The following is a 57,671-nucleotide window of genomic DNA, read 5'->3' on the forward strand; positions in this document are numbered from 1 at the left end:
CAAGGTCGCCATCAGCGCCGTGTTTGCGATGAAGCCGCCGCCAAAGAACAGCGCAGTCTCCGAGCCGAAAAACGCCGCCGCCTCGGCTTCAAGCGCCTCATGTTCGGGATGATTGCCGCGCAGCAGCCGCGAACCTCCGGCGCCGACAGGAACGCCCCGCTCGATCGCCGCAACGACGGCATCCGCAAGCTCCCGCGACTGCGCGAGACCGAGATAGTCGTTCGACGTGAAATCGATACCGGACGGCGCGTCGAGCGACCTCAACCGGCCGCGGCGCAGCAAGGCGTCGAGCGCACGCTCATGATTGGAGGGCATCCTGTCGACCCGCGCAAGCCGCGGGCTCATGGTCTTGAGTTGGATCGGAGTCGAGTTCGAGTGGCGCGAGGCCAAGCTTGGCGAAAAGCAGGCTATCCTTGTCTTCGCCAGGATTGTCGGCCGTCAACAGCGTGTCGCCGACGAAGATCGAATTTGCGCCTGCAAAGAAGCACATCGCCTGCATTTCATCGCTCATGTCGGTGCGACCCGCCGAGAGGCGCACGAACGATTGCGGCATCAGAATGCGCGCGGCGGCGATGGTGCGAACGAAATCGATCGGATCGATCCGCTCGGCGTTTTCGAGCGGCGTGCCGGGGATCGCGATCAGCATATTGATCGGCACGCTCTCGGGATGCTCATCGAGATTGGCGAGCGTGACCAACATGTCGACGCGGTCCTCGCGCTCTTCGCCCATGCCGACGATGCCGCCCGAGCAGACCTTCATGCCGGCATCGCGCACGCGCGCCAGGGTATCGAGCCGGTCGGCATAGCTGCGCGTCGTGATGACCTTGTTGTAATAGGATTCGGAGGTGTCGACGTTATGATTGTAGTAGTCGAGACCCGCATCGCGCAGCCGCACGATGTCGTCATCGTTCAGCATGCCGAGCGTCATGCACGTTTCCATGCCGAGCGCCTTCACGCCTTCGACCATCGCGACGACCGTATCCATGTCGCGCGCCTTGGGACTGCGCCATGCCGCACCCATGCAATAGCGCGTCGCGCCCGCCGACTTGGCTTTCTTGGCCTCGGTAAGGACGCGTTCGACCTCCATCAGCTTCGAAGCCTTGAGCCCGGTTTTGTGATGCGCCGACTGGCTGCAATAGCCGCAGTCCTCGGCGCAGCCTCCGGTCTTGATCGACAAGAGGCGGCTCATCTGGACCTTGTTGGGATCGAAGGCAGCGCGGTGCACCATCTGTGCCCGGAACAGCAGGTCCATGAACGGCAGCTCATAGAGCGCCAGAGCTTCCGTGCGTGTCCAATCGTGACGGGGCGCGGACGCCGCACGGGGCGATGGGCGCGCGGACGTATCGAGTCTGGTCACGTTTGACGTCATGGGCTGGGCGGTCTCCGCAGGATCGATAGGTCCTGATTGCTGACTGTTTCTAGCGCGTCACGCCTCGCCCGCAACCACCAAAATGCCTCTGCCTCTACCCCGCCGCGGTGTTGGACGCGTCGCCGTTCAACCGCATTTGCCCGCGCCCGACCGGGCGAAGACAAGAGTCAAAATACATTTTAGTATCAATTGCATAGGTTTCCAAGGCCGTCGATGCCTTTGCGGCGCTTCACATCAGAGAGAACCGACCTTCAGCCTGCAAGAATTTCATGCCGGGCAAGGAGCCGATGTGCGCCCAGCTGCGTTTAGTGAGCGGCGTTTTCTAAAATCTTCCGGTTGCAGGTCGTCCGCATGAAGAAAGCAGTTCGATTGGGGCTTCTGACAGAAGCCCTTCAAGGCGAGGAAAGTTTTGTCAAACGGGGGTTCACGGCAAAAAAATCAGCCGACAGCCTTCTGGTCGAACGCGACGGGCACGTTCGCGGGATTTGGACGATAGCCAAGGATCGCTTCATTTGGACGGCCGGAGGCTACAGCCAGCCGAGCTTCAGTACGGCTTCACTGCGGGAAGCATTGGAATACACGTTAACCGAGATTTCCAAGCGCTGACACTTGGGCATTGAGGAGCAAGGCGCGAGAAAGCGCTGTCTAATTGAGATCTTCCGGAAGCTCGGGCAGGATGCTGAACGGAACACCGTCCTGGTGCAGCGACTGCGCCTCTTCAGCGGTGGTGCTGCCGCGAATGTTGCGCTCTTCCGCCTCGCCGAAATGAATTTTTCGCGCTTCCTCCGCGAACCGCCCGCCGACGTCCTCGGAATTTTCCAGCACCGCCTTCTTGAAGGCGCGAAGCGCGGTCGCCAGGGGCGGCTGTGACGGAGCGCTCGGCGCGGCGGCAGCTGGCGCATGCTCCGGTGCCTGCACATCTCTGTTGCCTCGCCCGGTCACGACGGCAGGCGCCATGGGCAGCTTGTTGATTTCGGCTGAGCCGCACAAAGGACAAGCGAGATCGCCCGAGCGCGACTGGGCGTCGTAATCGGCGATGCTAGGGAACCAGCTTTCGAACTCGTGGCCGTCAGCGCAGCCAAGGCGGTACTTGATCATTTACTTTCTTATCGTTTCGAGCTGCGGCCGCCGCTCCTCGACAATGTCGAATATCCGGTCGTGCGTCAGAGATGGGATTTTGCGCCGGACTTCGTCAATGCGGTGCGTGTCGATGTCGCCGATCACGACGCCGGGGTCCGTACCGCCTTCGCCGATGATCTCGCCCCACGGCGAGATGATGAGACTGTGCCCGAACGTCTCGCGGCCGTTTTCATGGCGACCGCCCTGGGCTGCCGCCAGCACGAAAGTTTCGGTTTCGATGGCGCGGGCCCTGAGCAGCGTATGCCAATGCGCTTCGCCGGTGATGCGTGTGAATGCGGCAGGCCCGGCAATGAAAGACGCTCCAGCTTTGGCGAGCGCACGGTGCAGAGCCGGGAAGCGCAGGTCATAGCAGATCGTCAGCCCCAATCGCCCCCACGGCAGCTCGGAAATGACCGCGTTGGAACCCGCTTGGTAGTTGACGCTTTCGCTGTAGACCTCGCCCTTGCCGAGATCGACGTCGAACATGTGGATCTTGTCGTAGCGCGCGCTGACGTCGCCATTGGGCGCGAAAAGGTAGGAGCGGTTCGCGAGACGCCGCTCTCCGACCTTCACCGCCATCGAGCCGATGTGCAGCCAGATTTTCTTATCCGCCGCAGCCTGCGAAAACGCCGCGAGAGCTGTGTTGCCCGCTTCCGGTTTCGTCTCGGCCATCAGCCGCTCGGTATCGACCTCCATCAGCGTCGTGCATTCCGGCGTTTGCACGTAGGACGCCTGTTGCGCGGCGGCTTCGCCAACCAGCGCCAGAGCATCCGAGACGTTGCGCGCAACATCGCGCCCGGCACGCATCTGGACAAGCGCCGCCCGGAACACGGTCTTGGACGCCGTCTTCGACGGGGAAGTCATTGTCACGATGCCGATGTCGTTTGTGCGAGAAGCGCGTCGAGCTTGCCCGAGCGTTCGAGATCGAGGAGATCGTCGCAACCTCCGACGTGGACGCTGCCGATCCAGATCTGCGGGACGGTATTCCGGCCTCCCGCGCGCGTACTCAAGTCCGCGCGCAAATCGCCTCGGCCGGTCAAATCGATTTCCTCGAAGGCCGCGCCTTTGCGTCTCAGCAGATCCTTTGCCATGTGGCAGTAGCAGCAGTTCCCAGCCGTGTAGACCGTCACCTTATGCATCACGTCGGCGCCTCTCCGTACGCCTCCCAAATCGTCCGACTCGAAACTACCGCGTTCGCGAGGTCATGCAACCTGGATTGCGACATTTGCGCGCCTTTGCCACGGTTTTTCGGCCTCAAGATGAACTGTTGGCAACGATTGCAAGCGCCAGAACATCGACGCGCCGCGCGCCCGCCCGTTTCAGCGTCAAAGCCGCGGCCGACGCCGTCGCCCCAGTCGTGATGACATCGTCGATTAGAACTATGGCTTTTCCGGATACGGTCGCGATTTCGCTCGCCGGCACGCGAAACACGCCTGACACATTTCGCTGGCGCTGGGCGCGCGTAAGACCAACCTGATGCGGTGTCGATCGCGAGCGGACGAGCGCAAACGGCCTCACCGGCTTCTTCGCGATACGCCCCGTATCCGCTGCAAGAATTTGCGCTTGGTTAAATCGGCGCGTCAACAGTCGCCAGCGCGCGAGCGGCACCGGGACGAGCACGTCGGCTTCGTCGAGCAACTCGCGCCCGGCTTCCATGAGCCATCGTCCAAAAAGGTGGCGTGCGTGATGAGTATCGTGGAATTTGAACGCGTGAACGAGGTCCCGCATCACGCCGTCGAAACTCGCGACGGCGCGCGCCCGGTCGAAGTTCGGCGGGTCCGCCACGGCCGCCGCCGAAACCATCCGCCCGCCGGTATCGTAGGGCAGCGGCAGACCCAGGCGATCGCAAAGCGGCGGCCGGACGAAATTGACCTGTCGCCAGCACGCCGGACAAAGCGCATCATGCGCCGTAATGTGAACACGGCAGCCAAGGCAGAGCGGCGGTAGCAAGACGTCCAGCGCCGAGCGCCCGGCGCGACCGAAAGCGCGAAAGAGTCGCGCAGCGCCAGCCTCGGACGCCGTGCCATCTTGCGGCGCGAAATTTGGCTCATTGGTCGTCGATCGTGCTGTCATTGCCGCAACTTAGCGCAATGTCGCATCGGCAGCGAGAACTTCATGGACGGATTGCGATGGCCGGCGCGCCGCAGATTTTCGATCAGGAACTGATCCGGGCGCGGCGAAACCGTATTGCGGCCGAAGGCAATGCAGCGGCGAGCGATTTTCTCCTTGCCCGCGTTGCCGACGACTTTGTCGAGCGGCTCGCCATCGTGCGTCGCGAATTCGCGCTCGCCGCTTGCATCGGCTCCTACCACGGTCTGCTGGCCGCGCGGCTTCGCGAGTTGCCGAGCATCGGCGACATCATCGATGTCGAGGCGTCGGAGCGCTGCCTCGATCTTTCGACGGCGCGGAAGGTGGCGGCGAAGGACGACGCCTTGCCATTTGCCCAGCAAAGCCTCGATCTCGTCGTGTCCGGACTTTCGCTGCATCTGATCAACGACCTTCCGGGCGTCCTGGCACAGATCAATCGCGCCCTGAAGCCGGACGGGCTGTTCCTCGGGGCCCTCCTTGGCGGCCAGACACTCAAGGAATTGCGCGAAGCTTGGCTCTTGGCCGAAGAGGAATTGTTCGGCGGAGCCTCGCCCCGCGTCGCGCCGTTTGCCGACGTGCGCGAATTAGGCAGCCTGCTGCAGCGCGCTGGTTTCGCCCTTCCCGTCGCCGACAGCGACCCGGTGCGCGTGACGTATGAATCGCCGCTGGCGCTGATGCGTGATCTGAAGGCCATGGCGGCCAGCAACATGCTGATCGAACGTAGCCGGGCGCCGGTCACGCGCCGCCTGCTGCTTCGGGCGGCGGAAGTGTATCAGGAACGCTTTGGCCTTCCGGACGGCCGCATCCCTGCAACCTTCGAGATCATCACGCTGACCGGCTGGGTGCCGCACGAAAGCCAGCAAAAGCCGCTGGCGCCGGGCTCGGCAAAGGTCCGTCTGTCCGACGTGCTGAAGCCTAAGCCAGAAAATCCCTGAGCCAGGGAATAAGCGGCTCGTCCGCCGGCGGCATCCGGTAGCGCGTCAGATGCAGCGCCCGGACCCATTCGATGGTTTGGCCCTCGCGCGGCGCGATCTCGCCGTCCCAGGTGCGGCAGACATAAAGCGGCATCAGAAGGTGAAAGTCGTCGTAGGCGTGGCTCGCGAAGTTGAACGGCGCGAGGCACGTCCGGCAAAGCTCGATGCTGAGTTCTTCCTTGATCTCGCGGCAGAGCGCATCCTCCGGCGTCTCACCGGCTTCGATCTTGCCGCCCGGAAACTCCCAGAACCCCGCCATGGATTTATTGGCCGGGCGCTGGGCGATCAATACGCGCTTATCGTCATCGATCAATGCGACGGCGGCCACCAGAACGAGCGGCTTCGTCATCGCCGCCTCAGCACGTAGGCCGTTTCCTCAAGCCGAGTGACGCCGCGCCGACGCAGATTTCCGCTATCCTCCAGCCCGTCGCGCGCTTCGAGCACCTGGATGTCGAATGTATCGCCGTAAAGACGTTCGACCTCATCGCGCGTCACCGCGAACGGTGGACCGGACATCTCGTGCTCGGGATACTCGAGTGCGACGAGGAAGATGATCGCCGTGCTCGGGATAATGCTGGCGAGCTTCTTGGCGTAGCGCTCCCGAAGGTCGGCGGGCAACGCGATCAGCGCCGCACGGTCGTAGACCGCCACGACATCTCGCACCATCTCGGCCGACGTTTCGAAAAAGTCGCCGCGATAGAGATTGAACGGCCCGGCCGAAAAGACGTCGAACGGCCCGTCTGATCGGATTTCGGGTGTCTGTCCGCCATCCTTGAAGAATTCCCGGACCGCGACGTCGGAAAGCTCGACCCCGATGACACGGTGCCCCTGCGTCGCAAGCCAGACCATGTCGTGGCTCTTGCCCGCCAGCGGCACGAAAATCGTGCTTGCGACGGGCAAATTAAGCGTCGGCCAGAAGCGTTTCAGCTGCTCGTGAACGTGGGGCTGGTGAAAACCGATATCACGCCGCTTCCAGCGCTCCGTCCAGAAAGCCTTTTCCATCCGTCTTTACGTTTAGCTCCGATAGTCCGCGTTGATCGACACATAGTCGTGTGTCAGGTCACAAGTCCAGACCGTCGCCGAAGCCTTACCCACGCCGACAGCGATGCGGATCACAATTTCGCGATTCTTCATGTAGGCCGCCGCGGTCTTTTCGTCGTAGTCCGCGGCCCGTTCGCCGTCGCGCGCCATGCAGTGCGGGCCAAACCAGATGGTGAGTTTGTCGCGATCCGCCGCTTCGCCGGATTTCCCGACCGCCATGACGACCCGGCCCCAGTTGGGGTCTTGTCCCGCGATGGCGGTTTTGAGAATGGGCGAGTTGGCGCAGGCCAGCGCGATGGCCCGGGCGGCTTCCCAGGACTTCGCGCCCTCCACCTCGAACGTCACGAACTTCGAAAGTCCCTCCCCGTCCTTGGCCACCTGGATGGCGAGGTCCTGCATCAGATCGTGAAGCGCGTCAGAGAACACCTTGAGCTTCTTGGACTTCGCCTTCGTGACGGGTTTCTGGCCACGTTCCGCGGCATGGCCCGTCGCGAAAACGAGGCAGGTGTCGCTGGTCGACGTGTCGCCATCGACCGTCATGCAGTTGAAGGTCGTCTTGACATGTTCGCCGACGAGATCTTGCAGCACGTCAGCCGGGATCGCCGCATCGGTGAAGATGAAGCACAGCATCGTCGCCATGTCGGGCGCGATCATGCCAGCCCCTTTGCAGAAGCCGTTGATCGTCACTTCCGTGTTGCCGATCAGGGCCTTGCGCGTTGCGAGCTTGGGATAGGTGTCGGTCGTCATGATGGCGCGCGCGGCGGCTTCGAACGCATCGGGCTCCGCGCGTTCCGCGAGGCCTGTCAGGAGACCCGCGAATTTCGTCGCGTCGAGCGGCTCCCCGATAACGCCGGTGGAGGCGACGAAAACGTTGTGCGGCCGGCAGCCAACGGCTTCGACCGCATGCTCGACCGTGATATCGACGGCCTCATGTCCCTTTTTTCCCGTAAACGCGTTGGCATTGCCGGAATTGACGACAAGCGCTCGCGCCGTGCCCCTCTTGAGGTGCTTGCGGCAGAGAAGCACCGGCGCAGACGCCGTCTTCGATTGGGTCAATACGCCTGCGACCGAAGTGCTTTCATCGAGGATCGCAAGCAGCAGATCGGTTCGCTTTTTGTAGCGGATGCCTGCCTCGGCGGTGGCGAATGCCACGCCGTCGATGGGCGGAAGCTCGACAAGAACCGCTGGTGCGAACGGTGAAACGCTAGAGACTTTGCCCATGGGAACCTCCGCTGTGGCGCGAGGCTCCGTGAAACAGATCGGGCCGCCATAATCAAGCGGCCCGATCCAGAAATCGAACGGTTACGCGTCGCAGCGGCCGTTATGGTTTCGGCGCGTCCTTCAGAGCGTCCGCTGCCGGGGCCGCTTGAGCCGGAGCTTCCGCCGGTGCTGTCGCAGGCGCGGCGCTCGGAGCGGCCTGCTTGGCGACCATCGCATTGCGCTCGTCGATCGACTTTTTGATCTCCGGATCGACGATCTCGATCTTGGCGTTGGCGCGAAGTTCGGTTGCCGTTTTTTGAGCCTTCTGCAGCAGCAGCGATTGCGCGATCCGGTCCTTGACGATTTCGAAGGCGGGCGGCTGCTTCGTCCGGCTGTCTTCGAGCTTGACGAGATGCCAGCCGAACTGGGTCTTGATCGGAGCGGAAACCTCACCCTTCTTCAATTTGAAGACGACCTCTTCGAACTGCGGCACCATCTGTCCGTGGCCGAAGTAGCCGAGATTGCCGCCGTCGTCCTTCGAACCCGGATCCTTCGAGTTTTCCTTGGCGAGCTGCGCGAAATCCGCGCCTTTATCGAGCTTTTCCTTAAGGGCCTTGGCCTGCTCTTCGGTTTCGACCAGGATATGGCGTGCCGAAACTTCCTCTTCCGGCTTCAAAAGCTTCACCTGATCGTCGTATATTTTGCGCGCGTCGGCGTCGCTGACGGCCCCTCTGATGACCTTCTCGAAATAAAGCTCTCTCAGCGCCCGGCGCTTGAGATAGGCGAGACGGGTCTCGAAGTCGGGGCCCTGGTCGAGCTTTGCCTTTTCGGCCGCTTCTGCAAAAAGCTGATTGTCGATAAGGAATTCGAGCAGCGAGGTGCGCTTCTGCGCGCCCGGCATCGTTCCCATGTCGCTGCCGATTTCGCTTTCCGCGACGGCAAGGTCGCCGTCCGTGATCGGCTTTCCGTCGATGGTGGCGACGACTTTATCTTCGGCGAAGGCCTGCGTGGCCGGCGCGCCCAGAAGCGTGATCGCAAATGCGACCGAAAAGGCGGTAGGTAAGATGCGCTTCATGGGGGTAAGCTCCGAAGTTGGGATGAGAAATGCCCGCCAGACTTATATTCGGCTCATGGCCGCTTTAGTCCATACATGCCTGGAAGCAGACGGGCCTCGATAACGGCCCGAGGTGGGAAAACCAAGTTAATATTTGAATAGAGCGGCAAAATTTGAACGCTGGGAGAGACGGTTCTGAACATTGACAGCCGGGGGGACGAGTTCTTATGTCTGCCCCCAGATCGGCGCGGGTTTCGGCCCGTTCGAACCACGTGAGATTGCCGAGGGATCGTGATGCAGGCGTGGCGGGGAATGGCCCTTGCCGCGCATTTTTTGCTGAACGGAACTTCAGGTGAACGCAACCCTTGCTCGGACGCGCTGAAGCGTGCGGGCTGATGCTGACGTTAGGACGGATTTCAAGATGCTCTCGTTCGGTGGTTTCGCTTCGAAAATCTTTGGTTCGTCGAATGAACGCAAGGTCAAGGGCTTCAGGGCCCGGGTCGCCGCCATCAATGCGCTCGAAGACGAAGTGCAGGCTTTGACCGACGACGAGCTGAGGGCGCGGACAGACGCTTTCCGCAAGGAAATCGCGGAAGGCAAGACGCTCGACGATCTGCTCGTCCCGGCCTTCGCCACGGTTCGCGAAGCCGCCAAGCGCTCTCTCGGACAACGTCACTTCGACGTCCAGCTGATCGGCGGCATGGTTTTGCATCAGGGCGACATCGCCGAAATGCGAACCGGCGAAGGCAAGACTCTGGTCGCCACGCTTCCCGTCTATTTGAATGCTTTGAACGGCAAGGGCGTGCACGTCGTCACCGTCAACGACTATCTCGCTAGTCGCGACGCCGAATGGATGGGCCAGGTTTACCGCTTCCTCGGCCTGACCGTCGGCGTCATCATTCACGATATGTCGGATGAACAACGCAAGCTCGCCTATGCCTGCGACGTGACCTACGGAACCAATAACGAGCTCGGCTTCGATTATCTTCGCGACAACATGAAGATGAACCGCGAAGAGATGGTGCAGCGTCCGCACGTTTACGCGATCGTCGACGAAGTCGACTCGATTCTGATCGATGAAGCGCGCACGCCGCTCATTATTTCCGGTCCGCTCGAAGATCGCGCCGAGCTTTATCAGACGATCGACGAGTTGATGAAGGTCGTCGAGCCGGGCGACTTTGAGCTGGACGAAAAGCAGCGCCAGGTGTCGTTCACCGAGGCCGGCAACGAGAAAATGGAAAACGTTCTCGAGAAGGCTGGCATGCTCAAGGGCACGCTGTACGACATCGACAACGTCACGATCGTTCATCACCTCACGCAGGCGCTGAAGGCCCATAAGCTGTTCCAGCGCGACAAGGATTACATCGTCAAGGGCGACGAAGTCGTCATCATCGACGAATTCACCGGCCGCATGATGCCGGGCCGCCGCTATTCGGAAGGCCTGCATCAGGCGCTCGAAGCCAAAGAGCACGTTGAGATCCAGCCCGAGAACCAGACGCTCGCCTCGATCACGTTCCAGAACTACTTCCGTCTTTATAAAAAGCTTGGCGGCATGACCGGCACGGCCCTGACGGAAGCCGACGAGTTCATGGACATCTACGGTCTTCAGGTCATCGATATTCCGACGAACCTTCCGGTCAGTCGCGTCGATGAAGACGACGAAATCTATCGCACGCAAAAGGAAAAACTCGCGGCGATCGTTCAGTCGATCGCGGAAGCCAAGGATCGCGGCCAGCCGATCCTCGTCGGCACGACGTCGATCGAGAAGTCGGAGCAGCTTTCCGAACTTCTGAAAGACCACAAGTACCTTCGCGATCTGGCGCACACGCTCGAAAAGCAGGCGAGCGAACTGAAGCCCGGCAAGGACGATGATCTGCGCAAGCACTTCACCGATATGGCGGCGCTGTTGACGAAGTTTGCCACCGAGTCGAAGGGCAAGAAGCAAGCCGTCGAGCACAGTGTTCTGAACGCGCGCTACCATGAACAGGAAGCCAACATCGTCGCCCAGGCCGGCGTTCCCGGCGCGGTGACAATCGCGACGAACATGGCCGGTCGCGGCACCGACATTCAGCTTGGCGGCAACGCCGAGTTCCGGCTGCGTGACTGGATTGAGGAAGAAACCGCGAAAGGCTCTGCCCCCGACGACGCGGCAATCAAGAGCAAGCGCGCTGAGCTTGTTGCCGACGCCGCGGTTAAAAAGCAGAAAGCCCTCGAAGCGGGCGGCCTTTATGTTCTCGCCACGGAGCGCCACGAGAGCCGACGCATCGACAATCAGCTGCGCGGCCGTTCCGGCCGTCAGGGCGATCCGGGCCGTTCTAAATTCTATCTCGCGCTCGATGATGACCTGATGCGCATCTTCGGCTCCGAGCGCATGGACAAGGTGCTCCAGACCTTGGGCCTCAAGGAAGGCGAGGCGATCACGCATCCCTGGATGAACAAGTCGCTCGAGACCGCGCAGAAGAAGGTCGAGCAACGCAACTTCGACATCCGCAAGCAGATCCTGAAGTACGATGACGTGATGAATGACCAGCGCAAGGTCATCTTCGATCAGCGTCTCGAGATCATGGGCGAGGACGATGTTTCCGAGACGGTCGTTGAGCTTCGCAACGAGCTTATCGATCAGCTCGTGACGCGCTTCATTCCGCCGACGGCCTACGCCGAGCAGTGGGATACAGCGGGCCTCAAAGAACAAATCAATGAGATCTTCGCTCTCGATCTACCGATCGAGGCCTGGGCGGCCGAGGAAGGCATCGCGGACGAAGAAATCAAGGAACGCATCAGAGCCGCCGTCGAAGCCAAGGTCGAAGCCAAGACGAGCGAACTCGGGCCGGAGCTTTACCGCCAGATCGAAAAGATGGTCCTGCTGCAGACGCTCGATCACCTGTGGCGCGAGCATCTTGTGACGCTCGAGCACTTGCGCCAGGTCATCGGCTTCCGGGCTTACGGTCAGAAAGACCCGCTCAACGAGTACAAGAGCGAAGGATTCATCCTGTTCGAGAATATGCTCGGACGCCTGCGCGAAAACGTGACGGGTCAGCTGATGCATGTCGAGCTTGCACCGCCCGAGGATCAGCCCGCACTTCAGCCGGTCGATCTGCCGCCGATGATGGCGCATCACGTCGACGCAACGACCGGCCTCGATGAATTCGAGCAGAACCCCGAGCTTGCTATGGCCGACGCCGCGATTGCCGGCGCGCGGGCCCGCCGCAACGCGCCGCCCGAGCCCGAGAAGCGCGCACCGGTTCAAAGCCGCCGTGGTGAAGGCGCCGTCGATCCGAACGATCCGGCAACCTGGGGCCGCGTTTCGCGCAACGCCCTTTGCCCGTGCGGCTCAGGCAAGAAATACAAGCATTGCCACGGCAAGATGGACTGAACGCGAAGGACTGATCGAAGATCAGTCCTTCCGCATTCGCCGTCGTCGGACCTGTTTAGTGGCCGCTCGTTTTCGTGTCGGCGGACGCGTGGGCGTCACCCGGTTCGCTGCTGCCATGCCCATGCCCACCCGCTGCGATGCGGTCCGAGAGCGCCAGCAGCACGCTCGAGACCACGAACACGATGTGGATGATGACCAGCCAGAACAGCTCTTTCTCACGCTCGGGCGTCACGGTGCCGAGCGACATGAACTGACGCAGAAGCTGGACGGCGGAAATCGCGACGATCGACGACAGCATCTTGAGCTTCAGGGCCGCGAAATCGATCGTGCCCATCCATTCCGGCCGGTCGCCATGGGTGGAATGATCCATGCGCGAAACGAAATTTTCGTAGCCCGAGAAAATTACGATAATCAGCAGCGACCCTGTCAGCGTCAGGTCGACAAGCGTCAGAAGGCCCAGGATTACGTCGGATTCGGTTGAAACGAACGCGCTCTCTGCGAGATGGAAAAGCTCCATCAGGAACTTGATGAGCAGTATGAAAAGCGCCAGCGCGAGGCCGAAGTAAAAGGGCGCCAGCAGCCAGCGTGAGCTGAACAGCAGGTTTTCCAGAAAAATTTCCACGCGCTTGATGACGGTCTTTTCTGCCATGTGTACGAAGCCTTTCGCAGTTGCGATACGACCCATCTATCGCAAGCTCCACCACGCCGGGCAAGATCCGTCGTGCAGATGCGAGATCAGCACCAAATTAGCGCGAGATCAGCGGATCAGCGGCCAGGAGAACATGGGAACCGCCGGTGCCTCGCTATCGAGACTCGACTGCACTTGCGGAATGGGCCGCGCCGTTTCCGTCGATTGCGCCGCGAGCCGTGGCGCCAACGCTGTCGGATAGGGGACATCCCGCAGCCACTGATCCTGCTCGCGGATCGCGGTCAGCGTCGGCCCGCACGCCTCGAGCGGCCCGGACGACTCCCGCGCCTGCGTTTCGCGGAAAATATAGCGACCGCTGCATACGCCGATGATGGGCGGCCGCTTCGTTTGCTCGAAGAGATCGTACCCTTCCTTGAGATTGGTCCAGAACGCCTTCCAGGGAGAAGCGTCCTGCGCCGTCATATTTTTGTCAGTCATGCGAAACGGAAACACGTGCACCGGCACGATCTGTTCGCCGCTGTCCATCGCCGCCGTCGTCAATTGATGGATTTCGTCCGAAACCGGGTTCGTCATTGCGAAACAGCCGATGGACGAGCATCCGCCATGCACCAGGATGCTCGACCCGGTGCGCGCCTGCGATTGATCGAGGATATTCGGGAATCCGAGATCGAGCGATCTCGGCCAACGTCCCACGTGGCGCGTCTGCGATCGGGATAGCGTGTAATAGCCTTCCGGAGCCTGCCGGTCGCCGTCGCGCAGCTTCGGCCCGAGCGTTCCGGACCAATGGCAGATCGGATAGGTCGCGAACAGGACGTAGTTGCCGCCCTTCTGCTTCCAGATCTCAAGCTCCGACTCGGTCTTGAAGACGCGGATCAGGATCGGATCGGCGAGGGTGACGCCCTTGTCGCGCAGCCGTTCCTGCAGGAACGCGACATTCGGCGTGCCTGGCAGTGGCAAGGCCCCCGCTGCCGCGGCCCGCTGGCGCTCGACCCGGTCAGCGGCGACGTCCTTGAGTTCGATGGTCAGCGCGTGCGCGGCGCCGACGCTGGCGATGGCAAATGCCAACGCCGCCAAGGTCGTCCTGTGAAATGAGCCTGAAAGTGACATGGATGGTTCGCGACCGAATATCCCGCCTGCGCGCAGCGGAGATAGTATCGCTCACCATCTTCAAATCGAAGTGTCTTTTTGCCAACACCGGCGGCCGAAAACCAGTCTCGCGGCGCGCCCAGGTCGGATGCGCCGCGAGCCGATCAACTTACCAGCCGTAGTAGCGGCGGCGCCACGGGCGGACGTAGTATCCCGAATAGGGATAATAGGCCGGGCCTGGCACAAAGCGCGGCGCGGGCACGGCGTAATAGACGACCGGCGGTGGATAATACGCATAGTCGTAGGGCGAGGCGTAATACGCATAATAGCCGGGGTCATAATAATACCGGCGGCGATGAGTGACGTTCAGAACACCGCTCTCATGGGGAGCCGCATTCTGTGCCGCCGACATCAGTCCCGCGACGCCTGCCGAAGCTGAGGTCGTCGCGCCTCCCAATCCGGCCAAAGCGGCCGCCATCAGGGCCGACGCAAGCCACGCCTTACGCATTACCAATCTCCATCGTAAATCGATAAGGCGGATATAGCGCGTTTTTATATCACCGGCTATTCAATTGCGGCGCCGCGTAAAGTAAATGTGAAATGGAATTAATAAATTCGGAATTGGCAACATATTGATTCAATGCCGAATTAAATATGAACTGCTGACGCAGGCGGACGTTACCCCTTGGAGCACCCGGGCTGAACAGGTTCGCTGTCCAGGTTGCCCGCTGTTCCGGCTTGGAATTGATAGCGCCCATTGCAGACCGAAACTTTCGGCGGCACGGCATTCGCCTCGAAGAGGTCGTGTCCGGCCTTGAGATCGCGCCAGAAGGCAATGTCCGGGTCGCGCGCATGTGCATCAAGCTCGGCGTCCGACATCCGGAACGGATAAACCTGGACCTGGAAACGCTTCTGTCCGCCTCCGAGCGCCGCCGTCACGAGCTGCCAGATCTCGGACATCTGGCCGTTGGTCATCGCGAAGCAGCCAATTGATCCGCAGCCGCCATGCACCATGATCAGCGATCCCGTGCGCCCTTGCGATCGATCGAACGCGTTCGGATAGCCGAGATTGAACGAGCGAAACCAGCGGCTGTTCGGATTGAGCGCCGCCGCGTCGACCGTATAAAATCCTTCAGGCGCTTGCCTGTCGCCTTCCACGAGCTTCGGGCCAAGCCAACCGGACCAGCGGCAGATCGGGTAAGTTACAAAGCGCTGGAACGCGCCGTCGCGCTGCATCCAAAGCTCGAGTTCGAACTCTCTTTTGAAGATTCGCACGAGCACCGGAGCACCCTCTTTCAACCCCTGCGCCGCAAGCCGTTCCGAAAATCGTGCAAGGTCGGGCTGCCCCGGCATCGGCAGGCCATACTCGGCGCGCCATCGCCGCTGTGAGCGTTCGTAGCGGATCAGTCCATCGTCGCCCAAGATGCGCGGCATCCACAGCTGCGCGAACTCAATCGCCGCGACGCCTGAGGCGACCATTAGGACAAGGCCGAGTAACATCGCTCCGGCCCAACGCTTCCGGGGTTGTCTCGAGGTTCGCGGCTGCGTGGTGATGTCAGGCATTGATGGCCCGCCAAAATCTAGTTGGCGTTGGCAACAGGCATGCCCGGCATGCTCTGAATCGGTTGCTGACTTTGGCGTTGCTTCGCGGCATTGATGTCGGCAAGCGTGGGCTCCAGATCGGGATTGGCGATGCCCTTGAGCTTGTTGCCCTTTGCAACGGCGACCTCCGTAGGCTCAGGAAGCGGCGTGAACGCCGTCATCGTCGGCCGTGAGAACGGCGGGCACGGCCCATCCGCGTCGGGTCGGCTTTGCGGCTGCACGCCGACGACATACCGGCGCTCGCACACGACGACGTTCGGCGGCACGCGGTACTTCTCGAAATAATCGTAGCCCTGTTTCAGCGTCTTCCAGTAGCTCAGCCATTTGCTGTTCTTTTCGCGCACCATGCGCGCGTCGGTCATCCGGAACGGCAGCGCCTGCACTTGGAAGCTCGATTGACCCGCCTTCAACGCCTCGCGCGACAAACCATAGATCTCTTCCATCAGCGCGTCGGTCATCGCATAGCAGCCCGCCGACCGGCAGTTGCCATGCACCATGACGGAATCTCCCGTACGATTCCACGACCGGTCGTAGGCGTTCGGATAGCCGAGATTGAACGACAGATAATATTTCGAATTCGGGTTCATCAGCCCCGGCGTTACCGAATAGAACCCTTCCGGCGCCTGCCGGTCGCCGTAACTCAGCTTTGGTCCGATCTCGCCGGACCAATTGCAGATGGGGTATGTCTTGAAATGGTAGAAGCGCCCGTCATCGCGCTGCTTCCAGATTTCAAGCTCGGACTCTTCCTTGAAGATGCGCACGAAGATCGGCGAGCTGGGCTGCATCCCCTTTTTTGCCAAAAGCGAGATGGCGTCCTTCGACAGCGGAACTTCCGAAGGCGGCGGGATCGTGGGCGTATTGGAGCAGGCCGCGAGCATGACTATGCCGGCCATGACGACCGTCTGGACAGCAACCCTCCACGTCAGCGAGACGCGCGTCAGCACCAAAGCGCCTTTCCCGAACTAGTTTCCCCGTGCCGCGGGTTGGCGGACGAATAACGCAACAGACTCAACGACTACTGGAATTCGGCGAACACCCTGTCAACTCAAGTATCGTGTCCGAAGGTGGGTGTCCGAAATCGCGTGCCCCAACTATCGTGCCACAATGCGGCGCGGGCGGGACCAGCCCGCAAACGGCCACTCAGCCGCGACCCCGTCGCTTATCGCCCGATCGATAAAAAGCGCTCGTGACGCTGCGCCCGGATGTCGTCGGCCGATTTCCCGTCGAACTCGGACAGCATCCGCGCGATCGCGTTGCCCGTCGAGATAATCACCGATTCGCGGTCTCGATGCGCGCCGCCTGTGGGCTCTTTCACAATCGCGTCGATGACGCCGAGTTGATCCAGGTCCTGTGCCGTGATCTTCATGTTGGTCGCGGCTTCTTCCTTCTTGTTGCTGTCGCGCCAGATGATCGACGCCGCGCCCTCGGGCGAGATCACCGAATAAATGGCATGCTCGAGCATAAGAATGCGATTGGCCGTGGCGATGGCGATGGCGCCGCCCGATCCGCCTTCGCCGACGATGACCGCGACGATCGGCACGCCGAGCCGGAGGCAGCATGCCGTCGACCGTGCGATCGCTTCCGCTTGGCCGCGCTCCTCAGCGCCGATGCCGGGGTACGCGCCGGGCGTGTCGACGAACGTGACGATGGGCAGCCCGAAGCGGTCGGCAAGCTCCATCAGGCGCACGGCCTTGCGATACCCCTCCGGCCGCGCCATGCCGAAATTGTGCTTGATGCGCTGTTCGGTGTCCGAGCCTTTCTCGTGCCCGAGAACGACGACCGACCTGTTGCGGAATTTTCCGATGCCGCCGACGATCGCTTCGTCCTCGGCGAAATAGCGGTCACCCGCGAGCGGCGTGAAGTCCTCAATGAGCCCATTGACGAAATCGAGCGCGTGCGGACGTTCAGGATGCCGTGCGACGAGGGTTTTTTGCCAGGGCGTCAGGCGCGCGTAGGTATCGACGAGCGCCGCCTTGGCTTTCTGCTCGAGCTTGGCGATCTCGTCGGCGATCTGCGGACCCTTGCCCTCGACGTGCAGCGCCTTGAGCTCCGCGACCTTGCTTTCGAGCTCCAGGATCGGCTTTTCGAAATCGAGATAGGTGCGAAGGGCGGTCGAAGCGTTCACGGGGCTGAGATCTTTCGAAGTTGCAACTGAAGCGTGCGGCGACCGGCTCGCGCATCCGGCGCGGGCGACATTCGCCTTGGCGTCCGCGACCTGTCAAGGCGAAGCGGCATCTTGCGCTAACGCGTCGCCGCAGCAACCGCCATTCCGGGTTAATTATCGCCCTCGGACAGCCTTTTTACGACAGGTACGAGGGCAAACATAAGCGCAGCAGCGGCCGCCACAATCCCGGCCTGCGCCAAAAACGACAGGACGAGCGTATCGGGATCGCTCGCCGTGAAGGCGCCGCCGATGTCGCCCGCGAGCTTGTTGCCGAGCGCCGCCGCGAGGAACCAGACCCCGAGCACGAGGCCGGTCATCCGTGCGGGTGCGATGCGCGTCATCGTTGCGAGCCCAACCGGGCTCAGCAACAGTTCGCCGATCGTGAACAGGAAGTAGAGCCCGATCAGCCAGAACGGCGAGACGCGCCCTTCGGCGGCGTAGCCCGCCGCCGGGATCATCAGCAGGAAGCCGCCTGCGAGAAAGACGAGCGCCAGCCCGAATTTCCCCGGCGCTGACGGCTGTTGCGCGCCAAGCTTCAGCCACAGCGCGGCGATGACCGGCGTCAGCAGGATGACGAAGACTGGATTGGCCGACTGGAACCAGGCGGACGGAAATGCGAAGCCCGCGACGTCGTTGCGGGTCAGTTGATCGGCGAAGAGCGCCAGCGTCGTTCCGGCTTGCTCGAAGATCGCCCAGAAGATCATCGCAGCGATGAAAAAGATTCCGACGGCGGCGAGGCGGCGTGCATCGGGGCTCGGCCGCGAAGCGCCATACAAGACGCCGATAAGCGGCACGATGATGAACAGCCAGCGCAGCCAGCGGAATCCCGAAACGTCCGACAACAGCGCCAGCGCTAAAAGGCCGAGCGTCGCGAGAACGATGTAAAGCGTTTGGCGCTTGAAAGGCGGTTCTCGCGTCACGGGGATGGGATCGGGTTCATCCAGCCCGTGCATTTTGCGCGCAAACAGCAGCATGGAAATCGTCATGCCGACGCCGGCCGCCCCAAAGCCCCAATGCCAGCTGTGGATAGGATCGAAGCCCGCCGCTGTCAGCCAGTTCTTGAATGTCGCGCTCTGCGCCAGAAATCCCGTGACGATCGGGGCGAAGAACGCGCCGATGTTGATGCCCATGTAAAAGAGCGAGAAGCCGGAGTCGCGCCTGAGATCGTCGCGTGAATAAAGCGAACCGACGAGCGCGGAGATATTCGGTTTGAAAAGCCCGGTCCCAATCGCGATCAGAATGAGGCCCAGATAAAACGTCGTGAGCGTCGGAATGGCCAGCGCGTAATGGCCAGCCGCAATTGTGAGTCCGCCGAAAAGAACGCTGCGTTTTGCGCCGAGCATCCGGTCGGCGATGAACCCGCCGGGTACGGCGAGCAGATAGACGGCCATCGTATAGGAGCCGTAGATGCTTCCCGCGTTCGGCGTCGCGAAACCGAGCCCGCCCGCTTCGACCGGCGCCACCATGAACAGGATTAGAAGCGCCCGCATTCCATAATACGAGAAGCGCTCCCACAGCTCGGTGAAGTAAAGCGTCGTCAGACCTCGGGGATGCGCGGCAAACCCCAGGACTCGGTTCGGTATTTCGGGAACGACGGAGGACATGAATCTAAGACGCATGATGACGGCCTGAGCGCAAGGCTTCATGCACCTCTATCGCCGGACATGACCTTGCCCATCCAGTCGTCGATTGTCGTCGTGCCGAGGCGCTCGACTTTTTCGCGCTCATCGGGCCTGACGACATCCTGCATCGCATCGATCCGCTTCCACTCGCAAAATGGCGTTTCATCTTCAACGCCCGGCGCATAGCGCGAGTTTTCGATTTTCTGGAAGCGATGAACGTAGCGCGGGCAGTTCATCCAGACTTCATGGATCGAAACCTTCACAACCATCTCGGCTTCCCTGAAGGCTTTGACGTCGTCGCCGCCGACGATCAATTCGGCGCGGCCTTGGGCGCGCAGCCGGAACGGCTTCTCGAAATCGATGAACAGCATTCCGATTTCTGCGTTCCCCGATATGTTGCCCATCGAGAGATACATGCCGTTGCCGTCGTAGCTCGGAAACATCAGGGTCGTATCATCGATGACACGCACGAAGCCTTTGGCGCCGCCTTTGTAGGAAACGGTCGGCCGCCCGTTGTGGTCGACGGTCGAGAGAAAAAACATCTCGCGGCTTTCGATGAACGCTTTCGCCGTCTCATCGATCTCGGGCTTTAAGGCGACAGCCTCGATGCGGTCGGCGAGCGCCCGCGTATCGAAAGCCATCTGGAGCGTGCGGTGATTGTCCCCGAACAAGCGGCTCATGCTATCCTCCCTTGCGTTTTGCGCCTTGTTTTTTTCAACTGGCGGCGCTGGGAAGTCCCAAGCCGCCTTATTTTACTTTAGCCAGCGGATGATGCGTGTTGACGAGCGCCTTCAGACGCTCCTGCAAGACGTGCGTATAAATCTCCGTCGTCGAAATGTCAGCATGGCCGAGCAGTTGTTGAACGGTTCTGAGGTCGGCGCCGCGGTCGAGCAGATGGCTGGCGAAGGCGTGGCGCAGCACATGCGGCGATATCCGGTCAGGTCCGATGCCTGAATCTGCGGCGACATCCTTGAGATCCTGCGCAAACCGTTGCCGCGTCATATGACCGAGCGCCGACTTTGACGGAAAAAGCCATGGCGAATTATCGAAACGTCCGGAAACTTCAAGAAAACGATCGAGCGCTACCCGCGCCGCAGCATTGAGCGGCACGAGCCGTTCGCGTCCGCCTTTGCCCTTGATCGAGAAGACGCGCTTATCGCCACGTAGAACAGTTCTAGGCAAGCCGACGAGTTCCGAAACGCGCATCCCCGTGGCGTAGAGAAGTTCGAGCAGGCAATGAAACCGCAACGCCCGGAATAGGGCGCGCCCTTCAATACCCTCGCAGCGTTTCTGCGACGCGTCGAGCAGCCGGTCAACTTCGGCGATGCTGAGCACTTTCGGCAGCGAGCGTTGCTTTTTTGGTCCTTGCAGCCCGGACGTCGGGTCCGCGTCGATCAAACCTTCCGCGAACAGGAACCGGTAATATTGCTTGATCGCCGACAAGCGCCGCGAGCGCGATGTCGGCGCCTGACCCGCGTTCGCCATCGCGGCGATGAAGCCCTGAATGTTTTGCGTCCCCGCCATGAGCGGCCCGACGCTCGCCTCGGTAAGATAGTCGAGGAAACTCTCGAGGTCGCCCCGGTAAGCTTCGATCGTGTTGGGCGACGCGCCGCGCTCGGCCACGAGCATGTCGAGAAACGCGGCGAGATGACTGTCTTGCGCCGGGGCTGACGCCATATCCGCTCTCAATTCGTCGCGAGACGCGGCCACGATGACAACAGCGCCTCCAGGCCAAGCCGCCGCGCATCCGGCTCGAGCCCGGCGCGCTTCAGCGCACGAATGCTGTCGCCGAGCGCGATCAGGTTTGCGTCTTCAGCGCCGTTCGGCCCAAGCGCTTTCATGACCAGCAGGACCGTATGCCCGAATTCCTGCTTCTTGGAGGCATCCTGCAGTTCGGTCAGAACGCCGGTTTCCGGCAGATAGCCGGAGGTCGGCTGCGGCGCTCTGTTGGCGGCTTCCCACAGCGGCAGCGGCACGACATAGTCGAGCGCTTCGAGGACCGTTGTCAGCCGATAGAGCGCCGTCGCCGGGAATCGTCCGTTCGCTGCCAAATCCTCGAGCGCCGAAAAACTCCGGCCGCGCTGGGGATCTTTCGGATCGGCGATGTCGAGCAGCGCCCGCCAATGCCCGAGACTGCCGGCGCTGCCTGGCTCGTCGCCGAGCCTGATCCATTCGCGCGCCATGTCGTAGCGGCCGGCTGCAAGACCGATTTCGACGCCCGTTTCGGAAAACCAGCTGAGTTCGGGCTGCGCCCGGATTTCAGCGGCTGCCGGAGCCACCATCTTGGCGGCGATCATTCCCATGCGCTGACGGTTCGAGTCGTCGAGAAAGGCGCGGATCAGCCGCGTCTTGCGCATCGGCGTGCGCTCTTCGACGGCGGCCTTGAACAATGCCGCCCGCCGCGCGACGCCCTGCGGTCCGCGCCCCGCGAGAAGATCATCGGGTGAAGCGGCTTCGGCATTGACGCGATAGATGCTCGCCAGCGCCTCGGGCGAAAGCGCGTTGAGACGCGCGGCCGCTTCGGTGGAAGGAAGGCCGAGATCGACGGGCGTCGACGGATCGGTCGCGAGCGCGATGAGCAACGCGGGCTCGCCCTTGTCGAGAACGTCCTTGTGCGACAGGCCACCGACCCGTTCCGCGATCCGGTAATCGAGCAGCGAAATCTGTTTAACCGCCGTGTACTTCGGCTTCGCCTTGATCGACAGCGCATCGAGTGCTTCCAGCCCGAGCGATGCCTGGACGCCTTCCTCGCGCGCCATGTCGGCCGCGAGCCCGGCGCCGGATGCGTCATCGCGAATGGCCGAGCAATAGCCCGCCATCATGATGGCTTCGCCTTTGAGCCGTGCCGGAATGCTGCCTTTGGCGCGCACCGAGCGGCCAACGAGATCGCACGCCTGATCGGATTTGCCTGACGCGAGTTCGTTGCGCGCTTCGAGCGTCAGCAGAAGCGGGCTTTCGTCCGCGCCCTGCGGTGCTGCTTCGCCGGCCGCGTCGCGCGCGAGGCCCGAACGATAGAGCGCTTCGAGCCGCAGCGCGGTGAAATCGGGGTTGGAGCTATCGCCCGATTGCGACGTGATCAGGCGTTTCCAAAGCTCATGCAGCGCAGCTGAGCGCGGCGGTATTTCGATTGTGCCGATGAGTTTGTCGAGCTTCGCGACATCGAGCCCGCGCCATAGCTCATAGGGCAAGCCCGAGCCGTCCGACGACATGACGGGCGCCAAGTCGTCCTTTTCGACGGCCGTCGGAAGCGCGCCGCGCTGCACCGCATTCTGCGGAGCGGACCGGCGGCCGACGGAGCTGCCAGCAGAGCTGCCACCGGAGCCTCCCCGAGAGCTACCATCGTACGGCGTATCGAATCCGCGATCTGGCGGCGACCAGGCATTACCGCGATCCTCGCGGCCGCCATTGCCCTGAGGCGCGCCCATTTGCGGAAAGTATGTTTGCTTGTCCGCCGGCGGAGAATAGGCGTCGTTCCGGTCCGGGCGCTTCTTGGATGATTTGGTGGGCGGCGGCGCTGCGGACTCATCCTGCGCCCGAGCGCTCCCGCTCTGTCCCGGCAACATCAGAGCGGCCAGCACCGCGATTTTCGCGGCCATCGTGAATCGTCGCGCGAAGGGGTGTGGATTACCCATGACTGTTCAAGGCCGGATTTTTACGCCCGAGACGGGCTTGCTGATCGTCTGCTGTTCAGGCTCGAAACGGGTCGCCAGAATGTAAAGCGCGCCGAGAACCAGCGCGGCGAGCATGCAAAGTACGAACAATAGCCGGAAAAGGCTCGGCATTTTGGCTTCCCTATTTCCCCTGCTAGGTGGCCATCTTTATTGGCGCGATTATGACTCTCACCGGTACATCATCATAAGATTTGCATTCTGCGCCCGGCAGTCACGCTCCCTCGCGGCTTTATCGGCACGTTTCCGGTTTGCGGGCCATTTCGGTTCATGGCATGACGGCGCGCCAGCCCCACCGCGGCACCTTGCGCCAAAATTAGCCGATTCGCCTGCCCGATCGGCCATCCGGGACCGAGATGACGGAATCTGAAGTCATAGAGAGTGCCAAAAAGCGTCTTGGCAAACGCTCGATCGTGCTCGTCGGTCTGATGGGATGCGGCAAATCTTCGATCGGCAAACGCTTGGCGGCTCGGCTCGGCCTGCCGTTCATCGACGCCGACGAGGAAATCGAGCGCGCCGCCGCCAAGACCATCAACGAAATTTTCGCCGATCACGGTGAAGCGCACTTCCGCGACGGCGAACGCAAGGTCATCTCGCGCCTTCTGAGTAACGGCCCACAGGTGCTGGCGACGGGCGGCGGGGCTTATATGCATCCTGACACACGCCAGCGCATCCGCGAGAACGGCGTCTCGATCTGGCTCCGCGCCGATCTTCCCGTTCTGATGCGCCGCGTGATGAAGCGCGATACTCGGCCGCTATTGCGCGAAGGCAATCCCGAAGCCACGATGCGCAAGCTGATTGAAGCCCGTTATCCGATCTATGCCGAGGCCGATATGACCGTTGAAAGCCGAGACGAGCCGCACGATCTGGCCGTCAACGAAATCGTAAACCGCCTCGCGACCAGCGCCGCGGTGCCGACAGGCCCGGTGCAACCGCCCAGTCCGTCGCGCAGCGTGCGCATCGAGCTTGGCGACCGCTCTTACGATGTTCTGATCGCGAGCGGGCTGCTGGCCGACACCGGCGCACTCATAAAATCGCGGCTCGGCACCGTGAAATGTGGGATCGTGACCGACGAGAACGTCGCCCGGCATCATCTTGCAACGCTCGAAGACAGCCTCAAATCGGAAGGACTGTTCGCCGGTTCGATCGTGATGACGCCGGGCGAAGGGACAAAAAGCTTCCGCGATCTGGCGATCCTTTCGGAACGCCTTCTGGAACTTGGCCTCGAACGCGGCGACCTCGTCGTGCCGCTTGGCGGCGGCGTCATCGGTGACCTTGCGGGCTTCGCGGCGGGCATCCTCCGTCGCGGCATCCGCTTCGTGCAGATCCCGACGTCGCTCCTGGCTCAGGTCGATAGCTCCGTCGGCGGCAAGACCGGCATCAATACGCCGCAGGGCAAGAATCTCGTCGGCGTCTTTCATCAGCCGAGCCTCGTCATTGCCGATACGTCCGTGCTGACGACGCTGCCGTCGCGTCAGATGTGCGCCGGTTATGCTGAAGTCGCCAAGTATGGTCTGCTCGGCGACGCCAAATTCTTCTCATGGCTCGAAAATAATTGGCAGGGCGTCTTCGGCAACAATGGCCCGGCGCTGACCAAGGCCATCGAGACGAGTGTTGCCGCCAAGGCTGCGATCGTCGCGCGCGACGAAATGGAGACCGGTGATCGCGCGCTGCTCAATCTCGGTCACACCTTCGGCCACGCGTTCGAAGCTTGGACCGGCTATTCCGATAAGCTGCTGCACGGCGAGGCCATCGCGGTCGGCATGTGCTTGGCGTTCCGCCTGTCGGAAGAGCTGGGTATCTGTCCCGCAGGCAATGCCGATCGCGTCACCGCGCATTTCAAAGCCGTCGGGCTGGCGACGAAGATCGCCGACATTCCGCAGGCAGCCCCCGATGCGGACGAGCTATGGCGCTTGATGGGCCAGGACAAGAAAGTCCGCGGCGGCAAGCTCGCGTTCATTCTGGCCCGCGGAATCGGCGACGCTTTCGTCTCGCGTGACGTCCCGCCGGAGACGGTAAAAACCTTTTTGAAGCGGGAAATCGCCCGTTAACAGGCTGATACACATGGATCGCGACAGGTGTGCTAGATTAGCCGGCCATTGATTTCTGATCTCGGGAAGCCGGCCAGTTTCATGTCTATAGTACTCAGCATCATTGCCATATTCATTCTCATCGTCCTCTCCGCGTTCTTCAACGGCAGCGAAACCTCGCTGACGGCCGCGTCGCGCGCCCGTATGCATTCCCTCGAGGAAGACGGCAACGTCAGCGCCGCTCTTGTCAACCGCGTGCTGTCGCGACCGGAGAAGATGATCGGCACCGTGCTGCTCGGAAATACACTCGTCGACGTTCTTGCCGCCGCGCTCGCGTCCAACGTCGCCGTTCACCTCTATGGAGAGGTCGGCGTTGCGTACGCGACGGGTCTGATCACCATCCTCATCGTGATTTTCGCGGCCGTGCTGCCGAAGACCTATGCACTGGCCTATGCGGATCGCGTGGCGCTCATCGTGGCGCCGCCGATGCGCGGCCTGATCTACATTCTGACGCCGTTCACGAAGGCGATCGAATACGTCGTCCGCAATCTCTTGAAGCTGACGCCGGGCAAGGCCGACGACGAAGCCAACATTCTTGCGGCGCACGAAGAAATTCGCGGCACCATCGACCTGCAGGCGAAGGAAGGCACCGTTGCGAAGGGCGACGCGGAAATGCTCGGCGGCGTTCTTGATCTCGGCGATCTGCAAGTCGCCGACATCATGGTTCATCGCACCAAGATGGAAACGGTGAATGCCGACGATCCGCCGGCCAAAATTCTCGACCAGCTGATAAAATCTCAATTCACCCGCGTTCCGATCTGGAAGGAGGAGCCGGAGAATATCGTCGGCGTGCTGCACACCAAGGATCTGCTGCTGGCGCTGTCGCGCACCGGCTGGGCGCCCGATACGCTTGACATCATGAAGTCGGCGAGCACGCCCTGGTTTGTGCCGGATACGACGAGCCTCAAGGACCAGCTCAACCAGTTCCTGAAAAAGAAAACACAGATGGCGCTAGTCGTCGACGAATACGGCGAGGTGCAGGGCCTCATCACGCTCGAGGACATCCTCGAGGAAATCGTCGGCCAGATCACCGATGAGCACGACAATCCCGACAGCCACATCCGGATGCAATCGGACGGCACGGTCAACGTCGACGGAACGGTGGCAATCCGCGATCTCAATCGCCATCTCGACTGGGACCTGCCGGACGACGAAGCGACGACCATCGCGGGCCTCGTCATCCACGAGGCGCAAACGATTCCCGAGCCCGGACAGGTGTTCACATTCCACGGCTACCGTTTCGAAATTTTGCGCAAGAGCCGCAATAAAATCACGGCAATTCGCATCAAGCCGCTGACAGCGATCGCAGGAACGGCGATCGGCGTGCCGCAGCAGAAAGCTGCGCGCGGCTAATTCTTATGGCCGTCCCGAGAAGCCGGGCGGAATGGGCTCGCCCGGGGCGACCGTTGCAAGCGCCAGCGCGTGAATGCCGCCACTGATCTCGTCCTTGAGCAGATCGTTGACGATGCGCTGGCGCTCGACGCGCGATTTTCCCTCAAAGGCGCTCGAGACGACGAGGATGCGAAAATGACTTTCACCCGTACCGGGCGAGCTTCGATGCCCGGCGTGAAGGACCGATTCGTTAATGACGTCGAGTCGCGTGGGACGCAGCTCCAGCATTAGTTTTTCGCGCAGGATTTCGGTGACGGATCGTCCCATGTTGCTCTCTTTGACTGCCGGCATCTTCGAACAAATATAAATGCGCCGTGAAACGACATGTTAAAGCCTTGCCAGCACAGTTGGCGAAGAAATCAACCGGAATTCTTGACGCCTTGTTTCCAACGAAACGAACCATCATAATCACCGGCCGATGAAACTGACCTCAAAATACTTCGACAGCATCCGCGTGTCGTCCAAGCGCTCGCAAGGCGCCAAGAAGGAGACGCGTGCGCCTCTCTGCCAATGGAAGGGCTGCGAGAAGCCCGGAGCGCATAAGGCGCCGAAGGGGCGTGGCCGCGACGGCGAGTATTTCCACTTCTGCGTGGATCACGTGCGCCAGTACAATCAGGACTACAACTATTTCGACGGCATGAGCGACGCGGAGGTCAACAGCTTCCGCAAGGATGCCCTGACCGGACATCGCCCGACGTGGAAGACGGGCGCCAACGCCTGGGCGCACGGCACGCGCGATGGCGCTCGCACCGAGGAAGCCGCCGCCCGCGTCGCCGAAAGCACGACGAGGATGGCGCGGAAAGTCAGATCGTCGCGCACTGCGCCGTCGTCCTTCCGCCGCCAGCTGAAGCCTCTGGAGCGCAAAGCGCTCAAGACCCTCGATTTGGGCGACGATGCAACCCGCGAGGACATCAAGGCCCGCTTCAAGGAGCTGGTGAAGGTTCACCATCCCGACGCCAACGGCGGCGACAGTCGGTCCGAGGAAAAGTTGCGTGAAATCCTTCAAGCCTATAACTATCTGAAGCAAGCAGGCCTGGTCTGATACCGGGCCGTTGAGCCGCGTGCGATTGAGCCTCCCAGATCGCAGCGGCCCGAAGCCCCTGAGGCGGCTGGGCGGCATTCATCGGGAATTGAATTTTGATGCGCACGACGACGAGCGCTCCGGGCGCGCAACCTGCGAATTTGCCGGACATGAAATTGTCCGTGCGTCAAGTCTTCGGCATAGACAGCGATCTTGAGGTTCCCGCCTACTCGAAGGCGGAGGAGCACGTTCCGGATCTCGATCCCGATTATCTTTTTAATCGCGACGTGACGCTCGCAATTCTCGCGGGCTTCAAGCACAACCGCCGCGTGATGATCCAAGGCTATCACGGCACGGGCAAGTCGACGCACATCGAACAGGTTGCGGCGCGCCTCAATTGGCCATGCGTCCGCGTCAACCTCGACAGCCATGTGTCGCGCATCGATCTCGTCGGCAAGGACGCGATCGTGCTACGCGACGGCAAGCAGGTGACGGAATTCAAGGAAGGCATTCTTCCTTGGGCGCTTCAGACGAATACCGCGCTCGCGTTCGACGAATACGACGCTGGCCGTCCCGACGTCATGTTCGTCATTCAGCGCGTGCTTGAAGTCTCAGGTAAGCTGACGCTGCTCGATCAGTCTAAGGTGATCCGCCCGCATCCGGCGTTTCGCCTGTTTGCAACGACGAACACGATCGGCCTCGGCGACACGTCCGGCCTCTATCACGGCACGCAGCAGATCAACCAGGGCCAGATGGACCGCTGGTCGATCGTCGCGACGCTGAACTATCTGCCGCACGATGACGAAGCGAAGATCGTGCTGTCGAAGGTCAAGGCCTTCGACAAGACGGACGCCAAGCGCAAGCAGGTTTCGCACATGGTGCGCGTCGCCGATCTGACGCGTTCCGCCTTCATCAACGGCGATCTGTCGACGGTGATGAGCCCGCGCACCGTGATGACATGGGCCGAGAACGCCGAGATTTTCGGCGATATCGGCTTTGCGTTCCGCGTGACGTTCCTGAACAAGTGCGACGATCTCGAAAAGCCGCTGGTGGCGGAATTCTATCAGCGCTGCTTCGGCGAGGAGCTTTCGGAAAGCACGGCAAACGTCGCGCTGAGCTGATCTTCTCTACTGAGAGACCTGCGCCGAAGCATGGGCCGAGACATTCCCGATGAGTTCACCTCCGAGCAAGCGTCGTGAAGCCCCGTCCGAGCCGCTGAAGCGCGTGCTCGCACCGGCCGTTCGCGCCATTGCCGGAGACGGCGCGGTCGAAGTGGATTTCGGGCCGGGCAGCGGCGATGTCTCGGGCAAGTCGGTTTACATCCCCGAGCCGCCACGCGCGCCGACTGCGAAGGACATCGCACTGGCGCGCGGCTGGGCTGACAGCCTCGCCCTGCAGATCGGTTGCCACGATGCCAAGATTCACCGCCGGATCGCCCCGCCACCCGGCCCCGCGCGCGCCGTCTTCGAAGCCTCCGAGCGCGCTCGTGTCGAAGGGCTCGGCGCGATGCGGATGCCGGGCATGGCCGCGAACCTGACCGCGCGCCTCGAAGACCAATATAGCCATGGTCGATTCAAGACGGTGCTCGATCGCTCGGAAGCGCCGCTCGAAGACGCGCTCGCCTTGCTCATTCGCGAACGCCTCACCGGCCTGCCGCCGCCGCCATCGACGAAGGGTCTCGTCGACATCTGGCGGCCGACGATCGAAGCCCGGGGCAGCACGCTTTTGGACCGTCTCGGAAGCCTTTCGGAAAATCAGGAGCAGTTCGGTCGCCAGATCCGCGATCTGCTCAAGATTCTCGACCTCGTCGATCTGACGGACGAGCCGCAGCAGGGCGAAGACGAAAACGAGGGCGAGGACGGCGCCAAGGACGGCGCGACGGACGAGTCCGAAGACGCCAACGAGGAAGGCTCCGACGGCCAGGATAAGGAGAGCGAAGACCAGTCTTCCGAAGGCGATCTCTCTGAAACCGAGGAGATGGTCGATTCGGGCGATACTGAACAGCAGGAGATGGACGAAGAGAGCCTCGACGACAACGAGGCGCCCGCGCCTTGGCGTCCGAACATGACTGTCCTCGAGAACCCCGAAGCGTTCGGCTACAAGGTTTTCACACGCGCCCACGATGAAGAAGTCGGCGCCGCCGAGCTTTCGACGCCGGAAGAATTGGAGCGTCTGCGCGCTTTCCTCGACAAGGAGCTGAAGACGCTTTCGGCGGCGGTCGCCAAGCTCGCCAACAAGCTGCAGCGTAAACTTCTCGCGCAGCAGAGCCGCGGCTGGGACTTCGATCTCGAAGAAGGCATGCTCGACGCCGCGCGCCTAACGCGGGTTATCACCGATCCGACCGGCGCGCTCTCCTACAAGCGCGAGCGCGACACCGAATTCCGCGACACCGTCGTGACGCTGCTTCTCGATAATTCGGGCTCGATGCGCGGCCGCCCGATCATGGTCGCCGCGTGCTGCGCCGACATTCTCGCGCGCACGCTGGAACGTTGCGGCGTCAAAGTCGAAATTCTCGGATTCACAACGAAGGCGTGGAAGGGCGGTCAGGCGCGGGAAGAGTGGCTCGCCGCCGGAAAGCCGCCGACGCCGGGGCGGCTGAACGATCTGCGCCACATCATCTACAAGACAGCGGACGCGCCGTGGCGGCGCTCGAAGAATTCGCTGGCTCTGATGATGCGCGAAGGCCTGCTCAAGGAAAACATCGACGGCGAAGCGCTGGCGTGGGCGCATTCGCGCCTTGTCGGCCGCCCCGAGCAGCGGCGCATCCTGATGATGATTTCAGACGGCGCGCCGGTCGATGACTCGACGCTGTCGGTAAACAACGGCAGCTATCTCGAACAACACCTGCGCCAGGTCATCAACGAAATCGAGAACCGGTCTTCGGTCGAACTCATCGCCATCGGTATCGGCCATGACGTCACGAGATATTATCGTCGTGCCGTGACGATCACCGATGCGTCGGAACTCGCGGGCGCGATGACCGAAAAACTCGTCGAGCTGTTCGAAGAAGATTCCAAACTGGAAAATGCCTCGCAGCCCGCGCGGCGACGCGCGCTGATGCATTGAGGCATGGTGACGTTCGCAAACAGCATGCGCGCCGCTGTTTTCTCCGTGGCCTTCGGTCTTTACCCTCAAATCGTATTGGCGGACGCCAAGCCCGATATCGCGTCGCTGAAAGCCGGCCCGATCACGGTCGACGCGGCCATCATTCGGAATTTCGAGCGCACGGAGATGGGCGGCCCGACGTCATCTTCAACGTCGACGGCGGGAAAACTCACGTTTCGTGGCGGCTTGGTCCTGACGTCGCCCTCGCCGAACTTCGGCGGCTGGTCCGGCCTCGTCGTCGGCAAGGATGCGAAAACCTTGCTCGCGATTTCCGATTCCGGCGTCTGGATGACGGGCAGGATCGTCTACGACGGTCGACATCCGGTGGGCATTGCAGATGCGCGCCTCGGACCGCTGCTCAATCGTGACGGTAGGCCCATCGGCCGGGAACGCGATGCGGAAGCGATCGCGCTCGAAACGGGTAGTCTTGAGCAAGGCTCGGTGCTCGTTGCTTTCGAGCGTAAGCATCGGATCGATCGCTATGTTTGGTCGCCGCACGGTTTGGCGGCCGGTCGCAGCACCGTGCCGCTCCCCGCCGAGGCCCGGCTCATGCGCTCAAATCAGGGCCTCGAAGGCATGACCGTCATGCGCGGCGGGCCGTACAAGGGATCGGTGATCGCGTTTTCGGAACGGCTTTACGATCGCGCGCGCAACCACACGGGCTGGCTGTGGACGTCGCACGGCCCGGCGACGCTCCATCTGAAGAACATCGCCGACTTCGACATCACCGATCTTGCGAGCCTCGATGACGGAACGCTTTTCGTTCTCGAACGTCGCTTTCGCTGGACGGAGGGCGTGAAGATGCGGCTGCGGCGCATTTCACCCGATGAGCTGAAGCCCGGCCGGGTGATCGAAGGCGAAACGCTGATCGAAGCCGATCTCACGGCTCAGATCGACGACATGGAAGGCTTGTCGGTTTCGCGGCTCGACAGCGGCGAAGTGCTGGTCACGATGATGTCCGACGACAACTTCAATCACATTTTGCAGCGAACGATCCTGCTGCAATTCACCCTCAACGATCGCGGACAAGCAAAAGCCCGGCCGCAGGATTGATCCCGGACCGGGCAAAATTCTCAATCGTCTAAGGCTTGGCCCTTAGGCCGCCTTCTCCGCCTGCGCCTTCTGAAGCTCACGCTTCAGCTTCAGGCACGCCGGCGAAAGCTCGTCGTTGTCCGCCTTGAGAAGGAAGGCATCCAGACCGCCGCGGTGCTCGACCGACTTCAGCGCCCGCGCCGAGATGCGCAGACGGACTTTGCGGCCGAGCGCGTCGCTGAGCAGCGTGACGTTGTGCAGGTTGGGCCGGAACTTGCGCTTAGACTTGTTCTCGGCGTGGCTCCTGAGTTGGCCTGACAGCGGCAAAGTGCCGGTCAGCTCGCAGCGCCTGGTCATGACGATCTCCTACGCCGCACCCAGATGGGGCGGTCTATCGAATGTCTGCTGTTGCAGAAAAAATGCGCCCCGTCAGCAGGGCTCACGGGGTCTCCAGCGCGGTGTATAATTGAGGGGCGGGTTAGCCGTCAAGCAGGGCGGCGCAATTGATCTGACCCGGAACCCTTCGCCGCGACCGCCGCTTTGGGACGTGTTCAGTCGCGCAGGGATAACGGAGCCGCGACCGAAAGTCCAAGAATCGACGCAAAGGCGGCCTAACGCCGGGGTTAGTACACGGGGCGCAGGGAAGAACCTATGGACAACTCCACAGCCGGCGGGCGTCGGCGCTTCGCAGGCTCGAGCGTGCTCGCTGCCCTCATTGCGGCTCTCGTCGTTGGACCAGCAACGGCACGCGACGTGGCCTGGCCGAACCAAGTTAACGCACGCTATCGCCTGACCTTCAATGGCTTTGATGTCGGCGTCTACAACTTCACGTCGAACTATAGCGGCGACACTTATTCAGCGACCGGCAAGACCGAAATCTCGGCTCTATTCGGCGCGTTCAAATGGACCGGCACATTTACCGGAAGCGGCGCGGTCGACAAAAGCGGCCCGCGCCCGGTCGCCTACCAGATGAGCTATAAGACGAAAAAGAAACTGACGTCGGTGACGCTCGGGTTCGATCCGGCCGGCGTCAAAACGATCGCCCTGGTGCCCAACAAGCCGCTCAATCCGGAAGCGATCAAGGTCACGCCCGACAACCTGAAGAATGTCTTCGACCCGATTTCCGCAACGCTCGCGATTTCGAACGCGACCGGCTCCGATGCCTGCAATCGAACCATTCCAATCTTTGACGGCAAGGCCCGGTTCGATCTTCGCCTGTCTTTCAAGGGCCACGAAACGGTCAAGGAGGAGCGTCCAAGCGGGCAGCCCAAGGAACTCACGGTTTGCCGCGTCAAATACGTTCCAATTGCCGGGCATAAGCCGAAGGATTTCGACAAGCCCTGGATCGACTACGATCATATCGAGATCGCGTTGCGCGCCATCCCGAGCGCGGGCATTTACGTGCCCTATCGCATTTCTGTTCCGTCCACCGTCGGACCGGCGGTCATGACGGCGGAACAAATCAACATCATAGCGGCCGATAACGCTCAGATTGCACTCAGACGATGAGTTCAGACAATGACCGCCGCCAATGAATTCTGGCAGAGCCGGACCGATTAACGAGTGTGGAAGATCAAGGCTCCGAAGGGAGCACGCAATATCCCCTTGATCTCACGGCCCTGCTCTGTAATGCCAGGGTCTGATCCGGAGTCAGGTACGATATGATAAGCGATCTCGAAGCCCGCATTCGCAATGTCACCGCGGTGCTCGGTCCGACCAATACCGGCAAGACGCATCTCGCGATTGAGCGTATGCTCGGCCACAACAGCGGCATGATCGGCTTGCCGCTGCGCCTTCTGGCGCGTGAGGTCTATGACAGGATCAAAACGCGCGTCGGCGTCGAGAATGTCGCCCTCATCACGGGCGAGGAAAAGATCAAGCCCGAGCGCGCCCGCTATTGGGTCTCGACCGTCGAAGCGATGCCGCGCGATATCGATGTCGATTTTCTGGCGATTGATGAAATCCAGCTCTGCGGCGATCCCGAGCGTGGCCACGTCTTCACCGACCGTCTGCTGCACGCGCGCGGACGCTCGGAAACATTGCTGCTCGGCGCGCAGACGATGCGCGAGGCGATTTCCGATCTGATCCCCGGCGCCAACTTCATCTCCCGCCCGCGCTTGTCGAAGCTGACGTACACGGGCGAGAAAAAAATCACGCGCTTGCCCGCCCGCTCGGCGATCATCGCGTTCTCGGCGCAGGATGTTTATGCCGTTGCCGAATTGATCCGCCGTCAGCGCGGCGGCGCTGCCGTCGTTCTCGGAGCGCTGTCGCCGCGCACGCGCAACGCCCAGGTCGCGCTCTATCAGTCCGGCGACGTCGAGTTCATCGTTGCGACCGACGCGGTCGGCATGGGGCTCAACCTCGATATCGACCACGTCGCATTCTCGGCCTTGAGAAAATTCGACGGTCAGAACCATCGCAATCTGACGCCGGGCGAGATCGGCCAGATCGCGGGCCGCGCCGGACGTCATATGAACGACGGAACCTTCGGTGTGACGGGCAGCGCCGAGGCGCTCGATGCCGATACCGTCGAGCGTCTTGAAACACATAGCTTCGATAGTGTCCGCACGTTGCAGTGGCGCAATCGCAATCTGGATTTCAGCTCGCTCTCGGCGTTGCATGAATCGCTGCGGCAGTTGCCGCGCGAGCAACGCCTGACGCGCGCCCGCACCGCCGACGATGTCGAGGCTCTCGAAGCGCTGAGTTCCGATCGCGAAATTTCCGATATCGCCACGACGCGTGACAACGTGGCGCTGCTTTGGGACGTCTGTCAGGTTCCGGATTACCGCAAGATTTCCAGCCAAAGCCATGCCGAGTTGATCTCAAATCTCTACCGGCATTTGACCTCCGGAACGCACAAGATTCCGGAGGACTGGTTCGCCAAGCAGGTGGCTTTGGCGGATCGCACCGACGGCGACATCGATACGCTTGCGACGCGTATCGCCCACATCCGGACGTGGACGTTCGTCGCCAACCGGCCAGCCTGGCTGAGCGACCCTGTTCAATGGCAGGAGCGGACGCGGGCTGTAGAAGATAGTCTTTCCGACGCACTCCACGAATGCTTGACGCAGCGTTTCGTTGACCGCCGGACCAGCGCACTGATGAAGGGCATGCGAGACAAGGAAGAGTTGACGGCGGACATCGCCGAGGACGGCGCGATCACGGTGGAAAGCCACTTCGTCGGCCGCTTGAAGGGATTTTGCTTCACGTTGGATTCGGCCGGCGACGGCATCCACGAGCGCGCGACGCGGCAGGCCGCGATGCAGGTCGTTACGCGCGAACTCGGTATGCGCGCACGCCGCGTATCGGCGGCGCAGAACGATGCGTTCAAGCTGACGCGCGCAGGTGTCGTCGTCTGGCGCGACGAGGACATCGCGAAGCTCGACCGCTCGGAGGACCCGCTGCAACCCGGCCTGTCCCTCATCGCCGACGAAAACATGAGCGAATCCGATCGCGAAAAGATTCAGGCGCGCCTGAAAACCTGGCTCGACGATATGATCGGCGAAAAGCTGAAGCCGCTCGTCGATATGGCAAAGACCGGCGACCTGCAGGGCCTCGCCCGCGGCATCGCATTTCAGCTGAAGGAAAACCTCGGCGCACTGAAGCGCGAGACCGTCGCTGACGATGTCAACGCGCTCGATCAGGCCGCGCGTGCCGAGCTGCGCAAGTACGGACTTCGATTCGGCGCTTTCAATATTTTCTTCCCCGTCATGCTGAAGCCCGCGCCCGCCGACCTTGCGGCGACGCTCTGGCTCCTGAAAAACGGCTCAGCCGTGACCGGCGTGCCGCAATTGCCGCGCCCGGGTCTCACCTCCGTCATAACCGACGCGACAGTGCCGGAAACGCTCTATCGTGCGCACGGATTTCATGTGTGTGGGCCGCGCGCCGTTCGTCTCGACATTCTGGAACGTCTGGCGGATCTGATCCGCCCGCTGCTCGCCTGGCGCTCGTCTCCGGAAAGGGGCGACACACCGCCCAAAGGCTCGACCGGCGACGGCGGCTTCAAGGCGACGGACGACATGATGTCGATCCTTGGCTGCTCGTCGGGAGAGCTGGGAGAAGTCCTGAAGTCGCTCGGCTTCCGGCTCGAGCGCCGTCCGATCGCCCCCGCACCGGCGGCAGCCCCGGCTGTTGCCACGGTCGACCTAACCGCCGCCGCGCCTGATGCACCTGACGCGACTTCGGAAGCTGAAGCCGCCCCGCAGCAGCCCGCCGAAGAAGCCGAAACTGCGGTCTCGACGCCAGCCCTGCCCGCCGAAGCCTCCGAGTCTCAGCCTGCGGCGCCCGTAGCGGCCGATAGCACCGAAGCGCCCGCCGCACAGGAAGCAGAAGCCGAAGCGCAAGCGGAGCAATTCGAAGAGATCTGGCGTCCCCGCCGCCACCATCGCCGCGAAGGCGGGCATCGTGATCAACGCGACACGCATCAGCGGCGCGGCAAGCCGCGCTTTGATCGCGGTGCGCCTGTCGTCACGACAACCGCCGAGGGAAGCGCCCCGCCCGCCGCCACTCCGGTTGGCGATGCCAACGTCAAACCCGATCAGCAGTCGGCCCGCCCGCGCTTTGAGCGCCACGACGGCGGTAAACCGCGTGGCGATCACGAGAAGCGACCCAACCGCCCGGCCGATCATCGTCAAGGTGATCATCGGAAGGGCGATCATCGCCCCGGAGATCACCGTCAGGGAGATCACAGGCAGGGTGACCATCGCCACGGCGAAGCCCGCCGCCGCGATGAGCCTCGCCGCTCGCCGCAGGTTGTCACCGCCGCGCCTCCGAAGTCAGGGTCCGCCGACTCCTCGTCTCCCTTCGCGGCCCTCGCCGCGCTCAAGGCGCAAATGGAAAAGCGCAGCGAAGGCTCCGGCTCGACCTGATGGGTCCGGCGGACGTCAACTCCGGTCAGCGCATCGATCAGTGGCTCTGGTTCGCGCGCATCACCAAGTCCCGCACGCTCGCCCAAGATCTCATCGCTCGCGGCAAGGTGAGATTGAACCGCGCTAAAATCGATAAGCCGAGCACGCTCGTGAAGCCGGGCGACGTGTTGACCTTGGTCGCTGGGCCTGCTGTGCGAAGCCTCGAAATCGTCGCGATAGGCCAGCGTCGCGGGCCTGCCGCTGAAGCCCAGCTGCTGTTCCTCGATCATACGCCACCGGCGCCACGGCCCGGGGCGGCGGAGATGTCGCTACGACCGGCGCAACCCGCGATCCGGCTGGAAGGCGCGGGCCGGCCAACGAAGCGGGATCGCCGCCTGATCGACAAGCTCAAAGGTCGTTCGTAACTGTGACTCCGCTCCACCTAGGCAATCGGTCCGCCTATGCTAAAGAAGGCGCCGCCAATGTCCGCGCGAACCTTTGATTCGGCAGGTCCGGCCACAATCGCGCACCAGGGATCCCGCCAGGAAACCGTATGACCTACGTCGTCAACGATAAGTGCATTAAGTGCAAGTACACCGATTGTGTCGAGGTCTGCCCGGTCGATTGTTTTTACGAAGGCGAGAACATGCTCGTCATCCATCCCGACGAGTGCATCGATTGCGGGGTCTGCGAGCCCGAGTGTCCGGCTGACGCCATCAAGCCCGACACGGAGCCTGGGGTGGAGCGCTGGCTTGAACTAAACCGGCAGTATGCAGACAATTGGCCCAATATCACCTCCAAGAAGGAGGCGCTGCCTGGGGCGGACGACATTAGGGATGAGCCGGGCAAGTTCGAAAAATATTTCTCGTCAAAGCCAGGTTCCGGAGATTGATTCTCAGGTTTCTGCAAATTTTGCGCTTAAATTGAAATAAATACCTATGCTTAAAAAATGATTCCGTGCCGTTTTGGCGCGAATTTTAAGCTCGACCAGATTGTCTCATGAGGTCGGCCTTCATTTGCGGGCAGAATTATGCTAGAGTCTTTCTCGATGGCATTATGTCTGCACAAATCCGAAACGGCTGCGAACAAAAGAAGGTCGCCTGACTTTGCGGGCCGGCTTTCAATGAAACGTTATGGGGCGTCACACGGCCGGTTCAAAGTCGGCCAGTTCAAGGTCGGACGGAGTTTGCAAAGCTAGGCCACAATGAGCGCGCAGGGGACGGCCTTTCCTTCCAGGAAGGGTTTGGCTCGATGCGCGCGTGTCGTCGGCGACAGCCGATGGCACTGATGCCCGCCCACCAGGGCGGCCTTACGAGCCGGTCCCCCGGCCATGCTCAGTACGCGAGAGTGAGAAAAAATATGGCGCAAAAGAAGAAAGCTCCGGTCAGCCCCAAGTCCGCAGCGAAATCCGCGGTCGGCAAGGCTGTCCCGTTGAAGGCGGCTGCGAGCTTGCAGAAATCTGCGAAGCCCGGCAAGGCGAAGGCTGAGGCCGAGACGAAGCCGTCACTCAGCAAGCAGAAGAGCGCACAACCCGTCGCATCGGCCAAGCTGGCCAAGAAACCGCAGCCGGCCGCCGCCAAGGTCGAGCCGGTCGTGACCAGGAAGCCCGTTTCACCCTCTCAGTTCGCGGCAAAAGCTGCAGCGGCCGCACCGCAGCGTGCGATGACGGTTCCTGCCGGCGCCCACAAGCCCGCTGGCCAGAAACTCACGTCGGCTGTCGCGCCTGCAACCCAGCCTGTGACGCCCAAGGCGCTTGCCGAGAAATCGGCTGCCGCGCGTCAGCTTCTCGCCGTGCAGAAGAAGCCGGTCAGTCAGCGTCACGGCTTCAAGGCCAATGAGTTCGTTGTTTATCCCGCTCACGGTGTCGGCCGCATTGTCGGCATCGAGGAGCAGGAAATCGCCGGCATGTCGCTCGAGCTTTTTGTCATCACCTTCGACAAGGAAAAGCTGACGCTTCGCGTCCCGACCGGCAAGCTCGCAAGCGTCGGCATGCGCAAGCTCGCCGACGAAGGGCTCGTCAAGAAGGCGATGGAGACGCTCAAGGGCCGGGCGCGCGTCAAGCGCACGATGTGGAGCCGCAGAGCGCAGGAGTACGTCGCGAAGATCAACTCTGGTGATCTGATCTCGATCGCCGAAGTCGTCCGCGACCTCTATCGCTCGGAAGCCCAGCCGGAACAGTCGTACTCGGAACGTCAGCTTTACGAGGACGCTCTGGATCGCATGGCGCGGGAGCTTGCCGCCGTCGAAAAACTCGATGAGCGTGGCGCCGTCCAGTGCATCACGGAGATTTTGTCGAAGAGCGCCAAGGGTCGCCGCTTGGCCGATAGTGAATCGGTCGGCGAAGCCGCATAGAGTGCTTCCGGAAAAGTGGAAACCGGTTTTCCGGCCAGTTTTCCAATAAGAAGTACGACAGAATAAAGAGCTAAAGCCTTTCCGCGATTTCACCAAAATCGGAAAGGCTCTGACGCTCCGAGATAGCTTCGTCTACAAATTTACAGCGCCCGGTTCCGCACCTTCCGTCGGATCCGGGCGCAACTGTTTGGCGGGATCGGGATCTGCGGGCGTGCTCGCAGGCTGCGCGTCGTCAGGCGATGTCGCTGCGCTGACGTCTGCGGGGCTGGCGCCGCCGTCCTTGCCGTCAAGAAATTCGATTTGCGAAACGTCGGCAATATCGATCAAGGGTCCGTTGCGCCGCTCGATCCAGCCCCGCACGATGACGGATTTCGATTGCAGTGTATCGAGCGTGCGCGCCAGCTCCGGGTTAGCGCCGAGCACGGCTTTTCCGATGCGGACCGTGAAATCGGATTTCCAGTCCGTTCCGAAGTTGAGATAGGTCGTCGTTTTCGTTCGCCCGACGGACGCGACGGTGCCGATCACGCGCTCATATTTTCCGCGCAGCTTCAAGAGCATGCCAGGCTGCTCCGCCGGCATCGGCCGGTAAACGCCATTGCTCCAGAGGCCGAGTCGCTTGCGACGTGCCTCGGCTTCGTGTGCGAGAAGCTCGCGCACGCAAGAGAAACTCTCGGGCACGCCATAGGCGCGAGCCTGTCCGGCGGCGAGCATCGTGCCTTGCACCCATTCGGACCGGCCGCCCGCTTCGAGAAAAACCTGCGCCAGGAAGCGGCCATATCGATCCTTTTGCCGGCCTCCGAAGGCGAGCTTGATCCTTTTGCCGAGCACCAGATTTGAAAGCGTCTGGAAGGATTGGATTTCGGGCGGCCACGCGCCGGCTTCCGCTCCGGCATCCCGCGCGCGAGGCGCCAGCGCCCCGATCAAACGCACCGCGCTACCGTCGTCGAGGATGAGCGTCTCGCCATCGAGCACGCGCGCGACGGTGCGCACCGGACCGGGATCGAGAATGCAAGGCGCTGGCAGCTTGCCGCGTGCAGGCGCGTCATCCGCGATCGCGATCGCCGGCAGTGCCGCGCTCATGAGAGCGCCAAGGCCAGCAAGCCTCGCAATGATACGCGCTCTCGAACATCGCCCCATGACGGGAGGAAATCACAGACGCCAACGCGCGCCAAGCCTCTCGCAACACGAGACCCGCGATCAATGCCGTGAACGAGTCATGAGAGGCGGGAAAACGAAAAAGCGTCCGATGGGGCGCGACCGCGAACGGCCCTCGCGGGACCCGCTGAGCTTCGCAGCCTCCCGCACGTTCGCGGTCACACGTCGTCATACGATGGATAAATGTCAAATTCAATCATAAGTTGAATATATGGGTGATTGCATGCTTTTAGGGTTGCTCCTGCAACAACAGAGCCCGCGCAGCCACTCTCTTGACCCGCCGCGACGCTCACAGCATAGCTTGCGGCCACGCGGACAGTGCGGCGCAACCGCCGCGATCTGTCTGGCCCCGTAGCTCAGCTGGATAGAGCAACGGTTTCCTAAACCGTAGGTCGCAGGTTCAAATCCTGCCGGGGTCGCCAACGCGCCGTTTTCGAAACGTCACGCCACAACCGTGCACATCACTGCGGTCGCGCATCGCGCGCCGCTTGAGCGATCTTGTTCTGCTTGAGAACGCTGCCGACTTTTCCGCGAGGCAGAACCCGGCGGCGCCGCACACTCTCTTGCGACTGCATGCCTGTTCCCGATGTGCGGCTTGCAGGAATGGCCGGTTTGAAGTTCGAGGCGCGACGTTGCGCAAGTGCTTTATGCGCCGCTTCCACGTGCTCCATCCTGGCTTCGAGCTTGCTCAGCCGGGAGAGCTCTTTCTTCACACGCTTCAATGCCGCCGCGAAAAGCTGCTTGCGGCGTTGCGGCTGCTCGACGCTACCCGGAAAGCTCTTGCCGCGTGGCTCGGACTTACCGCGGGTTTCGCGTTGTTTCTGGCGCGTCAAAGTTCGCGCCTTGTCGCGCATGTCCCGTAAGCGCGTTTGCAGCTCGGTCAATTCCTTCCGGCTCAGATCATAAATTTCCGGGTGATGTGTGGAGCGAAGCACCGCAATCTCATCGGAGTTTAGAAGGGCGCGCTCAGTTTTCGCCGACATCGACATGATGAAATATCTCTACGCAGCTTGCGAAATGGGCCTGTCGGCACCTTACGCTTTTCGGCGGCTGAGACAGCTGTCTGTCAGCGAATTGTAAGATGCAGGGTTAAGAATTTCGCCGGTCTTTACGGCGCCGGACGACCAACCTGTGATTGCTACGGCAATCGGAGTTAAGGGGAATTGCACGCAGGGAACCACCAACCTTGCATTCGCCGGAAAACATCAGTTATCTGCTTTAGTCGCATGGCGTCGCCCGCCTAAAGATATAACGTCCTGAAATACAATCTGGATTTGAAACCCGGTGAGGAGCATCAGAGTTTTACGCTCGTCAACGAGAGGTGCCAGTTCCGATGACGTCGGACACGCATGCGGCGTCCACCGAGGCGTGGCCGTTTCACGTGGGGCTTGGCGCTGATGGCCGGCAAGATCGAGGTCACGATTGCGGATCAGAACCCGGTCGTCCGGGCGGGTCTGGAAGCGCTGGTGCAACGCGATGGGCGTTTCAGCGTTTGCGGCGTTCATGCCTCGGGTGAATCCCTGCTCGAAGCCCTGAAGGTCAAACCCATCGAAATCGCCGTCATCGGTTGGGCGCTGCCGGACATGACGGGCGGCGCCGTGCTCACGCGCTTGAAGCAGGAGAAGTGGCGAACGCGCGTCGTCATCTACACGGGCGAGCGCAGCAGTGACGTCCTGAGAAAGGCAATCAAAGGTGGAGCGTGGGGCTTCGTCTCGAAAACGGAAGAGCCGCAAGTGCTGCTTGAAGCCGTGGTGTCGGTCGCGCGCGGCCGCTTGTCGCTACCCTACGTCGATATCGATTTGCTCAACCACGATCCGCTGGAGGGACTAACTGCGCGCGAGCGCGAGTTGCTCGCTGCGCTTGCGAACGGCTGGACAAACCTGCAGATCGCCGCCCGCACCGGAATTTCTCGCAACACCGTGAAATATCATCTGAAAAATTTATACGACAAACTCGGCGTGTCGAATCGCGCGATGGCTGTTGCGCTGCACGTTTCGGTTAACCGTAACGATCACGCCTAGCCGAACATCCTCGCCCCACTCGAGTGGCGATTGCGATCTGCACATAAAGCCGCAGCGGTGGGTAGCCTATGCTGCCCAACGGGGTGTTGTTAGTTTTTCGTTCGCACCCTCACTGTCCCCCTGCTAGTTAGAACTGACGCCCGCATCTGCGATCGGGCGGAAGGATCAGCAAAAGCACGTCGGATCTCGCGTCCCTGCAATCGTAGGGGACCGTCCGGCTTGGCTCAACGCAGCGCGGAGAAACGCTCATGACCGTTACGCCTCACCTTTTTATTCCCGGCCCGACCAACGTCCCCGACGCTGTGCGCATCGCAATGAACCTTCCGATGGAAGACATGCGCTCGCCCGAATTTCCCAAGCTCACGCTGCCGATTTTTGAAGACCTGAAGAAGGTTTTCAAAATGAAGGACGGCCGCGTTTTCCTTTTCCCGTCGTCAGGAACGGGCGCATGGGAATCGGCGATCCAGAATACGCTCGCAGTTGGCGACAAGGTTCTGATGAGCCGCTTCGGCCAGTTCTCGCTGCTCTGGGTCGATATGGCGGAGCGCCTCGGCTTGAAGCCTGAGGTTTGCGATGAAGAGTGGGGCACGGGCGTCCCGGTCGAGAAGTACGCTGACATTCTCGCCAAGGACAAGAACCACGAAATCAAAGCCGTGTTCATCACGCAGAACGAAACCGCGACCGGCGTCGCGAGTGACGTGGCCGGCGTTCGCAAGGCGCTCGATGCTGCCAAGCACCCTGCTCTTCTCTTCGTTGACGGCGTTTCGTCCGTCGGCTCGCTCGACATGCGCATGGGCGAATGGGGCGTCGATTGTTGCGTCTCCGGCTCGCAGAAGGGCTTCATGCTGCCGACGGGCCTCGGCATCCTTGCCGTCAGCCAGAAGGCGCTCGACGTCAACAAGAGCAAGAACGGCCGTATGAACCGCTGCTTCTTCTCATTCGAAGACATGATCAAGACGAACGATCAGGGCTTCTTCCCCTATACGCCCGCGACGACGCTGATCCGCGGTCTGCGCACCTCGATCGACCTGCTTCTCGGTGAAGGCATCGACAACGTCGTTGCGCGCCACCATCGCCTCGCCTCTGGCGTGCGCGCCGGCGTCGAAGCCTGGGGCCTGAAGCTCTGCGCGAAAGCGCCGAAGTGGCATTCCGACACCGTGTCGGCGGTTCTCGTGCCGGACGGCATCGACAGCAACGCCGTGACGAAGACGGCTTACTATCGCTACAACACCTCGTTGGGCCTCGGCCTGAACAAGGTCGCGGGCAAGGTCTTCCGCATCGGCCATCTGGGCTCGCTCGATGAGTTCATGGTTGGCGGCGTTCTGTTCGCGGTCGAGATGGCGCTCAAGGATTGCGGCGTCCCGGTCAAGCTTGGTTCGGGCACCGGCGCAGCCGCCGAGTACTTCACCAAGAACCCGGTCAAGTCGGCGACCAGCAAAGAGCCGCTGAAAGCCTAAACCAGACAATGCCCGGCCGCCCGAAGCGGCTGGGCATTTTTGCGTCGTATCGCACTTTCGTTGGTTGATCGGCGCTCTGCATTCTGATCTTTTCGCAATGAAAAAATGATCGTTTCACTTCGCTAGGAAGGCGACCCCCAAATGAGCTATACCCTCTACCCCAATCGCAAGCAGCGCCTGCAACGTTCCTACCTCGCTGTGCCGGGTTCCAACCCGAGCATGATCGACCGCGCCATCAAGAGCGCCGCCGACTACGTGTTCCTCGACTGTGAAGATGCCGTTGCGCCGCCCGAGAAAGAACAGGCCCGCAAAAACATCATCCAGGCGTTGAACGACCTCGACTGGAAGGGCTCAGGCAAGAGCGTCTCGGTTCGCATCAACGGCCTCGACACGCACTATTGCTATCGCGACGTCGTCGACATCGTCGAGCAGGCGGGTTCGAAGCTCGACACCATCCTCATTCCGAAGGTCGGCGTGCCGGCCGACGTGTACGCCATCGAAAGCTTCGTCAGCCAGATCGAAGTCGCGAAGGGTCTTCCGCACCAGATCGGCATGGAAGCTCTCATCGAGACGCCGCTCGGCATGGCCAACGTCGAGGCGATCGCGTCTGCAAACAGCCGCCTTGAATCGATGCACTTCGGCGTCGCCGACTACTCGGCCTTCAACAAGGCCCGCACCGTCGTCATCGGCGGCTTGAACCCCGACTATCCAGGCGACCAGTGGCACTTCCCGCTGTCGCGCATGACGGTCGCCTGCCGCGCGTTCGGCCTGCGTCCGATCGACGGCCCGTTCGGTGGCATCGACGATCCGGAAGGCTACAAGGCCGCCGCGCGCCGTGGCGCAGCTCTCGGCATGGAAGGCAAGTGGGCCATCCACCCCTCGCAGATCGATCTGGCGAACGAGATCTATTCTCCGACGGCCAAGGAAATCGAACGCGCCGAGCGCATCCTGGTCGCTCTCAAGGAAGCTGAAGCGCAGGGTAAGGGCGCGGCATCGCTCGACGGCAAGATGATCGACGCGGCATCTGAAAAGATGGCGAAGAACCTGCTGGTGACGGCGGCGGCGATCAAGGCCGGCGATGAAGCTCGCGCGAAGAGCAAATAACCAGAAGCCGGAAACGACAAGCCCCATCCCGAGGAGTCCAAAGACATGGACATTCATGAATACCAGGCCAAAGAGCTTCTTGCGAAGTTCGGCGTGCCGATCGCCCGCGGCGGACTTGCCTACAGCCCTGAACAGGCCACCTATCGCGCCAGCGAGCTTGGCGGCACCGTCGTCGTCAAGGCGCAGATCCACTCCGGCGCCCGCGGCAAAGCCGGCGGCGTCAAGGTCTGCAAGACGGAAAAGGAAATCGAGGATGCCGCCGAGTTCATGCTCGGCCGCAAGCTCGTCACGCACCAGACGGGATCGGCCGGCAAGCTGGTCTCGCGCCTCTACATCGAGGAAGCGACGAACATCGATCGAGAAATCTATCTCGGTTTCGTGATGGACCGCGCTTCCGAGCGCATCGTCGTCGTTGCTTCGGCGGCGGGCGGCATGGACATCGAGGAAATCTCTGCGTCGCAGCCGGATACGATCATCCGCGTTGCCGTCGACCCGGCGGTTGGCATGCAGCAGTTCCAGGCGCGCGAACTGGCTTTCGGTCTGGGCGTCGACCCTGAGATCGTCAACAAGCTCGTGCCCGCGATCATGGGTTGCTATCGCGCTTTCCGCGATCTCGATGCGATAATGGTCGAAATCAATCCGCTCGTCATCACCAAGGAAAAGCAGGTCCTGGCGCTCGACGCCAAGATGTCGTTCGACGACAACGCGCTGTTCCGCAGGCCGCACATCGCGGAACTCCGCGATAAGAGCCAGGAAGATCCGCGCGAAACCTACGCCTCGGACCGCGGCCTTTCCTATGTCGGTCTCGACGGTGACATCGGCTGCATCGTCAACGGTGCTGGCCTCGCGATGGCAACGCTCGACATGATCAAGCTGGCTGGCGGCGAACCCGCAAACTTCCTCGATATCGGCGGCGGTGCCTCTCCCGAGCGCGTCACGAAATCGTTCAGGGCCGTTTTGCGCGACAAGAACGTCAAAGCCATCCTGGTCAACGTCTTTGCCGGCATCAACCGTTGCGATTGGGTTGCCAAGGGCGTCGTCGACGCCGTGAAGGAACTCGAGATCAAGATGCCGATCGTCGTCCGCCTCGCAGGCACCAACGTCGAGGAAGGTCGCAAGATCATCGACAACAGCGGCTTGACGGTCATCAGCGCGGAAACCCTCGCCGATGCTGCCAAGCAGGCGGTCGAAGCGGCCCAAAAAGCCTAAGCCCGGAGAAACGTACCAATGGCAATCTTTATCAATGAAAAGACGCCGGTCCTGATCCAGGGCTTCACCGGCCGCATCGGCACCTTCCACGCCCAGGAAATGATCGACTACGGCACGAACGTCGTCGGCGGCGTGACGCCCGGCAAAGGCGGCACATCGCATCTCGGCCGTCCGGTCTTCAATACCGTCAAAGGTGCCGTCGACGAGACGGGTGCCGAGGCGTCCATCGTCTTCGTGCCGCCGCCCTTCGCGGCCGACGCGATCATGGAAGCTGCCGACGCCGGTATCAAATACTGCGTCTGCATCACGGACGGCATTCCGGCTCAGGATATGATCCGCGTGAAGCGCTACATGCGCCGCTACAAGAAAGAAGCGCGCATGATCCTGACCGGCCCGAACTGCGCCGGCACGATCTCTCCGGGCAAGGCGATGCTCGGTATCATGCCGGGACACATCTACCTTCCGGGCCGCATCGGCATCGTCGGCCGCTCCGGTACGCTCGGCTATGAAGCGGCCGAGCAGCTGAAAGCTCTTGGCATCGGCGTCTCGACGTCGGTCGGCATCGGCGGCGACCCGATCAACGGCTCGTCCCACCGCGACGTTCTCGAGCACTTCGAGAACGATCCGGAAACGGACGCCATCCTGATGATCGGCGAAATCGGTGGTCCGCAGGAAGCCGAAGCTGGCCTCTTCGCCCAAGAGCACATGAAGAAGCCCGTCATCGCCTACATCGCCGGTCTTTCGGCGCCGAAGGGCCGCCGCATGGGCCACGCCGGCGCCATCGTTTCGGCATTCGGTGAGTCGGCTGCCGAGAAGGTCGAGATCCTGAAGGGCTGCGGCGTCGCGATTGCGCCGACCCCGTCGGAAATGGGATCGACCGTCGCGCAGGTTCTCGGCAAGCTGAAGAAGGTTGCCTGATCTTCGCAAAGACCGGAGCGGCCTCTCCGCTCCGGTCTTTGCACACTGAGCCAAATGATTTTACGCTTGAACGTGGTCCCGCACCGGGAACGCGGAGGCTTGTGGCATGCAGGATACGACGCGCGTGGAAAACTTGGCCGAACTCGATGAACTCGAGTTGATCGAAGAGTTGAAACGTCTGAGGACTCAGATCCCGGACAATCCCTCGCTCAATCCCATTCTCAACGTCGCCTTCGATCTTTCGCGGCGTCTTGAGTCGCAGGCGGTGTCGTTCGACGCCGTCAAAAATCTTGCGGGCCGGTTGATGGATCGGGCCTGCGTTCGTCGTGCCCGGCGCTTGCGCGAAAAGGTCGGCTATGTCGATCAGGCGACGACGCTCAAGGATTTCACGTCTTACGTCGAAAAGACGGCAAACGAAGCGGCGGGCTCGATCGAAGCCTTCGCGCAGCGCTGGTCGCGCGCGCGCACCGGCATCGTCATGACGGCGCACCCGACGTTTGGTCTTTCCGATGCGCTCTATCGCCGGATGGTTGAAATTGCCGTCGCCGATCCCTCCGCCAAAGAGGTCGCGATCGGCATTCCTCATCGTCCCGAGGACACGCTGACGCTGCAGCATGAACATAAGTGCGTGCAGGACGCGATCCGCAATCTGCGCAACGCCTATGAAGAGCTGCTGCATGCGTTCTTCAGCGTTGCGTCACAGAAGTTCGGCGAAGCCGCATTCAAACTGCGCCCGAAGTTGGCGACGATGGCCTCGTGGGTCGGATATGATCTCGACGGCCGCAACGATATTTCCTGGACGTTTTCCTTCCACGTGCGCCTGCTCGAGAAAAGAGCGGCGCTGGTCGACATCCGCGAACGGTTCGTCGTCCTGAAGCACAAGCTTGACGACGCCGATGGTCCTCAGCGCATCGCGCGCCAGATCGTCGGCAAACTCGATCTCGGCATTGCCGCGGTCGACGAGCAGATCAAGGCGATCGAAGGCTTCGAGCACGACCACGATTACCTCGCGAAAGCAGCGAACGTCATCACCAAGTCGGACGGCTATAACCTCCTGACGGTGGAGCCGCTGCAAACGCTGTTCGAGCAATTGATCGATTCGGCAGAGGCGCCGCAGGTGAAGCGCGCCATCGCGGCTCTGTCCGGCCTCGTCGCCGCAACCGGGCTCGGCACGTCGCACATTCATCTGCGCATCAATGCGCTGCAGTTGAACAACGCGTTCCGTGCCTACGTCCACGAGCCCTGGACGCGCGATTTGACCGAGCGTCAATCGCTGGCACGTATCGTCGAAATGATCGAAAATTGCCCGCAGGAGACGGTCAATTTCTCGACCCTCGACCTAGAGACAGCGACGGCCATCCGTCAGTTTGCATTGACCGCACAAATTCAGAAGCATGTCGATAGGGAAACGCCGATCCGCTTCCTGATCGCCGAGGCGGAATCGCCCGCAACGATTCTGATCGCGGTCTTCTTCGCCAAGCTTTTCGGCGTCGATCACATCACCGACATCTCGCCTCTGTTCGAAACGCCGTCGGGTCTTGAAAACGGCGCGCGCATCATGGAGCGCCTGGTCGAGGAAGATACCTATCGCAATTACGTTCAAGGCCGGAAGCGTCTCAGCATCCAGACCGGATTTTCGGACGCCGGGCGGTTCATCGGGCAAATTCCGGCGACGCTGGCAATCGAGCGTTATTACGATAGCCTGTCGGCACTGGTCGCGAAGGCCAAGCTGCAAGACGTCGAAACGCTGATTTTCTCAACGCACGGCGAGTCCATGGGGCGCGGCGCCCATCCTGGCGACCTTCATCAGCGTCTGCATTACTTGATGACGGATGCGTCGCGCCGCCGCTTTGCCGACGCCAAGATCCCCGTGAAGCACGAAACGAGCTTCCAGGGCGGCGACGGCTATATGACCTTCGGCAATCGCGCCTTGACGACCCGGGCCTTGGCGACCGTCGTTATCGACGGCGAGCTACCTGAGGCGACGGTCGATCCGTTCTACACCGAGCAGAATTTCAACCTCGACTTCTTCCTCCGTCTGCGGTCTTTCCAGCAGAAGCTGTTTGCACATGAAGGCTATCGCGCCGTGCTCGGCGCGTTTGGTGCGAACCTGTTGTTCAAGACCGGATCGCGCCCGGTGAAGCGCCAGGGCGAGCATACGTCCGATCGCGGCAACCCGGCGCGTATGCGCGCCATCCCGAACAACGCCATCCTGCAGCAGTTCGGATATCTCGCAAACGTCGTCGCGGGGCTGGGCGTTGCGGTCGGCAGCGAGGTCGATCATTTCAACAAGCTGGCCCGGTCGTCGAAGCGTTTGCAGTCGATGCTGGCAATGGTCGCGCACGCCAAGACGATTTCAAGCCTCAACGCCATGGCTGCCAACGCCAAGGTCTTCGATGCCGGGTTCTGGGCGGCGCGCGCCTCGTGGGGCCGTGAGCAGGCGCTGGATGCGGCGTTCCGGACGCTGGCGACGCATCTGTTGCCAGACGATCGCGAGAGCGACATTGCCGAGCTTGTGCACCTGCTGCGTCTCGATGCGATCGATCTTCACGCCATCCTGACCGATCTCAACATCGAGGACGGGATGACGCCGGACGAGAATCGTCTTGAGCTCGATCTCCTGCAGGCGATCCGTCTCGCGGTGATGATGCGGATATTCATCCTCGCAGCCCAACTCCCGCGGTTTTCACCGCAGGATGGCCTGTCGCACGCGCAGGTCCTGGAAATGGCGCTCGGCCTCGATATTCCTGACGTTCTCGCCGTTCTGCGCAAGGCGTTCCCGCATTCGAACAGGAAGATCGGCGAGAAGGACGAGTTCAACGAGCAGGCGAGCTATCGTCCGCGCGGCGTCAACGACTATGGCCGTCTCGAAACGGAAATTCTGACGCCGATGGAAAACTCGTACGAGTTCGTGCGCGAGATCGGCACCGGCATTTCGCATCACTTCGGCGCCTTCGGTTGAGCTGCGGCGCGAAGTTCGGTTTCAGCGGCTTTTGCTGGCTCGGCGGCTTGCTAGAGGGCTTCCGGAAAAGTGGGAACCGGTTTTCCGGTAAGAAGCACGACAAAATAAAGAGCTAGAGCCTTTCCGCGATTCCATAAAAATCGGAAAGACTCTAGCCGCATTTCTGTTTGAAGTCGCCTGCATTCAGCGCAAACACTTCGCCCGCGCTCGTCTCCGTGTCGAGCCAGAGAAACGGCAGGTCTGGACGCGCGGCATCCAGCGCCTCCTGGCCGGTGCCGATTTCGACGATCAGATTTCCGTTGGGTTCGAGCCGTTCGCCTGCGCTCTCAAGGATGCGTTTGACGAGATCAAGCCCGTCAGCGCCTCCGAGATGGGCGAGCTGCGGCTCGGCACGATATTCCGGCGCAAAGGCTTCGACCTCGGCGGCCGCAACGTAGGGCGGGTTCGAGATGATGAGATCATACGAACCGGCGGGAATTCCATCGAACAGATCGGCCTTGAACGTCCGCACGCGTCGTTCCAAGCCGTAGTCGCGAATGTTGCGCTCGGCGACCGCCAGCGCGTCTTCCGAAATATCGCTCGCGTGAACTTCAGCGTTGGGAAAAGCTTCCGCCGCAAGGATCGCCAAGCAACCTGAGCCGGTGCACAGGTCGAGCACGCGTCCGACGTTGTCGGCATCCGGCACGATAGACGCGAGTCCGTCGCGCGCAATGAGTTCAGCGATGAACGAGCGAGGGACGATGACGCGCTCGTCGACGTAGAATTTGCGCCCCTGAATATAGGCGGCATTCGTCAGGTACGCGGCAGGCTTGCGCGTCTCGATCCGGCGCGCGATGAGAGCGCTTAATGCGGCGCGCTCGTCCCGCGTCAGATGGCAGTCGAGCCACGGACTAATGTCGTCGATCGGCAGCGCAAGTGTTGAAAGAATGAGGAATGCCGCCTCGTCGACGGCCGTTTCTGTCCCGTGCCCGAACACGAGGCCGGCGCGCGTCATGGCCGTGACGGCATACCTTAGCCAATCCCGGATCGTAACCAGGTCGTCGCTGTGCTGCGGGGCGCGGTCCGTCATGAAGCCCTGAGCCGCATCGTTACCTCGTTGCGGGCAGCTCGTCGAAACGAATCAGCCGTCGCTCGGCTTCGTCCCAAAGCTTCAGCCGCGCGCAGCGGATGCTGTCGCGCAAGGAGAGCTGGTTGATCTCCTGCAACTCGGGACTGGCGTCGAGGCAAGCCATCAGCCGATAATTCGGAATCATGCTGTTCAGGTGATGAATGTGGTGCAATCCGATGTTGCCGGTAAACCAGTTCAGCACACGCGGGAGTTTGTAATAGGATGAGCCGAGCAGCGCCGCGACTTGGAAATCCCAGCCTTCCGCTTTGTCCCAGGTCGTCTCCTCGAACTGATGCTGAATGAAGAAAAGCCAGCCGCCGGCCGCCGACGCGATGTGAAGGATCGGCAGCCCGACCCAAAGCACGTTGCTCCATCCGAAAAAGTAAAACAGCGGTGCGTAAAACGCGATCAGCCCGACGTTGAGCCCAAGCACGCTGCGCCACGTCTGGCTTGGCGCCAGCGCATGCACCCAAGGCAACCGCTGCAGAATGACGAAATAAGTCGGCACGCCGATGCCGAAAAGAAAAAGCGAATTGCGGTAGAGGCGATAACGCAGCTTCTGCAGCGGCGGGAGCGCCAAATATTCGCTGACCGTGAACGTATCGATGTCGCCAGCGCCGCGCCGGTCGAGGTTGCCCGACGTCGCGTGATGCTGCGCGTGTTCGCGTCGCCATAGTCCGTAGGGCGCGAACGTCAGCACGCTCATGCAGCGGCCGACGAAATCATTGGTGGGACGCGATGCGAAGAACGATCCATGCCCGCAATCGTGTTGAATGATGAAGGCGCGGACGAGCAGCCCGGCGGCAGGGAGCGCGAGAAGAAGCGTCGCCCAATAGGCGTGCTCGACCGTGGCGAACATTGCCGCGATGACGAGGACGAGCGGCACCAGCGTGGTGATAAGCTGTTGGACCGCAAGACGGGGCACCGAACCACGATACTTTTGACAATGCGCAGCCAGCCGGCGCACACGCTGCTTCTGGCTTTCCGGCATGACGTCCGGGCCAACCGCGCCCAGTCGCGCTCCGTGTTGATCGAGTTCGGCACGGCTCTCCGCATGCAGCGGTTGCTTTACGCTCAGGTTCAAGACGTCGGTCCCCCCAAAGTGGCTCGGAAAGTCGTCCACTCGTAGATTTCGGGTAGCATATTCATCCAAAGTCGCAAAACGGCGTTGACAATGCGATCAGAAAAATTGCGTGCGTTACTATGCGTGGTCCTGAAGGCGCGGCCGCAGAATAGGTCGAGTGTCGCCGTCGCGATGAAAAAGGGAGCCGATTATTTACCGGCTCCCTCAATAGTGAGTTTATGTCTTTTATGTGAATAAGCCTAGTGTTGGCCCCAGATTTCAACGATCGCCGATCCCTTGCCCTTGGCGGAGGAGTCGAAGAACCTCGAGCGGTATTTAGCTTCGATGTGGTCGATCGGCTGACGGCGCTGGCCGCTGAGATCGATCGGTCCATAGGTTCCACCGGCGTCGACACGCGTGCGGATCGGCACCGTTTCATCCGAACCGTCGGAGTAGAAAACTTTGAGCTCGTTAAGCGTAATCGCACGGTCGCGCGCCGTCACGCGAAGCCGCCGGAAGCCACCCTCGTTGCTGGCGATTGGAATGACGTCCTTGTCGAAGCCGACGAAGCCAGCCGTCTGGGCGCCGAGCAGCAGCCAGCCTTGATTATACTTACGCCCTTCGCCGTTCGGTCCGAGCCAGCCCGGTGCATAACGGCCGAATATCTCGATGCGCGCCTGCCCGTTGAAGTTCGGACGTGAGCGATAAACGAGCTGAATTTCCTTGATGAAGCGGTCGCCTCGAAGGTCGATCCAGTTCGTGCGCGAATTCTTCGGAATGTCCGCGTTCACCGCCAGCGCGTCGCTTTCGCCGTTGTTGTAAACGACCTTCAACTCGCTGATGTGGATGTCGTTATCGAGCACGCGCAGGCGAATCTTCGCGAACTTGCCGACTTCATTGCCGACGCGGATGACGTCGCGGTCAGTCAGGAAGCCGACGTACTGGGCGCCGAACAGCACGTCGCCGCCGGCCGTCGCTTGTCCAGGTGTCGTCGGAGTGGCGACGGGAACCGTCGGTTTCACCGCGAGATCGTCGCCGCGATTGCGCCCGCTCGAGACGAGATGTTCCGAGCGGTCGCGATTATCCGAATATCGCCCGTCGTCGCCACCGGCGCGATCCATCCGCCGGCCTTGCCGGTCCTGGATGCCGATGATCTGCAGCCGCCCGCGTCCGTATCCGGGTTCCTGCGTGATCTTGATCTGATCGATGAAGCGGCTTTCATACGTCGGGTTGATCGGACGGCTGCGCTCGCCCCAATACATGTCGATTTGCCGGTCCTCGCTCCAGACCGTGCCGTCACTGTAGACGATCTCGACGCGCCGGAGATCGAAGAGCTTGCCCATCGAATTCTTGATGCGGATGCCCTTGTAGGCGCCTTTCGCCTGGCGCACGTCGATCGTGTAGCGGTCGAGCGAAAGATCGACATCCGATTCGGCGATGACGATGAGCTGATTGTTGTGATGCTGGTGGTAACGATGCCAGCGTCGCGCATCGGCGCTCGACAGCATCCCCATCGCCAGGACTGCGGATAGCCCCAGTACCAGTCTACGAAACATAACTTGACCCCTCTGGTTCCTAAACGCCCGTGCCCCGATCGCGCGGGCACTTTAGCGATGAAGAGTCAAAAAGGCAGCGGGCCGAGTCCATTTCCCTGTTGCCGCAACGCGTTCAGCTCGCCGATGGTGTGAATCTGCAACACAAACTTTATACCCACGGTTAGGGGACTTAGGACGTGGCACTCATTTGCCTTGCGAGCCGTGAGCAGCCGTTTGCTCGCTGCGGTTTCCGTGTCGGCAGGCGACGCGTGACCGTTGCAGTTTTGCCAACTGCGTCGGGTAAACAGGCACGACTTGACATAAAAGCGCGAATCAGTTTCGGCGAGATCTTGAAATTCGCCGCGATATCGGGATCTAATAAAGGGAATAGAGCTTTCGCCGTCCCATTCCCCCATTGGCGCCGGTTCTAAGTTTACGCCCACGGTCTTCCCCCGACCGTGGGCTTTTTGTTTCTGGCGACGTTCGCGGCAATCTACGAGCGGCTGGAGGATACGAAGCCGGCGGCTTTCGCTTCGTCCTCGCTGCAGAACCAGCGCTCGCCCTTGTTGGTGCGAACCTTCGCGCGGTCGTAATCGGCCGCCCACGGCAGCGCATAGAACTTGGATGACGCGCGGACGAATCCCTTGATCGGACAGCCGTCCGGGGCGCCGCGCTTCGCGTCCTGCCACTGCTGATCCCGCCATTCCTGCGGCCGCTGGATTTCGCCCTGCCAGATGCCTTTCTTCGCGTTGCGCGCCGCCTCTTCCTCGCTGCCGAGCGAGCTGAAGAACGAGCTGACGGCGAAGACGTAACCGTTGCGCACGAGCTCCGTCGCCACGTCGGACTCTCCGACGCTGCACTGCGCCGATACATATCCGTCCGCGTCCTGCCCCGACGGCGTGCAGGTGACGCGCTGCCCCCGGACGACACGCGCGAGCCCGGATTTGGCGGCCGACGCGCAATCCCAGCGGCGGCCATCGGCGCGGAAACAGGGCTGGCGCGATTGTGGAGCCTCGACATTGGCGACGCGCACCACCACGCCGTCGACGCGCATCAGGTCGCCCGCGATCGCTATGGCGCGGCCGGACAGTTCGGTGCTGACTGAAACCAGCGCCGGGCCATCCGCCGAATGCTCGGCGACGGCAATGCCATCCGCGCTTCTGAGCATCGGGCCGCCGAAATAAATCAGCCCGAGCGCCGCCGCCGCGCCCGCGATGTGGCGAGGCTTGACCGGCGATTTCCGCGCGACGTCCGGCAGAAGCCTTGCCTTTGCGCGCACCGCGTCGGCCGGGCCTTTGAAGGCGTCGCCGAGCGCAATGCCGAAGCGCCCGGCGAGTCCGCGAAACGCATCGGCGATGACCGCAAACAGGAATTTCGACCAGCGCGTCGCCAGATGAAACGCGGCGGCGGCGAAATCGAGAAGCGCTTCGATGATGATCGAAAGGAGCTTTGAGAACTGCGAGCCGACGAACGAGGCGCTCGCGCGGCCCGCGTCGGCCCCGGCGTCGGCCGCATTCTTCACTTTTTCGACGGCCGCAAGGCGCGCATCGTCGATACGCCGCTGGCGATCGGCGCGCCGCACCAGCACCGTGGTGCGTACGTATTCACGCCATTCAAAGCCTTCGCTGCGCCTGCGCCAGCCGAACATCCTGGCAATCCTCCCCCGCACGATTCGCGCGTGAATATTTGGAACGAAGTATGGCAGTCCTTTGTCGCGAGCGGGACTGCCCACATCTCGCGGCGGATTGCGAACGTCTTTGCCGAATCAATCCCGGCAATATCAATCCGACAATCCGGGTCAGTGGTAGCCTTCGCCGGCCCGAACTTTGCCTCGGAATGTCCAGTATACGAAAATAGTGTAGCCGAGAATGACCGGCAGCATGATGAGCGTTCCAACGAGCAGGAACAACTGCGAACTGGGCGCCGCCGCGGCTTCCCACACCGTCAATACGCCGGGCACGAGATACGGCACGTTCGAAATTAGAAGCCCGACAAGCCCCAGCAGGAACAGCGCGACGGCTGCAAGAAAGGCCTCTGCGTCCTTGCCGATATTTTCGATGCCGTTCCAGCATCGCCACGCGGCGTAGAGCGACAGCAGCGGCACCGGCGCAAACAGCAGGAAATTTGGCCACACGAACCAGCGCTCGGCGATGCGCGGCACCGAATACGGCGTCCAGAGGCTGACGACGGCCATCGCGGCGAGCATGGCGAGCAGCGCGACCTTGGCGGCGTCGCGCGCCCACTCCTGCAGATCGCCGTCGGTTTTGTAGATCAGCCACGTCGTCCCCAGCAGCGCGTAGCCCGCGATCAGGCTCAGCCCGCAAAAGAGCGAGAAGGGCGTCAGCCAGTCGAACGTGCCGCCCGCGAAATGCCCGTCCTGTGTCGTAAGCCCTTGCAGCAGTCCGCCGAGCACGACGCCCTGTGAGAATGTCGCAACCACCGCGCCCCAGGAAAACGCGAGGTCCCAGAACTCCTGGCGCGGCTTCGCCACCCAGCGAAACTCGAACGCGACGCCGCGAAACACCAGCGCCAGCAGCATCACGATGATGGGAATGTAGAGCCCCGACATCACGAGGCCATAGGCCTTCGGAAACGCAGCGAGCAGGCCACCGCCGCCGAGGACGAGCCACGTCTGGTTGCCGTCCCAGAACGGCGCGATGGTGTTCATCATGACGTCGCGCTGGGGCTCGCGGCGCTCGAAGTGAAAGAGAATGCCGAGCCCCAGACCAAACCCGTCGAGGATGACGTAAAGCGTCACGGCGGTTGCGAGGATCGCGGCCCAGATGAGCGGCAGCGCGTAGGAGAGCGTATCCATGATGCTAGTCCTCCGATCCGAGCGCGCTTCTGGTTGCATCCTGCGCGGCGCTGAGCGGCCGTGCCCCGACCGACGGATCGCCTTCAGGCGCGATGGCCTTGCCTTGCGGGCCTTTCTCGATCAGCCTGTTGATGTAGAGAATGCCCATCGAGAACACGCTCGTATAGATCAGGACGAACAGGATCAGCGTCGTCAGCACCGCGCCGAAAGCGACCGGCGAGACGGCATCGGCCGTCTTGAGGATTCCGTAGACGAGATACGGTTGCCGTCCAGTCTCCGTCACCCACCATCCGCAGACGATCGCGATGAAGCCGAGTGGCCACGCATACGTCAGCGGCCTGAGATACCATTGCGTCGAAAACACCGTGCGCCGCCACCACAGGAAGGCGCCGACGAAGCCGATCGCGATCAGCAGCAGTCCGACTCCGACCATCACCCGGAAGGCAAAGAACACCGGCAGCAGCGGCGGCCGTTCCTCCGCCTTGAAGTCCTTGAGCCCCGTAAAGAGCCCATCGTAACTGTGCGTGATGATGAGGCTGGCGACGTGCGGAATGCCGATTTCGAAATGGTTTTTCTCGGCCTTTTCGTCGGGCCACGCGAACAGCAGAAGTTCGCCGGGCTTGCTGCCGTCCCAATGCCCTTCCATCGCCGCGACCTTTACCGGCTGATGCTCCGCCGTGTTGAGGCCGTGCGCGTCTCCGATCACCAACTGCAAGGGCGCCAGGATCGCGACCATGCCGAGCCCCATGCGCACCATTGTCTTGGCTTCTTCCAGAAAGCGGCCCTGGCAGAGGTAGCGCGCGCCGACCGACAGCACGACGACCGATGTCGTCAGGTACGCGGCGGTGAACATGTGTGCGAAGCGATAGGGGAAGCTCGGATTGAAAATGATTTCGAGCCAGCTGACGGGGAAAGCCACGCCGTCCTTCATTTCGAAACCCGCCGGCGTCTGCATCCAGCTATTGGCGGCAAGAATCCAGAATGCGGAGAATGACGTGCCGACCGCGACCAGGATCGCCGACAGCACGTGCAGGTTCGGCGGCACGCGCTGCCATCCGAACAGCATGATCCCGAGGAACGTCGCTTCCAGGAAGAACGCCGTCAGCACCTCATAGCCGAGCAGCGGCCCCATGATGTTTCCTGCGACGACCGAAAATTTCGCCCAGTTGGTTCCGAATTGATAGGACAGCACGATGCCGGAGACGACGCCCATTGCGAACGAGACGGCGAAGATTTTGGTCCAGAAGCGCGCCAGCCGGTGAAAGTGGTCTTCGCCCGTCATGCGCCAGCGCACCAGCAGCGTCGCGATGAACGCCGCAAGGCCGATCGTGAAGCTCGGGAAGATGATGTGAAACGTGACCGTGAAGGCGAACTGGATACGTGCGAGCAGAATGGCATCGACGTCCATGAGCGGGGTTCCTCCGGCGACTCGATTGCGGCGGCATCATGCCGTCATCCGTCCACGTCGTCGAGGCT

General features: G+C 61.6%; 51 protein-coding genes and 1 tRNA gene. 21 read left to right on the plus strand and 31 right to left on the minus strand.

All coding sequences use genetic code 11. The annotated features are described in order from the left end of the window. Both WC026_RS08965 and bioB read right to left on the minus strand, forming a co-directional pair. The coding region (locus WC026_RS08965; RefSeq protein WP_372710536.1) for an aminotransferase class I/II-fold pyridoxal phosphate-dependent enzyme at positions 1-315 on the minus strand (315 nt) is incomplete at its 3' end. Next, a complete protein-coding gene (gene bioB, locus WC026_RS08970) occupies positions 299-1,369 on the minus strand; it encodes a biotin synthase BioB (protein ID WP_372710537.1) in 1,071 nt (356 codons plus the stop codon). The genes bioB and WC026_RS08965, both read right to left, overlap by 17 nt. Before the next feature lie 336 nt (positions 1,370-1,705). Between bioB and WC026_RS08975 the strand changes: the two genes are divergently transcribed. Continuing rightward, positions 1,706-1,975: a hypothetical protein gene (locus tag WC026_RS08975; RefSeq protein WP_372710539.1), complete on the plus strand. Its 270-nt coding sequence runs from the start codon at positions 1,706-1,708 to the stop codon at positions 1,973-1,975. A 39-nt stretch (positions 1,976-2,014) separates the two neighbouring features. Here the strand turns inward: WC026_RS08975 and WC026_RS08980 are convergent, their stop codons facing one another. The 4 genes from WC026_RS08980 to WC026_RS08995 all read right to left on the minus strand — a co-directional run bounded on the left by WC026_RS08980 (position 2,015) and on the right by WC026_RS08995 (position 4,561). Then, complete coding sequence (locus WC026_RS08980) at positions 2,015-2,467, minus strand: DUF1178 family protein (RefSeq protein ID WP_372710540.1); 453 nt, start codon at positions 2,465-2,467, stop codon at positions 2,015-2,017. Continuing rightward, positions 2,468-3,352 carry a carbon-nitrogen hydrolase family protein gene (locus WC026_RS08985; RefSeq protein ID WP_372710599.1) on the minus strand — a complete coding sequence of 295 codons (885 nt, stop codon included), beginning with the start codon at positions 3,350-3,352 and terminating at the stop codon, positions 2,468-2,470. It abuts the gene before it with no gap. Between the two features lie 2 nt (positions 3,353-3,354). Beyond that, entirely contained in the window at positions 3,355-3,627 is a 273-nt protein-coding gene (grxC, locus tag WC026_RS08990) for a glutaredoxin 3 (RefSeq protein WP_372710600.1), read from the minus strand. 115 nt (positions 3,628-3,742) lie between these two features. After that, the gene (locus WC026_RS08995) at positions 3,743-4,561 is read right to left on the minus strand and encodes a ComF family protein (protein WP_372710541.1); all 819 of its coding nucleotides are present in this window, start codon (positions 4,559-4,561) and stop codon (positions 3,743-3,745) included. Between the two features lie 56 nt (positions 4,562-4,617). Here WC026_RS08995 and WC026_RS09000 point away from each other — a divergent pair, with 56 nt between their 5' ends. After that, positions 4,618-5,511, plus strand: coding sequence for a methyltransferase domain-containing protein (locus tag WC026_RS09000; RefSeq protein ID WP_372710542.1), 894 nt, complete (start codon positions 4,618-4,620; stop codon positions 5,509-5,511). Here the strand turns inward: WC026_RS09000 and mutT are convergent. The 4 genes from mutT to WC026_RS09020 form a co-directional block, all read right to left on the minus strand. Continuing rightward, positions 5,492-5,899: an 8-oxo-dGTP diphosphatase MutT gene (gene mutT / locus WC026_RS09005; protein ID WP_372710543.1), complete on the minus strand. Its 408-nt coding sequence runs from the start codon at positions 5,897-5,899 to the stop codon at positions 5,492-5,494. The two genes, WC026_RS09000 and mutT, sit on opposite strands and share 20 nt — an antisense overlap. After that, positions 5,896-6,552: a thiopurine S-methyltransferase gene (locus WC026_RS09010; RefSeq protein WP_372710544.1), complete on the minus strand. Its 657-nt coding sequence runs from the start codon at positions 6,550-6,552 to the stop codon at positions 5,896-5,898. Before WC026_RS09010 ends, mutT begins: the two co-directional genes overlap by 4 nt. A gap of 12 nt (positions 6,553-6,564) precedes the next feature. After that, positions 6,565-7,812 carry a bifunctional glutamate N-acetyltransferase/amino-acid acetyltransferase ArgJ gene (gene argJ, locus WC026_RS09015; RefSeq protein WP_372710545.1) on the minus strand — a complete coding sequence of 416 codons (1,248 nt, stop codon included), beginning with the start codon at positions 7,810-7,812 and terminating at the stop codon, positions 6,565-6,567. A 100-nt stretch (positions 7,813-7,912) separates the two neighbouring features. Continuing rightward, on the minus strand, positions 7,913-8,866 hold the full coding sequence (locus tag WC026_RS09020) for a peptidylprolyl isomerase (RefSeq protein WP_372710547.1): 954 nt from the start codon (positions 8,864-8,866) through the stop codon (positions 7,913-7,915). Between the two features lie 400 nt (positions 8,867-9,266). On the opposite strand from WC026_RS09020, the gene secA reads away from it, so the two are divergent. After that, positions 9,267-12,218: a preprotein translocase subunit SecA gene (secA, locus tag WC026_RS09025; protein ID WP_372710548.1), complete on the plus strand. Its 2,952-nt coding sequence runs from the start codon at positions 9,267-9,269 to the stop codon at positions 12,216-12,218. Between the two features lie 55 nt (positions 12,219-12,273). On the opposite strand, the gene WC026_RS09030 is transcribed toward secA, so the two are convergent. From WC026_RS09030 to WC026_RS09080, 11 genes are all read right to left on the minus strand, one after another. Further along, entirely contained in the window at positions 12,274-12,867 is a 594-nt protein-coding gene (locus WC026_RS09030) for a TIGR00645 family protein (RefSeq protein ID WP_372710601.1), read from the minus strand. A 108-nt stretch (positions 12,868-12,975) separates the two neighbouring features. Continuing rightward, a complete protein-coding gene (locus WC026_RS09035) occupies positions 12,976-13,974 on the minus strand; it encodes a murein L,D-transpeptidase family protein (RefSeq protein WP_372710549.1) in 999 nt (332 codons plus the stop codon). 148 nt (positions 13,975-14,122) lie between these two features. Further along, the gene (locus tag WC026_RS09040) at positions 14,123-14,461 is read right to left on the minus strand and encodes a hypothetical protein (RefSeq protein ID WP_372710550.1); all 339 of its coding nucleotides are present in this window, start codon (positions 14,459-14,461) and stop codon (positions 14,123-14,125) included. A gap of 170 nt (positions 14,462-14,631) precedes the next feature. Further along, positions 14,632-15,453 (minus strand): L,D-transpeptidase family protein, encoded by an 822-nt coding sequence (locus tag WC026_RS09045; RefSeq protein WP_372710552.1) that lies wholly within the window; start codon positions 15,451-15,453, stop codon positions 14,632-14,634. Positions 15,454-15,533: 80 nt separating this feature from the next. Next, positions 15,534-16,499, minus strand: coding sequence for a L,D-transpeptidase family protein (locus tag WC026_RS09050; RefSeq protein WP_372710553.1), 966 nt, complete (start codon positions 16,497-16,499; stop codon positions 15,534-15,536). 215 nt (positions 16,500-16,714) lie between these two features. Beyond that, positions 16,715-17,680, minus strand: coding sequence for an acetyl-CoA carboxylase carboxyltransferase subunit alpha (locus WC026_RS09055; protein WP_372710554.1), 966 nt, complete (start codon positions 17,678-17,680; stop codon positions 16,715-16,717). A 149-nt stretch (positions 17,681-17,829) separates the two neighbouring features. Next, positions 17,830-19,338 (minus strand): peptide MFS transporter, encoded by a 1,509-nt coding sequence (locus WC026_RS09060; protein WP_372710555.1) that lies wholly within the window; start codon positions 19,336-19,338, stop codon positions 17,830-17,832. A gap of 23 nt (positions 19,339-19,361) precedes the next feature. Then, on the minus strand, positions 19,362-20,021 hold the full coding sequence (locus WC026_RS09065) for a pyridoxamine 5'-phosphate oxidase family protein (protein WP_372710556.1): 660 nt from the start codon (positions 20,019-20,021) through the stop codon (positions 19,362-19,364). Positions 20,022-20,088: 67 nt separating this feature from the next. Beyond that, positions 20,089-21,018, minus strand: a complete 930-nt coding sequence (locus tag WC026_RS09070) for a site-specific tyrosine recombinase XerD (RefSeq protein ID WP_372710557.1) — start codon at positions 21,016-21,018, stop codon at positions 20,089-20,091. Positions 21,019-21,026: 8 nt separating this feature from the next. Further along, on the minus strand, positions 21,027-22,937 hold the full coding sequence (locus WC026_RS09075; RefSeq protein ID WP_372710558.1) for a hypothetical protein: 1,911 nt from the start codon (positions 22,935-22,937) through the stop codon (positions 21,027-21,029). A gap of 42 nt (positions 22,938-22,979) precedes the next feature. Beyond that, positions 22,980-23,123 (minus strand): hypothetical protein, encoded by a 144-nt coding sequence (locus tag WC026_RS09080; RefSeq protein ID WP_372710559.1) that lies wholly within the window; start codon positions 23,121-23,123, stop codon positions 22,980-22,982. A 242-nt stretch (positions 23,124-23,365) separates the two neighbouring features. Between WC026_RS09080 and aroB the strand changes: the two genes are divergently transcribed. Both aroB and WC026_RS09090 read left to right on the plus strand, forming a co-directional pair. Further along, on the plus strand, positions 23,366-25,060 hold the full coding sequence (gene aroB, locus WC026_RS09085; RefSeq protein ID WP_372710560.1) for a 3-dehydroquinate synthase: 1,695 nt from the start codon (positions 23,366-23,368) through the stop codon (positions 25,058-25,060). Between the two features lie 81 nt (positions 25,061-25,141). Further along, positions 25,142-26,452 carry an HlyC/CorC family transporter gene (locus WC026_RS09090; protein ID WP_372710561.1) on the plus strand — a complete coding sequence of 437 codons (1,311 nt, stop codon included), beginning with the start codon at positions 25,142-25,144 and terminating at the stop codon, positions 26,450-26,452. Between the two features lie 3 nt (positions 26,453-26,455). On the opposite strand, the gene WC026_RS09095 is transcribed toward WC026_RS09090, so the two are convergent. Beyond that, the gene (locus WC026_RS09095; protein ID WP_372710562.1) at positions 26,456-26,758 is read right to left on the minus strand and encodes a BolA family protein; all 303 of its coding nucleotides are present in this window, start codon (positions 26,756-26,758) and stop codon (positions 26,456-26,458) included. 151 nt (positions 26,759-26,909) lie between these two features. On the opposite strand from WC026_RS09095, the gene WC026_RS09100 reads away from it, so the two are divergent. The 4 genes from WC026_RS09100 to WC026_RS09115 all read left to right on the plus strand — a co-directional run bounded on the left by WC026_RS09100 (position 26,910) and on the right by WC026_RS09115 (position 31,670). Continuing rightward, positions 26,910-27,533, plus strand: coding sequence for a J domain-containing protein (locus tag WC026_RS09100; protein ID WP_372710564.1), 624 nt, complete (start codon positions 26,910-26,912; stop codon positions 27,531-27,533). A 98-nt stretch (positions 27,534-27,631) separates the two neighbouring features. Further along, positions 27,632-28,633, plus strand: a complete 1,002-nt coding sequence (cobS, locus tag WC026_RS09105) for a cobaltochelatase subunit CobS (protein WP_372710565.1) — start codon at positions 27,632-27,634, stop codon at positions 28,631-28,633. Between the two features lie 49 nt (positions 28,634-28,682). Next, complete coding sequence (cobT, locus tag WC026_RS09110) at positions 28,683-30,578, plus strand: cobaltochelatase subunit CobT (protein ID WP_372710566.1); 1,896 nt, start codon at positions 28,683-28,685, stop codon at positions 30,576-30,578. Between the two features lie 3 nt (positions 30,579-30,581). Continuing rightward, a complete protein-coding gene (locus tag WC026_RS09115; RefSeq protein WP_372710567.1) occupies positions 30,582-31,670 on the plus strand; it encodes an esterase-like activity of phytase family protein in 1,089 nt (362 codons plus the stop codon). Between the two features lie 42 nt (positions 31,671-31,712). Here WC026_RS09115 and rpmB read toward each other — a convergent pair whose 3' ends face one another. Further along, on the minus strand, positions 31,713-32,006 hold the full coding sequence (gene rpmB / locus WC026_RS09120; protein WP_372710568.1) for a 50S ribosomal protein L28: 294 nt from the start codon (positions 32,004-32,006) through the stop codon (positions 31,713-31,715). A gap of 294 nt (positions 32,007-32,300) precedes the next feature. Between rpmB and WC026_RS09125 the strand changes: the two genes are divergently transcribed. From WC026_RS09125 to WC026_RS09145, 5 genes are all read left to right on the plus strand, one after another. Beyond that, complete coding sequence (locus WC026_RS09125; RefSeq protein WP_372710569.1) at positions 32,301-33,158, plus strand: DUF3108 domain-containing protein; 858 nt, start codon at positions 32,301-32,303, stop codon at positions 33,156-33,158. A gap of 152 nt (positions 33,159-33,310) precedes the next feature. Next, positions 33,311-36,517: a helicase-related protein gene (locus WC026_RS09130; RefSeq protein ID WP_372710570.1), complete on the plus strand. Its 3,207-nt coding sequence runs from the start codon at positions 33,311-33,313 to the stop codon at positions 36,515-36,517. After that, positions 36,517-36,921 (plus strand): RNA-binding S4 domain-containing protein, encoded by a 405-nt coding sequence (locus WC026_RS09135; RefSeq protein WP_372710571.1) that lies wholly within the window; start codon positions 36,517-36,519, stop codon positions 36,919-36,921. The genes WC026_RS09130 and WC026_RS09135 overlap by 1 nt, the downstream gene beginning before the upstream one ends. A 128-nt stretch (positions 36,922-37,049) precedes the next feature. After that, the gene (fdxA, locus tag WC026_RS09140) at positions 37,050-37,388 is read left to right on the plus strand and encodes a ferredoxin FdxA (RefSeq protein WP_372710573.1); all 339 of its coding nucleotides are present in this window, start codon (positions 37,050-37,052) and stop codon (positions 37,386-37,388) included. A gap of 467 nt (positions 37,389-37,855) precedes the next feature. Beyond that, entirely contained in the window at positions 37,856-38,848 is a 993-nt protein-coding gene (locus WC026_RS09145; RefSeq protein ID WP_372710574.1) for a CarD family transcriptional regulator, read from the plus strand. A gap of 132 nt (positions 38,849-38,980) precedes the next feature. Here WC026_RS09145 and WC026_RS09150 read toward each other — a convergent pair whose 3' ends face one another. After that, positions 38,981-39,928 carry a thermonuclease family protein gene (locus WC026_RS09150; protein WP_372710575.1) on the minus strand — a complete coding sequence of 316 codons (948 nt, stop codon included), beginning with the start codon at positions 39,926-39,928 and terminating at the stop codon, positions 38,981-38,983. A gap of 420 nt (positions 39,929-40,348) precedes the next feature. On the opposite strand from WC026_RS09150, the gene WC026_RS09155 reads away from it, so the two are divergent. Next, positions 40,349-40,425, plus strand: a tRNA-Arg gene (locus WC026_RS09155). Between the two features lie 39 nt (positions 40,426-40,464). Here the strand turns inward: WC026_RS09155 and WC026_RS09160 are convergent. Further along, positions 40,465-40,992, minus strand: a complete 528-nt coding sequence (locus WC026_RS09160; RefSeq protein ID WP_372710576.1) for a hypothetical protein — start codon at positions 40,990-40,992, stop codon at positions 40,465-40,467. A 408-nt stretch (positions 40,993-41,400) separates the two neighbouring features. On the opposite strand from WC026_RS09160, the gene WC026_RS09165 reads away from it, so the two are divergent. The 6 genes from WC026_RS09165 to WC026_RS09190 all read left to right on the plus strand — a co-directional run bounded on the left by WC026_RS09165 (position 41,401) and on the right by WC026_RS09190 (position 49,674). Continuing rightward, positions 41,401-42,024 carry a response regulator gene (locus WC026_RS09165; protein ID WP_372710577.1) on the plus strand — a complete coding sequence of 208 codons (624 nt, stop codon included), beginning with the start codon at positions 41,401-41,403 and terminating at the stop codon, positions 42,022-42,024. Positions 42,025-42,272: 248 nt separating this feature from the next. Next, on the plus strand, positions 42,273-43,481 hold the full coding sequence (locus WC026_RS09170; RefSeq protein WP_372710579.1) for an aminotransferase class V-fold PLP-dependent enzyme: 1,209 nt from the start codon (positions 42,273-42,275) through the stop codon (positions 43,479-43,481). A 141-nt stretch (positions 43,482-43,622) separates the two neighbouring features. Continuing rightward, positions 43,623-44,585: a CoA ester lyase gene (locus tag WC026_RS09175; RefSeq protein WP_372710580.1), complete on the plus strand. Its 963-nt coding sequence runs from the start codon at positions 43,623-43,625 to the stop codon at positions 44,583-44,585. 45 nt (positions 44,586-44,630) lie between these two features. Next, a complete protein-coding gene (locus tag WC026_RS09180) occupies positions 44,631-45,794 on the plus strand; it encodes a malate--CoA ligase subunit beta (RefSeq protein ID WP_372710582.1) in 1,164 nt (387 codons plus the stop codon). A gap of 18 nt (positions 45,795-45,812) precedes the next feature. Continuing rightward, on the plus strand, positions 45,813-46,712 hold the full coding sequence (gene sucD / locus WC026_RS09185; RefSeq protein ID WP_372710583.1) for a succinate--CoA ligase subunit alpha: 900 nt from the start codon (positions 45,813-45,815) through the stop codon (positions 46,710-46,712). 106 nt (positions 46,713-46,818) lie between these two features. Next, complete coding sequence (locus tag WC026_RS09190) at positions 46,819-49,674, plus strand: phosphoenolpyruvate carboxylase (RefSeq protein WP_372710585.1); 2,856 nt, start codon at positions 46,819-46,821, stop codon at positions 49,672-49,674. A gap of 151 nt (positions 49,675-49,825) precedes the next feature. Here the strand turns inward: WC026_RS09190 and prmB are convergent, their stop codons facing one another. The 6 genes from prmB to WC026_RS09220 form a co-directional block, all read right to left on the minus strand. Beyond that, entirely contained in the window at positions 49,826-50,743 is a 918-nt protein-coding gene (gene prmB, locus WC026_RS09195; protein WP_372710586.1) for a 50S ribosomal protein L3 N(5)-glutamine methyltransferase, read from the minus strand. Between the two features lie 19 nt (positions 50,744-50,762). Then, positions 50,763-51,866, minus strand: a complete 1,104-nt coding sequence (locus WC026_RS09200; protein ID WP_372710588.1) for a fatty acid desaturase — start codon at positions 51,864-51,866, stop codon at positions 50,763-50,765. 239 nt (positions 51,867-52,105) lie between these two features. Further along, positions 52,106-53,401 (minus strand): DUF2541 domain-containing protein, encoded by a 1,296-nt coding sequence (locus tag WC026_RS09205; protein WP_372710590.1) that lies wholly within the window; start codon positions 53,399-53,401, stop codon positions 52,106-52,108. 472 nt (positions 53,402-53,873) lie between these two features. Beyond that, complete coding sequence (locus tag WC026_RS09210) at positions 53,874-55,028, minus strand: thermonuclease family protein (protein ID WP_372710592.1); 1,155 nt, start codon at positions 55,026-55,028, stop codon at positions 53,874-53,876. A gap of 150 nt (positions 55,029-55,178) precedes the next feature. Continuing rightward, positions 55,179-56,195: a cytochrome d ubiquinol oxidase subunit II gene (gene cydB / locus WC026_RS09215; RefSeq protein WP_372710593.1), complete on the minus strand. Its 1,017-nt coding sequence runs from the start codon at positions 56,193-56,195 to the stop codon at positions 55,179-55,181. 4 nt (positions 56,196-56,199) lie between these two features. Beyond that, positions 56,200-57,603: a cytochrome ubiquinol oxidase subunit I gene (locus tag WC026_RS09220; RefSeq protein WP_372710595.1), complete on the minus strand. Its 1,404-nt coding sequence runs from the start codon at positions 57,601-57,603 to the stop codon at positions 56,200-56,202. Between the last annotated feature and the right edge of the window lie 68 nt (positions 57,604-57,671).

The organism is Hyphomicrobium sp. (assembly GCF_041674905.1).
GTDB lineage: Bacteria > Pseudomonadota > Alphaproteobacteria > Rhizobiales > Hyphomicrobiaceae > Hyphomicrobium_B.

Coding starts and splice junctions, on each gene's coding strand:
- bioB (WP_372710537.1), bottom strand. CDS start 1,369: ATGACGTCAAACGTGACCAGACTCGATACGTCCGCGCGCCCATCGCCC.
- WC026_RS08980 (WP_372710540.1), bottom strand. CDS start 2,467: ATGATCAAGTACCGCCTTGGCTGCGCTGACGGCCACGAGTTCGAAAGC.
- WC026_RS08985 (WP_372710599.1), bottom strand. CDS start 3,352: ATGACTTCCCCGTCGAAGACGGCGTCCAAGACCGTGTTCCGGGCGGCG.
- grxC (WP_372710600.1), bottom strand. CDS start 3,627: ATGCATAAGGTGACGGTCTACACGGCTGGGAACTGCTGCTACTGCCAC.
- WC026_RS08995 (WP_372710541.1), bottom strand. CDS start 4,561: ATGACAGCACGATCGACGACCAATGAGCCAAATTTCGCGCCGCAAGAT.
- WC026_RS09000 (WP_372710542.1), top strand. CDS start 4,618: ATGGCCGGCGCGCCGCAGATTTTCGATCAGGAACTGATCCGGGCGCGG.
- mutT (WP_372710543.1), bottom strand. CDS start 5,899: ATGACGAAGCCGCTCGTTCTGGTGGCCGCCGTCGCATTGATCGATGAC.
- WC026_RS09010 (WP_372710544.1), bottom strand. CDS start 6,552: ATGGAAAAGGCTTTCTGGACGGAGCGCTGGAAGCGGCGTGATATCGGT.
- argJ (WP_372710545.1), bottom strand. CDS start 7,812: ATGGGCAAAGTCTCTAGCGTTTCACCGTTCGCACCAGCGGTTCTTGTC.
- WC026_RS09020 (WP_372710547.1), bottom strand. CDS start 8,866: ATGAAGCGCATCTTACCTACCGCCTTTTCGGTCGCATTTGCGATCACG.
- secA (WP_372710548.1), top strand. CDS start 9,267: ATGCTCTCGTTCGGTGGTTTCGCTTCGAAAATCTTTGGTTCGTCGAAT.
- WC026_RS09030 (WP_372710601.1), bottom strand. CDS start 12,867: ATGGCAGAAAAGACCGTCATCAAGCGCGTGGAAATTTTTCTGGAAAAC.
- WC026_RS09035 (WP_372710549.1), bottom strand. CDS start 13,974: ATGTCACTTTCAGGCTCATTTCACAGGACGACCTTGGCGGCGTTGGCA.
- WC026_RS09040 (WP_372710550.1), bottom strand. CDS start 14,461: ATGCGTAAGGCGTGGCTTGCGTCGGCCCTGATGGCGGCCGCTTTGGCC.
- WC026_RS09045 (WP_372710552.1), bottom strand. CDS start 15,453: ATGTTACTCGGCCTTGTCCTAATGGTCGCCTCAGGCGTCGCGGCGATT.
- WC026_RS09060 (WP_372710555.1), bottom strand. CDS start 19,338: ATGCGTCTTAGATTCATGTCCTCCGTCGTTCCCGAAATACCGAACCGA.
- WC026_RS09065 (WP_372710556.1), bottom strand. CDS start 20,021: ATGAGCCGCTTGTTCGGGGACAATCACCGCACGCTCCAGATGGCTTTC.
- WC026_RS09070 (WP_372710557.1), bottom strand. CDS start 21,018: ATGGCGTCAGCCCCGGCGCAAGACAGTCATCTCGCCGCGTTTCTCGAC.
- WC026_RS09075 (WP_372710558.1), bottom strand. CDS start 22,937: ATGGCCGCGAAAATCGCGGTGCTGGCCGCTCTGATGTTGCCGGGACAG.
- WC026_RS09080 (WP_372710559.1), bottom strand. CDS start 23,123: ATGCCGAGCCTTTTCCGGCTATTGTTCGTACTTTGCATGCTCGCCGCG.
- aroB (WP_372710560.1), top strand. CDS start 23,366: ATGACGGAATCTGAAGTCATAGAGAGTGCCAAAAAGCGTCTTGGCAAA.
- WC026_RS09090 (WP_372710561.1), top strand. CDS start 25,142: ATGTCTATAGTACTCAGCATCATTGCCATATTCATTCTCATCGTCCTC.
- WC026_RS09095 (WP_372710562.1), bottom strand. CDS start 26,758: ATGGGACGATCCGTCACCGAAATCCTGCGCGAAAAACTAATGCTGGAG.
- WC026_RS09100 (WP_372710564.1), top strand. CDS start 26,910: ATGAAACTGACCTCAAAATACTTCGACAGCATCCGCGTGTCGTCCAAG.
- cobS (WP_372710565.1), top strand. CDS start 27,632: ATGCGCACGACGACGAGCGCTCCGGGCGCGCAACCTGCGAATTTGCCG.
- cobT (WP_372710566.1), top strand. CDS start 28,683: ATGAGTTCACCTCCGAGCAAGCGTCGTGAAGCCCCGTCCGAGCCGCTG.
- WC026_RS09115 (WP_372710567.1), top strand. CDS start 30,582: ATGGTGACGTTCGCAAACAGCATGCGCGCCGCTGTTTTCTCCGTGGCC.
- rpmB (WP_372710568.1), bottom strand. CDS start 32,006: ATGACCAGGCGCTGCGAGCTGACCGGCACTTTGCCGCTGTCAGGCCAA.
- WC026_RS09125 (WP_372710569.1), top strand. CDS start 32,301: ATGGACAACTCCACAGCCGGCGGGCGTCGGCGCTTCGCAGGCTCGAGC.
- WC026_RS09130 (WP_372710570.1), top strand. CDS start 33,311: ATGATAAGCGATCTCGAAGCCCGCATTCGCAATGTCACCGCGGTGCTC.
- WC026_RS09135 (WP_372710571.1), top strand. CDS start 36,517: ATGGGTCCGGCGGACGTCAACTCCGGTCAGCGCATCGATCAGTGGCTC.
- fdxA (WP_372710573.1), top strand. CDS start 37,050: ATGACCTACGTCGTCAACGATAAGTGCATTAAGTGCAAGTACACCGAT.
- WC026_RS09145 (WP_372710574.1), top strand. CDS start 37,856: ATGGCGCAAAAGAAGAAAGCTCCGGTCAGCCCCAAGTCCGCAGCGAAA.
- WC026_RS09150 (WP_372710575.1), bottom strand. CDS start 39,928: ATGAGCGCGGCACTGCCGGCGATCGCGATCGCGGATGACGCGCCTGCA.
- WC026_RS09160 (WP_372710576.1), bottom strand. CDS start 40,992: ATGTCGATGTCGGCGAAAACTGAGCGCGCCCTTCTAAACTCCGATGAG.
- WC026_RS09165 (WP_372710577.1), top strand. CDS start 41,401: ATGGCCGGCAAGATCGAGGTCACGATTGCGGATCAGAACCCGGTCGTC.
- WC026_RS09170 (WP_372710579.1), top strand. CDS start 42,273: ATGACCGTTACGCCTCACCTTTTTATTCCCGGCCCGACCAACGTCCCC.
- WC026_RS09175 (WP_372710580.1), top strand. CDS start 43,623: ATGAGCTATACCCTCTACCCCAATCGCAAGCAGCGCCTGCAACGTTCC.
- WC026_RS09180 (WP_372710582.1), top strand. CDS start 44,631: ATGGACATTCATGAATACCAGGCCAAAGAGCTTCTTGCGAAGTTCGGC.
- sucD (WP_372710583.1), top strand. CDS start 45,813: ATGGCAATCTTTATCAATGAAAAGACGCCGGTCCTGATCCAGGGCTTC.
- WC026_RS09190 (WP_372710585.1), top strand. CDS start 46,819: ATGCAGGATACGACGCGCGTGGAAAACTTGGCCGAACTCGATGAACTC.
- prmB (WP_372710586.1), bottom strand. CDS start 50,743: ATGACGGACCGCGCCCCGCAGCACAGCGACGACCTGGTTACGATCCGG.
- WC026_RS09205 (WP_372710590.1), bottom strand. CDS start 53,401: ATGTTTCGTAGACTGGTACTGGGGCTATCCGCAGTCCTGGCGATGGGG.
- WC026_RS09210 (WP_372710592.1), bottom strand. CDS start 55,028: ATGTTCGGCTGGCGCAGGCGCAGCGAAGGCTTTGAATGGCGTGAATAC.
- cydB (WP_372710593.1), bottom strand. CDS start 56,195: ATGGATACGCTCTCCTACGCGCTGCCGCTCATCTGGGCCGCGATCCTC.
- WC026_RS09220 (WP_372710595.1), bottom strand. CDS start 57,603: ATGGACGTCGATGCCATTCTGCTCGCACGTATCCAGTTCGCCTTCACG.